This window comes from Sphingomonas sp. (assembly GCF_035317925.1).
In the GTDB taxonomy this organism is placed as follows: Bacteria; Pseudomonadota; Alphaproteobacteria; order Sphingomonadales; family Sphingomonadaceae; genus Sphingomonas_I.
Genome location: NZ_DATHFV010000177.1, coordinates 1 through 47,642, shown reverse-complemented (window position 1 = coordinate 47,642; position 47,642 = coordinate 1). Strand labels below are relative to the sequence as shown.

32 protein-coding genes and 5 pseudogenes are annotated in these 47,642 nt (G+C 63.6%); 21 read left to right on the top strand and 16 right to left on the bottom strand.

Features of this window, described 5'->3' with window-relative positions; genetic code table 11:
- Both VK533_RS13375 and VK533_RS13370 read left to right on the top strand, forming a co-directional pair.
- Nucleotides 1–1,731 (top strand): phosphoenolpyruvate carboxykinase (GTP) (locus VK533_RS13375; protein WP_324378448.1); only part of this gene is annotated, 1,731 nt, incomplete at its 5' end.
- A 706-nt stretch (nucleotides 1,732–2,437) separates the two neighbouring features.
- Nucleotides 2,438–3,238: a potassium channel family protein gene (locus tag VK533_RS13370; RefSeq protein ID WP_324378446.1), complete on the top strand. Its 801-nt coding sequence runs from the start codon at nucleotides 2,438–2,440 to the stop codon at nucleotides 3,236–3,238.
- Nucleotides 3,239–3,251: 13 nt separating this feature from the next.
- On the opposite strand, the gene VK533_RS13365 is transcribed toward VK533_RS13370, so the two are convergent.
- A complete protein-coding gene (locus VK533_RS13365; protein ID WP_324378444.1) occupies nucleotides 3,252–4,754 on the bottom strand; it encodes a tryptophan halogenase family protein in 1,503 nt (500 codons plus the stop codon).
- A gap of 513 nt (nucleotides 4,755–5,267) precedes the next feature.
- Here VK533_RS13365 and VK533_RS13360 point away from each other — a divergent pair.
- The 4 genes from VK533_RS13360 (at nucleotide 5,268) to VK533_RS13345 (ending at nucleotide 14,890) form a co-directional block, all read left to right on the top strand.
- Entirely contained in the window at nucleotides 5,268–6,026 is a 759-nt protein-coding gene (locus VK533_RS13360) for a sulfite exporter TauE/SafE family protein (RefSeq protein WP_324378442.1), read from the top strand.
- 209 nt (nucleotides 6,027–6,235) lie between these two features.
- Complete coding sequence (locus tag VK533_RS13355) at nucleotides 6,236–6,943, top strand: glutathione S-transferase N-terminal domain-containing protein (protein ID WP_324378440.1); 708 nt, start codon at nucleotides 6,236–6,238, stop codon at nucleotides 6,941–6,943.
- Between the two features lie 231 nt (nucleotides 6,944–7,174).
- Nucleotides 7,175–12,820, top strand: coding sequence for a HAMP domain-containing protein (locus VK533_RS13350; protein WP_324378438.1), 5,646 nt, complete (start codon nucleotides 7,175–7,177; stop codon nucleotides 12,818–12,820).
- A 3-nt stretch (nucleotides 12,821–12,823) separates the two neighbouring features.
- Nucleotides 12,824–14,890, top strand: coding sequence for a response regulator (locus tag VK533_RS13345; protein WP_324378436.1), 2,067 nt, complete (start codon nucleotides 12,824–12,826; stop codon nucleotides 14,888–14,890).
- Between the two features lies 1 nt (nucleotide 14,891).
- Here VK533_RS13345 and VK533_RS13340 read toward each other — a convergent pair whose 3' ends face one another.
- Complete coding sequence (locus VK533_RS13340; RefSeq protein ID WP_324378434.1) at nucleotides 14,892–15,761, bottom strand: alpha/beta hydrolase; 870 nt, start codon at nucleotides 15,759–15,761, stop codon at nucleotides 14,892–14,894.
- Nucleotides 15,758–16,393 (bottom strand): TetR/AcrR family transcriptional regulator, encoded by a 636-nt coding sequence (locus VK533_RS13335; RefSeq protein WP_324378432.1) that lies wholly within the window; start codon nucleotides 16,391–16,393, stop codon nucleotides 15,758–15,760. The genes VK533_RS13340 and VK533_RS13335 overlap by 4 nt, the downstream gene beginning before the upstream one ends.
- A gap of 118 nt (nucleotides 16,394–16,511) precedes the next feature.
- Between VK533_RS13335 and VK533_RS13330 the strand changes: the two genes are divergently transcribed.
- The 3 genes from VK533_RS13330 to VK533_RS13320 all read left to right on the top strand — a co-directional run bounded on the left by VK533_RS13330 (nucleotide 16,512) and on the right by VK533_RS13320 (nucleotide 20,825).
- A complete protein-coding gene (locus tag VK533_RS13330; protein WP_324378430.1) occupies nucleotides 16,512–18,860 on the top strand; it encodes a TonB-dependent receptor in 2,349 nt (782 codons plus the stop codon).
- A gap of 53 nt (nucleotides 18,861–18,913) precedes the next feature.
- Nucleotides 18,914–20,161, top strand: coding sequence for an MFS transporter (locus VK533_RS13325; RefSeq protein WP_324378428.1), 1,248 nt, complete (start codon nucleotides 18,914–18,916; stop codon nucleotides 20,159–20,161).
- 271 nt (nucleotides 20,162–20,432) lie between these two features.
- Nucleotides 20,433–20,825 carry a GFA family protein gene (locus VK533_RS13320; protein ID WP_324378426.1) on the top strand — a complete coding sequence of 131 codons (393 nt, stop codon included), beginning with the start codon at nucleotides 20,433–20,435 and terminating at the stop codon, nucleotides 20,823–20,825.
- An 8-nt stretch (nucleotides 20,826–20,833) separates the two neighbouring features.
- On the opposite strand, the gene VK533_RS13315 is transcribed toward VK533_RS13320, so the two are convergent.
- Nucleotides 20,834–23,806: a glycosyl hydrolase family 28-related protein gene (locus tag VK533_RS13315; protein WP_324378424.1), complete on the bottom strand. Its 2,973-nt coding sequence runs from the start codon at nucleotides 23,804–23,806 to the stop codon at nucleotides 20,834–20,836.
- Between the two features lie 24 nt (nucleotides 23,807–23,830).
- Nucleotides 23,831–24,751, bottom strand: a complete 921-nt coding sequence (locus VK533_RS13310; protein WP_324378422.1) for a VOC family protein — start codon at nucleotides 24,749–24,751, stop codon at nucleotides 23,831–23,833.
- Between the two features lie 98 nt (nucleotides 24,752–24,849).
- On the opposite strand from VK533_RS13310, the gene VK533_RS13305 reads away from it, so the two are divergent.
- The gene (locus tag VK533_RS13305; RefSeq protein ID WP_324378420.1) at nucleotides 24,850–26,031 is read left to right on the top strand and encodes a Gfo/Idh/MocA family oxidoreductase; all 1,182 of its coding nucleotides are present in this window, start codon (nucleotides 24,850–24,852) and stop codon (nucleotides 26,029–26,031) included.
- Nucleotides 26,032–26,119: 88 nt separating this feature from the next.
- Here VK533_RS13305 and VK533_RS13300 read toward each other — a convergent pair whose 3' ends face one another.
- Nucleotides 26,120–27,385, bottom strand: a complete 1,266-nt coding sequence (locus VK533_RS13300) for a sugar MFS transporter (RefSeq protein ID WP_324378418.1) — start codon at nucleotides 27,383–27,385, stop codon at nucleotides 26,120–26,122.
- Nucleotides 27,386–27,515: 130 nt separating this feature from the next.
- Between VK533_RS13300 and VK533_RS13295 the strand changes: the two genes are divergently transcribed.
- On the top strand, nucleotides 27,516–29,303 hold the full coding sequence (locus tag VK533_RS13295) for an IlvD/Edd family dehydratase (protein WP_324378416.1): 1,788 nt from the start codon (nucleotides 27,516–27,518) through the stop codon (nucleotides 29,301–29,303).
- Nucleotides 29,304–29,336: 33 nt separating this feature from the next.
- Here the strand turns inward: VK533_RS13295 and VK533_RS13290 are convergent, their stop codons facing one another.
- On the bottom strand, nucleotides 29,337–30,053 hold the full coding sequence (locus VK533_RS13290) for a FadR/GntR family transcriptional regulator (RefSeq protein ID WP_324378414.1): 717 nt from the start codon (nucleotides 30,051–30,053) through the stop codon (nucleotides 29,337–29,339).
- An 85-nt stretch (nucleotides 30,054–30,138) separates the two neighbouring features.
- Between VK533_RS13290 and VK533_RS13285 the strand changes: the two genes are divergently transcribed.
- Nucleotides 30,139–31,590: an alpha-N-arabinofuranosidase gene (locus tag VK533_RS13285; RefSeq protein ID WP_324378412.1), complete on the top strand. Its 1,452-nt coding sequence runs from the start codon at nucleotides 30,139–30,141 to the stop codon at nucleotides 31,588–31,590.
- Here the strand turns inward: VK533_RS13285 and araD1 are convergent.
- From araD1 to VK533_RS13270, 3 genes are all read right to left on the bottom strand, one after another.
- Entirely contained in the window at nucleotides 31,587–32,564 is a 978-nt protein-coding gene (gene araD1, locus VK533_RS13280; RefSeq protein WP_324378410.1) for an AraD1 family protein, read from the bottom strand. The genes VK533_RS13285 and araD1 overlap by 4 nt on opposite strands.
- A 146-nt stretch (nucleotides 32,565–32,710) precedes the next feature.
- Nucleotides 32,711–32,911 (bottom strand): hypothetical protein, encoded by a 201-nt coding sequence (locus VK533_RS13275; RefSeq protein ID WP_324378408.1) that lies wholly within the window; start codon nucleotides 32,909–32,911, stop codon nucleotides 32,711–32,713.
- Nucleotides 32,912–32,981: 70 nt separating this feature from the next.
- Nucleotides 32,982–34,259 (bottom strand): hypothetical protein, encoded by a 1,278-nt coding sequence (locus VK533_RS13270; protein ID WP_324378406.1) that lies wholly within the window; start codon nucleotides 34,257–34,259, stop codon nucleotides 32,982–32,984.
- Between the two features lie 522 nt (nucleotides 34,260–34,781).
- On the opposite strand from VK533_RS13270, the gene VK533_RS13265 reads away from it, so the two are divergent.
- From VK533_RS13265 to VK533_RS13250, 4 genes are all read left to right on the top strand, one after another.
- Nucleotides 34,782–35,942 (top strand): tyrosine-type recombinase/integrase, encoded by a 1,161-nt coding sequence (locus tag VK533_RS13265; protein ID WP_324378404.1) that lies wholly within the window; start codon nucleotides 34,782–34,784, stop codon nucleotides 35,940–35,942.
- A gap of 534 nt (nucleotides 35,943–36,476) precedes the next feature.
- A complete protein-coding gene (locus tag VK533_RS13260; RefSeq protein WP_324378402.1) occupies nucleotides 36,477–37,157 on the top strand; it encodes an enoyl-CoA hydratase/isomerase family protein in 681 nt (226 codons plus the stop codon).
- Nucleotides 37,158–37,428: 271 nt separating this feature from the next.
- Complete coding sequence (locus VK533_RS13255; RefSeq protein WP_324378400.1) at nucleotides 37,429–38,817, top strand: pyridoxal phosphate-dependent decarboxylase family protein; 1,389 nt, start codon at nucleotides 37,429–37,431, stop codon at nucleotides 38,815–38,817.
- Between the two features lie 559 nt (nucleotides 38,818–39,376).
- Nucleotides 39,377–41,029 (top strand): hypothetical protein, encoded by a 1,653-nt coding sequence (locus VK533_RS13250; RefSeq protein ID WP_324378398.1) that lies wholly within the window; start codon nucleotides 39,377–39,379, stop codon nucleotides 41,027–41,029.
- A gap of 198 nt (nucleotides 41,030–41,227) precedes the next feature.
- Here VK533_RS13250 and VK533_RS13245 read toward each other — a convergent pair.
- The 5 genes and pseudogenes from VK533_RS13245 to VK533_RS13230 all read right to left on the bottom strand — a co-directional run.
- Nucleotides 41,228–41,479, bottom strand: a pseudogene (locus VK533_RS13245) (tyrosine-type recombinase/integrase); the annotation flags it as partial.
- Nucleotides 41,471–41,606: pseudogene (locus VK533_RS13240) on the bottom strand (protocatechuate 3,4-dioxygenase); the annotation flags it as partial. The pseudogenes VK533_RS13245 and VK533_RS13240, both read right to left, overlap by 9 nt.
- Nucleotides 41,603–41,743: pseudogene (locus VK533_RS13235) on the bottom strand (amidohydrolase); the annotation flags it as partial. The pseudogenes VK533_RS13240 and VK533_RS13235, both read right to left, overlap by 4 nt.
- A gap of 1 nt (nucleotide 41,744) precedes the next feature.
- Nucleotides 41,745–42,065 (bottom strand): annotated as a pseudogene (locus tag VK533_RS17270) (IS110 family transposase); the annotation flags it as partial.
- 151 nt (nucleotides 42,066–42,216) lie between these two features.
- Nucleotides 42,217–42,810 (bottom strand): TetR/AcrR family transcriptional regulator, encoded by a 594-nt coding sequence (locus VK533_RS13230; protein ID WP_324378396.1) that lies wholly within the window; start codon nucleotides 42,808–42,810, stop codon nucleotides 42,217–42,219.
- A gap of 129 nt (nucleotides 42,811–42,939) precedes the next feature.
- On the opposite strand from VK533_RS13230, the gene VK533_RS13225 reads away from it, so the two are divergent.
- From VK533_RS13225 to VK533_RS13205, 5 genes and pseudogenes are all read left to right on the top strand, one after another.
- A complete protein-coding gene (locus VK533_RS13225) occupies nucleotides 42,940–43,899 on the top strand; it encodes an SDR family NAD(P)-dependent oxidoreductase (protein WP_324378394.1) in 960 nt (319 codons plus the stop codon).
- Between the two features lie 55 nt (nucleotides 43,900–43,954).
- Complete coding sequence (locus VK533_RS13220; RefSeq protein WP_324378392.1) at nucleotides 43,955–44,182, top strand: aldo/keto reductase; 228 nt, start codon at nucleotides 43,955–43,957, stop codon at nucleotides 44,180–44,182.
- Nucleotides 44,179–44,814 carry an NAD-dependent dehydratase gene (locus VK533_RS13215; protein ID WP_324378389.1) on the top strand — a complete coding sequence of 212 codons (636 nt, stop codon included), beginning with the start codon at nucleotides 44,179–44,181 and terminating at the stop codon, nucleotides 44,812–44,814. The genes VK533_RS13220 and VK533_RS13215 overlap by 4 nt, the downstream gene beginning before the upstream one ends.
- A gap of 556 nt (nucleotides 44,815–45,370) precedes the next feature.
- Nucleotides 45,371–45,819, top strand: a pseudogene (locus tag VK533_RS13210) (proline dehydrogenase family protein); the annotation flags it as partial.
- A 373-nt stretch (nucleotides 45,820–46,192) separates the two neighbouring features.
- A complete protein-coding gene (locus VK533_RS13205; RefSeq protein ID WP_324378387.1) occupies nucleotides 46,193–47,128 on the top strand; it encodes a fatty acid desaturase in 936 nt (311 codons plus the stop codon).
- Here the strand turns inward: VK533_RS13205 and VK533_RS13200 are convergent.
- A partial coding sequence (locus VK533_RS13200; RefSeq protein ID WP_324378385.1) for an MBL fold metallo-hydrolase occupies nucleotides 47,092–47,642 on the bottom strand: 551 nt, incomplete at its 5' end. The two genes, VK533_RS13205 and VK533_RS13200, sit on opposite strands and share 37 nt — an antisense overlap.

Genomic DNA, 47,642 nt, shown 5'->3' with positions numbered 1-47,642 from the left:
GACGGCTCCGACGCCGAATGCAATGAACTGACGGATCAATTGGTCGCCGCCGGCACGCTTACCCGGCTCGATCCGGTGACGCGCCCCAACAGCTTCTACGCGCGCTCCGATCCGCGCGATGTCGCGCGCGTCGAGAGCCGCACCTTCATCTGTTCCGAACGCGAGGACGATGCCGGCCCGACCAACAATTGGTGCGCGCCGCCCGAGATGCGTGCGCGGCTCGATCCTTTGTTCAAGGGCGCGATGCGCGGGCGGACAATGTATGTCGTCCCCTACTGCATGGGGCCGCTCGGATCGGACAAGAGCGCGATCGGGGTCGAGATCACCGACAGCGCCTACGTCGTCCTGTCGATGAAGATCATGACGCGCATGGGCCAGGCTGCGCTCGACATGCTGGGCGATGACGGCTTCTTCGTGCGCTGCGTCCATACGGTCGGCATGCCGCTGATCGACCGCATCAAGGACGTGCCGTGGCCGTGCAACGAAGAGAAGTGGATCGTCCATTATCCCGAGACGCGCGAAATCTGGTCTTATGGTTCGGGCTATGGCGGCAACGCCTTGCTCGGCAAGAAATGCTTCGCACTCAGGATCGCGTCGGTGATGGCGCGCGACGAGGGCTGGCTCGCCGAGCATATGCTCATCCTCAAGCTGACTTCGCCCGAGGGTCAGGTCCATTATATCGCCGCCGCTTTCCCCAGCGCCTGCGGCAAGACCAACATGGCGATGCTGGAGCCGACCATCCCCGGCTGGAAGGCCGAGACGATCGGCGACGACATTGCCTGGATGCGCTTCGGCAAGGACGGGCGCCTCTATGCGATCAATCCCGAAGCGGGTTTCTTCGGCGTGGCGCCGGGCACTGGGCCTGCCACCAACCGCAACGCGGTCGAGACGCTGACTGGCAATTGCATCTTCACCAACACCGCGCTGACCGAAGAGGATGACGTGTGGTGGGAAGGCCTGACCGACACCCCGCCCGCCGGCCTGACCGACTGGCAGGGCCAGCGCTGGTCGCCGTCCTCGGGCAAACCCGCCGCGCATCCCAATGCGCGCTTCACCGTTCCGGCCGGGCAATGCCCCGCGATCGCGCCCGAATGGGATTCACCCGAAGGCGTGCCGATCTCCGCCATCCTGTTCGGCGGCCGGCGCGCGTCGGCGGTGCCGCTCGTGACCGAGGCGTTCGATTGGCAGCATGGCGTCTATCTGGCGGCGAACATCGCGTCGGAAGGCACGGCGGCGGCCGAGAACAAGCTGGGCGAGCTGCGCCGCGATCCGTTCGCGATGCTGCCCTTCTGCGGGTATAATATGGCTGATTATTTCGACCATTGGCTGCGCATCGGCGCAGCCGCCCAATCCGATGCGAGCCGCCTGCCGCGCCTCTATCTGGTCAACTGGTTCCGTAAGGGGCCGGACGGCAAGTTCGCCTGGCCCGGCTTCGGCGAGAATGCGCGCGTGCTCAAGTGGATCGTGGAGCGGATCGAAGGTGCAGCCGATGCACGGGAAACGCCGATCGGCCTGCTGCCGGCAGAGGGCGCGCTCGATCTTTCGGGCCTCACGCTCAGCGTCGAGCAGAAAGATCTGCTGCTCGAGGTGGATCGCGACGTGTGGCGAGAGGAGGCACGGCTCAGCCGATCCTATCTCCGGACGTTTGGCGATCGCCTGCCGCCCGCGCTCTGGCGCAAGCAGGAAGCGCTGGAAGCACGATTGGGAGCGGCCGCCGAAGCGACGGGATAAACGGTCTTTGCCGGGCCCTCGCCCGTGCTCTTCCGCTATCGTAACAGCAAAGCTGCGCAGGCTGTGCCGCAGCCATCGGCGGGACTAGCGCCAGATAACGCAAGGTGGGAGCCGCAACGTGCGGCTCCCGAAACATAAGACCTAGTACCCTCTACGGAGATTGCGAATGTGATTGGCGATGGAGTCGTGGTTCACCGCGTAATCGTAGCCCCGGTTCGCTCGCGACTGCCTGCACGACCATCATGGATCCTGGTTTTCTTGTCGATCTGGACAGGATGCCGAGGTTCGAAGAACCTAGTCACATTCGATCCACGGCAGGCCATCGATCAAAACGGCGGCCCCTCGACGCGATCCTTGCGACATCGCTGGCATTCGTCGCGGCCAGGCCGGCAATTCAAATAGCCATGCGGACATGCCCAAAGTTCCCGCAGGAACGCGGCGAAAGCTTTAAGCGCACTCGACAAATCAACCATCCTGACGCGCGCCCATGTGCGCTCGGGCTTGGTGACACGATCCCATGTTGGGGTTCACGGGATAGTCGCCAGGCGGTGGCGGATTTCGGGGGATCCGAGATTCGCATCCTCTTTTCCCGACTAATACGGCTTTGACGGAAAGCGCGCAGGCACCGGCCAGCAGGTCACACGCAAATCGGCATGCAACACTCCGCATATCCGCTATACTGACCTGAAGCAGGCCGGGGGCGGATATGATCGGGGGCAAGTTTGTACGGCGCACAGGCGGCGCCATCACCGGTTGGGCACGGTGCTTCGCGCGTCAGCGGACCGCGACCTATCTCGTCTGGTATCTCCTTTCGATCCTCGCCTTCGCGGCCTTCTATTGCGCGCTGCCGTCGAACAATTTCTACGCGCCCTTCATCGGCCGCGAACCGCGCACGTCGCAGGACACCAAAGCGTTCCGGCAATTCCTGACCGACAAGATGAGCCAGTCGGCGCAGACCTGGAGCCTGTCCAACTACGTCGATTTCAACATGGCCGACGTCGCGCTCGCCCGCGTCGAGCAGGTGGCGAGCACGCGGTCCGTCCGCCTGTTCCTCATCACCAAGGGCAATCCGGGCGCGGGCAAGCCTCCGCAGACGCTGACGCTGGATCTTGCCACCAGCGGCATGCCCGAGAAGGGCGGATTCTGCCATCCGGTCACAGTCACGCCCGACGCCGGCCCGCCGCCCGATCCCGCCTTGCTGGACGTGCTTTTCCACGATGCCCCGGGTTGCACCTTGACCCCTTATTATGTGGGGCTCGACTCCGACGAAGAGGATTATTTCCACAATTACACGGCCGGCGCTGCCGGAGAGCCCAAGCTGCTGAGCGGCTATGGCCTGCGCATGATCCTGTTCAGCATCATGACGATCACGACCACGGTTTTCGGCGACGTGATTCCGCTGACGCGCACCGCGCGCCTCGCGGTCGCGATCGAGCCTTTATGGGGATTGCTGATCCTGTGTTTGGCGGTGCGGGCGATCGTCCGCAAGGGCCGGTCGGAGGCCTAGACGGACGGCCCGCTCAGGGCGTTGCCGGGCAATAGCTCTTCAGGAATTCGGCATGCGTCGGCAGCTTCGCCACCCTGTCGGCGATGTCCTTGCGCATCGTGGCGAGCGTCTGGCGCAATTCGTCGTGCGGCATCATCGCCGCCAGCCGGTGATAGCCCTCCGGCATGACACGCTGGCCGGGCAGCACCATCGCCCAGCTATCCACCCGGAACAGTTCGTGCGGCATCTGGTACGCGCGCGCATCCTCGCGCCAGATGTCGATCCGTTCCTTGAGGCTGTCGGGGATATCCATCGCCCGTTTGCCCTTCCAGAACTCGGAATCGTCGCGCTCGTTCTGATGATAATGGAAGATGATGAAGTCGCGGATATGCTCGAATTCCTGCCGCGACTTGTCGTTGAAACGGTTCACCAGCGCATCGTGGCAGCCGTAGAAGGGGAAATCCTGGATCAGCCGCGTGACCGCCGTCATCATCAGGTGGATGCTGGTCGATTCCAAGGGCTCGATGAAGCCGTTGGCGAGGCCCAAAGCGACGCAATTCTTGACCCACGTCTTGTTGCGCATGCCGGTCTTGAAGCGCAGCAGCCACGGCTCGATCGTCGGCTCGCCGTCGATGTCCGCCAGCAATTTGGCGCGCGCCTCGTCGTCCGACATGTGATTGCTGTCGAAGACGATGCCGTTGCCCTCGCGTCCCTGCAGCGGGATGCGCCAGCGCCAGCCCGCCTTGTGCGCGAAGCAGGTCGTGTAAGGCTGCGGCGGATGGGGCGAGATCGATTGCACCGCGATCGCGCTGTTGGTGCTGACCCACTGGCTCCAGTCGTCGAAACCGACCTCCAATGCCTGCCCCAGCAACAGCGACCGGAAACCGGTGCAGTCGACGAACAGATCGCCCTCGATCCGCGCGCCCGATTCGAGCGTGATGGAATCGATGTTGCCGCTCTCGGCATTGCGCTCGACCGATTGAATCTTGCCTTCCACGCGCTTGACGCCGGCGGGTTCGGCCAGCCCGCGCAGGAACTTTACGTAGCGCGCCGCATCCAGATGATAGGCATAGCCGATGCCCGGCTCGATCTGGTGCGAGAAGCGATTGGCCTCGCCCGCGACCCATTCGAGGCAATATTCGCCGAGATCGCCGCCAAAACCCTTGGCGCGCGCGTGCAGCCAGAAATGGTGGAAATCCGCCATCCAGCTCACGGGTTTGCCGAGCAGGCCGAAGGGGTGGATGTAGCGGTCGCCGATCCGCGCCCAATCGCGGAATTCGATGCCCAGCTTGATCGTGCCGAGCGTCGCCGCCATGAACTTGCGCTCGTCGATGCCCATGAAATTGTGGAAGCTGCGGAAGGTCGGCACGGTGGATTCGCCGACGCCGACCGTCGAAATCTCGTCCGATTCCACAAGCGTGATGTCGATCAGCGGACCGAGATGGCGAACCAGCGCCGTGGCCGTAACCCAGCCCGCCGTGCCGCCGCCCGCGACCACTACGCGCTTGACCACCTGGTTGCGCGAATTCTTCGCCATTCCCCTGCCCGCTCCCGTCTTTTCTGAATCCTTGTCGAGGCCAGCTTAGCCGGGCGGCGGGCAATGGGAAGCAAAAGACGGTAGTGGGCTCAGTCTGAATTCGGGGCTAAGCTTTGGGGAATGGCTGATCTGGTCGCTATCGTAGGGGCGACTGAGGAAGCCAGAAAAAGCGCGGGAAATATCAGAGGCAAAGTTAGTCGGGATGCCTTACGTAAGCTAAACCAGCGCACGTGGTGCATTTCCCTTCGACCCATTTGTTACGCTGTTGCGCATACAGTGATCCATCCGGAACGCTGGAACCGCAGGTACCGCACTTACATCGCGTCGCGCCTCGACAGTGCGGGCATATTGTATACCCGTCCGGTATTCTCATGCCGTTTAGGTAGGTCGTCATGATACGACCGTATAAAATTCTAGTGGCAGACGCTAGATCACCTCCGATTTCACACTAACCCACTACCCAAAAGACGCGCGGCTGGCGGAGACCGGATCGATCCGCCATTAGTCGGCGCGATGCCGCCCTTGATTTCGGATCCCTGGTTCCTCGCCATCGGTGCGATCGCGGTCATTCTGCTCGGCATCAGCAAAGGCGGTTTCGCCGGCGTCGGCGCGCTCGGCACACCCTTGCTCGCTTTGGTGGTCGGGCCGGTTCAGGCCGCCGCGATCGTCCTGCCGATCCTGATCGTGCAGGACGTCGTCGGTGTCTGGGCGTTCCGCAAAAGCTGGGACGGCCGCATCCTCGCCCTGATGCTGCCCGGCGCCGTCATCGGGATCGCGCTCGCTTATGGCTTCGCCGCGCGCCTGCCCGAAGCCGGCATGCAGATTTTGCTCGGCCTGATCTCGATCCTGTTCGCGCTGCGCAGCCTGTGGCTCCAGCGCGGCGGCCGCGTGCCCGCGCCGGCCGATCCGCCGCGCTGGTTCGGCTTCCTGATGGGGATCGTCTCCGGCGTGACCAGCCAGATCGCGCATGCCGGCCAGCCGCCCTTCCAGATCTACGTCCTGCCCCGCCGCCTGCCGCGCGACGTGCTGGTCGGCACGACCGCGATCTTCTTCGCCGCGGTCAACTGGATCAAGGTGCCCGCTTATCTCGCGCTCGGCCAGTTCACCCGCGCGCACCTGATCGCCAGCGCGGTGCTGATGCCGCTCGCCTTCGCCTCGACGCTCGCGGGCGTATGGCTGGTGCGGCGCGTCGATGCCGATCGCTTCTACGGGCTGATCTACTGGCTGATGCTGCTGGTCGGGCTCAAACTGATTTACGACGGATTGGCCTGAGAGTCCGTTTGAGAAAGCGCGAAAGAGCGCTTTCTGGCAGCCGGTTCCGGCCCGCTCCCCCACCCAACCTCCCGATCCAGCATGACCATGTCGGGAGGTTGGGTGGGGGAGCGGGCCGGAACCGGCTTTCTCATAAAGACTCTGACGCCCTGTAAATCGGGTCGGCGCGACCCTAGCTTTGCAAGACTGCACCAAAGCTGGGAGCTCCCATGGCCGATCTGTCCGCATTCCCGATCACGCACCGCTGGCCCGCCGAGCATCCCGACCGCATCCAGCTTTATTCGCTGCCGACGCCCAACGGCGTGAAGGTGTCGATCATGCTGGAGGAAACCGGCCTCGCCTACGAACCGCACCTGGTCGACATCGGCAAGAATGAAAGCTGGACGCCCGAATTCCTGTCGCTCAACCCCAACGGCAAGATCCCCGCGATCATCGATCCCAATGGCCCCGGCGGCGAACCGCTTGGCCTGTTCGAATCCGGCGCGATCCTGCAATATCTCGCGGAGAAAAGCGGCCAGTTCCTGCCAGCCGATCCGGCGCGACGTTACCAGACGCTGCAATGGGTCTATTTCCAGATGGGCGGCGTCGGGCCGATGTTCGGCCAGCTCGGCTTCTTCCACAAATTCGCGGGCCGCGAGATCGAGGACAAGCGGCCGCTCGAACGCTACGCGAAGGAATCGCAGCGCCTGCTCGGCGTGCTGGAGACGCGGCTCGAAGGCCGCATTTGGATCATGGACGACGACTATACGATCGCCGACATCGCCCTGATGGGCTGGGTCCGCAATCTGATTGGCTTCTACGGCGCGGCCGAGATCGTCCATTACGATCAGCTCAAGAACGTGCCCGCCTGGCTCGAACGCTGCCTCGCGCGGCCGGCGGTGCAGCGCGGCGTCAACATTCCGGCGCGTCCGGCCTGACACGGCGACCGTGGCAGGGCTGCCACCGTTAACCCCGTTTTTGGGCGGCTCCTCTTGAGCAAAGCGCTTCGCTGTGCTTCTTTACTCCGGGGCGGGGGGCCGCCCGGACGCTGACGGGCGCAAGAAGGCTTTAAGGAGCTTTTGCGCGTGAATGCCCATTCCTCCGTCGACCAGATCGATCGCCGTCAACTTATCGCCGCTCTCCGCGCACTGCGCAGAGGCGACTTTTCCGTGCGTTTGCAGGAAGATGCGCCAGGCGTGGACCCCGAGATCGCGACCCTCTTCAACGAGGTTGTCGCGATCAATGAGGAGATGACGCAGGAATTCGAACGCCTGTCGATGGTGGTCGGCAAGGAAGGCAAGATCACCCAGCGCGGCCGCGTCAAATCCGCCACCGGCGGCTGGGAAAGCGCGATTCGTTCCGTCAACGAACTGATCGAGGACATGGTGCAGCCGACCACCGAGGTCGCGCGCGTGATCGGCGCGGTCGCCAAGGGCGACCTTACCCAAAGCATGACGGTGGAGATCGACGGGCGCCCGCTGCGCGGCGAATTCCTGCGCATCGGCAAGGTCGTGAACACGATGGTCGATCAGCTCAACGGCTTCGCCAGCGAGGTGACGCGCGTCGCGCGCGAAGTCGGCACCGAGGGCAAATTGGGCGGCCAGGCGAACGTGAAGGGCGTCGCCGGCACGTGGAAGGACCTGACCGACAACGTCAACGCGATGGCGACCAACCTCACCAGCCAGGTCCGCAACATCGCCGACGTGACCACCGCCGTGGCGCGCGGCGACTTGTCGAAGAAGATCACGGTCGACGTGAAGGGCGAAATCCTCGAGCTCAAGAACACGATCAACGTCATGGTCGATCAGCTCAATTCGTTCGCCTCGGAAGTGACCCGCGTCGCGCGCGAGGTCGGCACCGAGGGCAAATTGGGCGGCCAGGCGCGCGTCGAAGGCGTCGCCGGCACGTGGAAGGATCTGACCGACAACGTCAATCTGATGGCCGACAATCTGACCGGCCAGGTCCGCAACATCGCCGAAGTGACCACCGCCGTCGCCTCGGGCGATTTGTCCAAGAAGATCACCGTCGACGTGAAAGGCGAAATCCTCGAACTCAAGAACACGATCAACGTCATGGTCGACCAGCTCAACGGCTTCGCCTCCGAAGTGACCCGCGTCGCGCGCGAGGTCGGTACCGACGGCAAGCTCGGCGGCCAGGCGCAGGTGCCGGGCGTCGGCGGCACGTGGAAGGACCTCACCGACAACGTCAACCTGATGGCCGCCAATCTGACCGGCCAGGTCCGCAACATCGCCGAGGTGACCACCGCCGTCGCGCGCGGCGACTTGTCCAAGAAGATCACGGTCGACGTGAAGGGCGAAATCCTCGAGCTCAAGAACACGATCAACACCATGGTCGATCAGCTCAACGGCTTCGCATCGGAAGTGACCCGCGTCGCGCGCGAGGTCGGTACCGAGGGCAAATTGGGCGGCCAGGCACAGGTGCCGGGCGTCGCGGGCACCTGGGCCGATTTGACCGACAACGTGAATCTGATGGCCGACAATCTGACCGGTCAGGTCCGCAACATCGCCGACGTGACCACCGCCGTGGCGCGCGGCGACTTGTCGAAGAAGATCACGGTCGACGTGAAGGGCGAAATCCTCGAACTCAAGAACACGATCAACGTCATGGTCGATCAGCTCAACGGCTTCGCGTCGGAAGTGACACGCGTGGCGCGCGAAGTGGGTTCGGACGGCAAGCTTGGCGGACAGGCGCAGGTGCCCGGCGTGGGCGGCACGTGGAAGGATCTGACCGACAATGTGAACGCGATGGCCGCCAACCTCACCGGCCAGGTCCGCAACATCGCCGAAGTGACCACCGCCGTCGCGCTGGGCGATCTTTCCAAGAAGATCACCGTCGACGTGAAGGGTGAAATCCTCGAGCTCAAGAACACGATCAACACCATGGTCGATCAGCTCAACGGCTTCGCCTCGGAAGTGACGCGCGTGGCGCGCGAAGTGGGTTCGGAAGGCAAGCTCGGCGGCCAGGCGCAGGTGCCGGGCGTGGGCGGGACGTGGAAGGATCTCACCGACAACGTCAACGCCATGGCCGCGAACCTCACCGGCCAGGTCCGCAATATCGCCGAGGTGACCACCGCCGTCGCGCTCGGCGACCTGTCCAAGAAAATCACCGTCGACGTGAAGGGCGAAATCCTCGAACTCAAGAACACGATCAACACGATGGTCGATCAGCTCAATTCCTTCGCATCCGAAGTGACCCGCGTCGCGCGCGAGGTCGGCACCGAGGGCAAACTCGGCGGCCAGGCGCATGTGCGCGGTGTCGCCGGCACGTGGAAGGACCTCACCGACAACGTCAATCTGATGGCCGACAACCTCACCGGCCAGGTCCGCAACATCGCCGACGTGACCACCGCCGTGGCGCGCGGCGATTTGTCGAAGAAGATCACGGTCGATGTGAAGGGCGAAATCCTCGAGCTCAAGAACACGATCAACGTCATGGTCGATCAGCTCAACGGCTTCGCCTCGGAAGTGACCCGCGTCGCGCGCGAGGTCGGCACCGAGGGCAAGCTCGGCGGTCAGGCGCAGGTGCCCGGCGTGGGCGGTACGTGGAAGGATCTCACCGACAACGTCAACCTGATGGCGACCAACCTCACCAACCAGGTGCGCGGCATCGCCGACGTCGTGACCGCGGTGGCGCAGGGCAACCTCAAGCGGAAGCTGACGGTGGACGCCAAGGGCGAAATCGCCGCGCTCGCCGAGACGATCAACTTCATGATCGAAACGCTCGCCACCTTCGCCGATCAGGTCACCAACATGGCGCGCGAAGTGGGTATCGAGGGCCGGCTCGGCGGTCAGGCGCGCGTGCCGGGTGCCGCCGGCCTGTGGCGCGACCTGACCGACAACGTGAACCAGCTCGCCGCCAACCTGACCGATCAGGTGCGCTCGATCGCCGACGTGGCGACCGCCGTCACCAAGGGCGACCTTACCCGCTCGATCGCGGTCGCCGCCTCGGGCGAAATGGCGGCGCTCAAAGACAACATCAACGAGATGATCCGCAATTTGAAGGATCAGACGCTCAAGAATTCCGAGCAGGATTGGCTCAAGACCAACCTCGCCCGCTTCAGCCGCATGCTGCAGGGCGAACGCGATCTCGCGACCGTGTCCAATCTGATCATGTCCGAGCTCGCCCCGCTCGTCGGCGCACAATATGGCGTGTTCTACGTCACCCGCCGCGAGGAGAGCGAGACCATCCTCGATCTCGTCGCCAGCTACGGCGCCGAGACGCGCGAGGAACTCAAGAACAGCTTCAAGTTGCGCGAAGGCCTCGTCGGCCAGTGCGCCGCCGATCGCCGCGCGATGCTGCTCAAGGACGTGCCGAACGAATTCATCAAGATCGGTTCGGGCCTCGGCCACGCCAAGCCCGCCAACGTCGTGATCATGCCGGCCTTGTTCGAGGACGACGTCAAGGCGGTGATCGAGCTGGCCTCGTTCAGCGAGTTCAACGAAACCCACCAGACCTTCCTCGACCAGCTGATGGAATCGGTCGGCATCGTGCTCAACACGATCGCCGCGACGATGCGCACCGAAGGCCTGCTGTCGCAGTCGCAATTGCTGACGCAGGAGCTGCAGGCGCGCCAGACCGAGCTCACCACCAAGCAGGAAGAGCTGCACAACACCAACGAGGAATTGCAGGAGAAAGCCCAGCTGCTCGAAAATGAGAAGAAGCAGGTCGAAGCCAAGAATTTCGAGATCGACATGGCGCGCCGCGCGGTCGAGGAGAAGGCCGAGCAGCTGTCGCTCACGTCGAAATACAAATCCGAATTCCTGGCCAATATGAGCCACGAACTGCGCACGCCGTTGAACTCATTGCTGCTGCTGTCGAAGCTGCTGGCGGATAATCCGCAGGGCAATCTCAACGAGAAGCAGACCGAATTCGCGCGCACGATCCACTCGGCCGGATCCGATCTGCTCAGCCTGATCAACGACATCCTCGATCTGTCGAAAATCGAATCGGGCACCGTCTCGATCGAGATCGGCGACATGCCGATGGCAGGCCTCGGCCAGCATATGGAACGCACCTTCCGCCAGCTCGCCGCCGACAAGGGCCTCGACTTCAAGGTCGCGTTCGACCGCGCTTTGCCCTCGTCGATCCGCACCGACGAGAAGCGCCTCCAGCAGGTCGTGCTCAACCTGCTCTCCAACGCGTTCAAGTTCACCGCCCAGGGCAGCGTCACGCTCAACGTCACCAGCGCGATGGGCGGATGGAGCACCAACCACCCCGTGCTCAAGACCGCCGATCAGGCGATCCGGATCAGCGTGACCGATACCGGCATCGGCATCCCCGAGGACAAGCAGAAGCTTATCTTCGAGGCGTTCCAGCAGGCCGACGGCACCACCAGCCGCAAATATGGCGGCACCGGTCTCGGCCTCTCGATCAGCCGCGAGATCGCGCGCCTGCTCGGCGGCGAATTGCAGGTGCGCTCGAAGCCGGGCGAGGGCTCGACCTTCACGTTGTTCATCCCGCTCCAGGCGAGCGTGCCGGCGACCACGCCGGTTACGGGGACGCAGCCGCGCTATGAGAATAGCGGCGCGATCGTCGCCTCGGCGCTGCCGACCAACATCGAGATATTCGACGATCGCGATGCGCTCGGCGACGATCCGTTCGTGCTGATCGTCGAGGACGACCCGACCTTCGCGTCGATCCTGCTCGACCTGGCGCACGATGCAGGATTGAAGGGCGTCGTCTCGACCGCGGGCGCGGGCACGCTGGCGATGGCGCGCAAGCTCCAGCCTAACGCGATCACGCTCGATCTGGGCCTGTCCGATATCGACGGCTTCGTGCTGCTCGATCTGCTCAAGCACGATCCGCAGACCGGCCACGTGCCGATCCACGTCATCTCAGGCGCGGACGAGGCCGAAAAGGCGGTGGATATCGGCGCGTTCGGGGTCACCACCAAACCGGCCGCGCAGGAAGAATTGCTGGCGGTGTTCGAGACGCTGATGGCGCAGATCAACCGCACAGACCGGCATGTGCTGATCGTCGGCGACGCAGCCCCGCGCCGCGCCGCCGCCGAAGCGCTGCGCGATACCGGCGTCCAGGTCGAGGATGCGGGCAGCTTCGCCAGGCACCGCAAGGCGTTCGATCGGTTCGATGTCGTGCTGCTCGCTTTCGCCGACAGCGCCAAGGCGGCGGCCGAACTCGCCAAACTGGACGCACGCGACGTGACCCCGCCGATCCTGGTGCTGAGCCAGGACGGCGATGCCGCCGGCCTCGCCGCGCAGGCGACCGAAATGGGCGGCGGGCGCGACATCGCGATCGTCGGCGGGCTCGAGGAACTGGCGCCCCGCCTGGCGTATGCGACGCGGCGCGGTCGCGCGCCGATCAACGACAATGCCGCGCGCGCCACGCCGCGCGCGCCGGTCGCGGATGAGCTGCGCGGCGCCAAGGTGCTGATCGTCGACGACGATATCCGCAACATCTACTCGCTGACGAGTGTGCTCGAAACCTATGGCGTCGAGGTGCTCCATGCCGAGCGCGGCCGCGACGGCATTACCATCCTGGAGAATACGCCCGACATAAACGTTGCGCTGATCGACATCATGATGCCCGAAATGGATGGCTACGAAACGATGCAGCAGATCCGTGCCGAACCCGCGATCGCGGGCGTGCCGTTGGTTGCGGTGACCGCCAAGGCGATGAAGGGCGACCGCCAGAAATGCCTCGATGCGGGCGCATCCGATTATATCGCCAAGCCGGTCGATATCGAGCTGATGCTGGCGCTGTTGCGCGTCTGGATCGGCCGGTCGCGCGACGAGAAACCGGCGATCCCCGACTTTGCCGAGGCGGCGGCGGAGTAGGTCATGGCACGCGGCCCGACCGCCAATAGCGATATGCGTCCGCCCGGCCTGGCGGCCGAACGCGCGCGCATTCTTTTGGTCGACGATGACGAGCGCAACCTGCTCGCGGTCAAGACCGTGCTCGACGATGTCGCCGACGTGGTCATCGCCAATTCGGGCGAGGAGGCGCTCCGCCAGCTGTTGAAGGGCGAGTTCGCGGTCATCCTGCTCGACGTCTACATGCCCGGCATGGACGGCTACGAAACCGCCCAGATGATCCGCAGCCGCGAGCAGACCAAGCGCATCCCGATCGTCTTCCTCTCCGCGGTCAACAAGGAGAGCGAACATCTGCTGCGCGGCTATGCGATGGGCGCGGTCGATTATGTGTTCAAGCCGGTCGACTCGGTCGTGCTCAAATCCAAGGTCGCGGTGTTCGTCGATCTGTTTCTCATGCGCCGCGAAATCCAGCGCAACGCCGCGCACGAACAGAGGCTGCTCGACGCCACGATCCGCGCCAATGCCGACAAGCTGCGTGTCGAACAGGAATTGCGCCTCGCCGAACAGCGCCAGGCGGCGATCCTGCAATCGCTGCCGATCGTGCTCTATCTGGAGGACAAGGACTCAAGCCCCCGCGTGCCGCGGTTCGTCGCGGGCAATTTCCAGGCGCTGACCGGCTTCGATTTCGACGCGGTGCGCGCCAACCCCAATCTGTGGGAAGAACGGCTCCATCCCGAAGACCGGGATCGCGCGCTCGCCGGCATCGCCAGCCGCCGCAGCGCGCGGGCGGGCGCCTTCGAATATCGCTGGCAATGCGCCGACGGCAGCTGGAAGAATTTCCTCGATCAGGCCGTTCTGCTGCGCGACGAACGCGGCGCGGCAACCGAATTCGCGGGCACGATCCTCGATGTGACCGAACGCAAGGCGCTGGAGGCGCAGCTCACCCATAGTCTCAAGATGGACGCGATCGGCAAGCTTACCGGCGGGATCGCGCACGATTTCAACAATCTGCTCGCCGCCGTGCTCGGCGGGATCGGCATGATCGAGCGGCGGGTGAAAATGAGCGACGATCAGCGCCGCATCGTCGAGATGACCAAGCATGCCGCCGAACAGGGCACCGAACTGGTCAGCCGCCTGCTCTCCTTCGCGCGGCGCCAGACGCTCGAACCCGCGCATCTGCCGATCCACCTGCTGGGGGAATCGGTCGGCGATCTGCTCAGCCACACGCTCGGCGGCCTGGTCCGGCTCGACTGGAAATTCGCGGACGATCTGTGGCCGGCTTATGCCGACGCGTCGCAGCTCGAACTCGCTTTGATCAACCTGATCATCAACGCCCGCGACGCCATGCCCGCCGGCGGCACGGTCACCGTGGTCGGCGCGAACCGGACTTTGTCCGCGCACAGCCAGGTCGGGCTCGCGGCGGGCGACTATGTTCTGCTCACCGTCCAGGACGATGGCGCGGGCATCCCGCCCGAACTGGTCAACCAGGTGCTCGAGCCGTTCTTCACCACCAAAGAGATCGGCAAGGGCACAGGCCTTGGCCTGTCGATGGTCTATGGGTTCGCGCAGCAATCGGGCGGCACGTTGCGGATCGAGAGCGAGGTCGGCACCGGCACCAAGGTCGAGATCTGGCTGCCGCGCGCGCTCGGCGAGGCCAATACGGCGCGGGAAAAGCCCGGTGTCGAACCGATCGTCGCGCCCGCGCGCGGTGCGCTGCGCATCCTGCTGGTCGACGATCATGCCGGCGCGCGCGTCACCACCGCGGCGTTGCTCGAGGATATGGGTCACGACGTGGTCGAGGCGGCGGACGGGCACAAGATGCTCGATCTGCTGCGCGCCGCCCCAGGCCGGTTCGATCTGATCATCAGCGACTATGCGATGCCGCTCATCTCGGGCGCGGAGGGCATCCGCCAGGCGCGCGAAATCTGCCAGGACATCCCCGCCGTCCTGATCACCGGCTATGCCGAGGCCGCCTCCATTTCCGGGCGGCCGTCCGACGTGCACATCCTGCTCAAGCCGTTCGGCGCGGAGCAATTCGGCGCCGCGATCGCCACCGCGATGGGGCGCCGCTCGGTCGCGATCGCGGCCGAATAGCTCAGGGCACCTCGTCGAGAAACTGCCCGATCGCGGCAAGCGCCTCGGGCTCGTCCAGCATCGGCGCGTGGCCGACATTGGGCACCTCGCGCAGCCGCGCGCCCGCATGCTCGGTGATCATCCGCGTCGCGTCGCCGGCGGCGAGCAGATCGGACAGGCCGCCGCGCAGCAACAATAACGGCCGCCCACTCGCCAGCCCATGCCAGCGCTCCCACGGATCGGCCGGCAGCGGCCCCGTGCCGAACGCGGCGGCGATCGCCGGATCGTAATCGGCTGCGACCCGGCCGTCCGCGTCGCGGAACATGCGCCGCGCCATGCGGCCCCAGTCCTCGGCGCGATAATGCGGCAATGCAGTCTCGTTCTGCCGCTCAAGATAGGTCGCCGCCGCGTCCCAGCTGTCGAACGCCGGCGCATTGCCGACATAGGTGCCGATCCGCGCCAGCCCTTCCGCCGCCAGCACCGGGCCGACATCGTTGATGACCGCGCCCGCGATCAGCGTCGGCGTGGTCGCCGCCAATTCCATCATGATCAGCCCGCCCATCGACGTGCCGATAAAGATCGCCTGTTCGATGCCGAGCGCTTCGGCCATGCGACGAACGTCGTCGGCATAGGTCGGCAGCCAATAGGATGCCGCCGGATCGCGATCCGACAGGCCGCGACCGCGCACATCGGCCGCCAGCACGCGCCGCCCCCGTGCCGCGATCCAGGGGGCCAGCGCATCGAAGTCGCGCGCATTGCGCGTGAGGCCATGCAGGCAGACGACCGGCAAGCGCCCCTCGCCCGCAGCGGCCGGATAATCGCGCGCATGGAGCGTCAGCCCCTCGGCCGACGCCCAGTGGAAATCCCGCCACCCATTGTCGGCTTGGCTCACGGCTCGCGCGGCCCCATGCCTCGCGCGATCAGGTCGCCGCCGGCGCGCGCCACCTCTTCGGTCGTGTAATCGTCGTCCCACACGCCGAAGCGCAGGCCGAGAAAGACGTTCATCCCCATCAAGGCCCAGGCACGGATTTCGGACGGGCCCGGGCTGATCTCGCCGCGCGCCTCGGCGGCATCGAGCCGCGCCGCGATGCGCCGCGCCGTGCTCGTATAATGTTCGCGATAGATCGCCGGATCGACGAATTCCGCCTCGTCGATGATCCGGTAGATTTCCTTGTGGTGCCGCGCGAACTCGAGGAACGCCTGCTGGCCCTCGCGCTCGGCCTCGAGCTGGTTCGCCTGCGCGGTGATGCGCGGCGCGACGAAATCGCGCACTTGGGTGGAAAGGTCGCGGACCAGCGCGGTAAACACCTCCTCCTTGCTGTCGAAATAGGTATAGAAACTGCCGATCGCGACGCCCGCGCGCTGCGTGATCTGGCTGATCGAAGCGTCGTGAAACCCCTTCTCGCCAAACTCGTCCGCCGCCGCGTCGAGCAGCAGGCGCAACGTCTTGCGGCCGCGCGCGGTCTTGGGCGTCTTGTCGCCGGACGCGGCGGGCGGGCGCGTATCCTTCTGAATTTCAGTCATTTCCCGCCAGCAACCTCTCTCCGGTGATTTCTAATTTGAAACCCGGTTCATGTTTCATTATGACGGCTCCGACACGAAGCGCAAGCGTCAGGCTCAAGCGCTCGAAGGAGAGGGGATTATGCGGTTTTCGGCTATCTCGATTCGCGCGCTTTTGATCGGCGGGGCAAGCCTCGGCGCGCTGGCGACGCCGGCGCAGGCGCAGACCAGCGCCACCACCAGCAACCAGACGGCGGCGGCCGATCCGACCGGCCAGGAAGTGGTCGTCACCGCGCGGCGGCGTGAGGAGACTCTGCTCAAGGTTCCGATCGCGGTCACCGCCTTCACCGCGCAGAAGCTGGAGGCGCAGGGTGCGATCGACCTGACCGACATCCAGACGACCACGCCCAACACCACGCTCAAGGATGCGCGCGGCACCAACTCCACCCTCGCCGCCTTCATCCGCGGCGTCGGCCAGCAGGATCCGGTGCCGGGCTTCGAAGCCGGCGTCGGCGTCTATCTCGACGACGTCTATCTCAACCGCCCGCAGGCCGCCGTGCTCGACGTCTACAATGTCGACCGGATCGAAGTGCTGCGCGGCCCGCAGGGCACGCTCTACGGCCGCAACACGATCGGCGGCGCGGTCAAATATGTCACCAAGCGGCTGCCTGACCATCTCGAACTCAATCTGAAGGGCACCTACGGTTCCTATAACGAGATCGACGGCGTCGTCAGCCTGTCGGCCCCGCTCGGCACCAGCGGCTTCAAGCTCGGCGTCTCGGGCGCGCGGCTCAGCCATGACGGCTTCGGCGAGAATACCAACCTCCACATCGACAATTACAACAAGGATGTGTGGGCCGGACGCGGCACGCTCGAATTCGAATCCCCCGACAACCGCCTGTTCGTGCGCATCACCGGCGACTACACCGATGATCAGTCCAATCCGCGCAACGGCCATCGCCTGATCCCGGGGCTGTTGTCGGGCGCGCCCGTGCTCGACAATGTCTACGACACGCAGGCCGGGCTCAACAATCCGAAGGAAAGCGTGAAGGGCGGCGGCCTTTCGATGTCGGTCAGCGCCGACATCACCGATCACATCACCTTCCGCAGCATCAGCGCGTACCGTTCGGACACATCCTACACCCCGATCGATTTCGACTCGCTGCCGGCGGCCGATGTCGATGTGCCCGCGGTCTACAAGAACAACCAGACCAGCCAGGAATTCCAGCTCCTCTACAAGAGCGACAAGTTGAACGGCATCGTCGGCTTCTACCATCTGGCGGCGGACGCATCGACCGGCTTCGGCGTGATCCTGTCGACGACGCTCGCCAATCTCGACGCCTATACGGCGGGCGATGTGAAGACCAACACCAACTCCTTCTATGGCGACTTCACCTACGACTTCACCGATCAGCTGAGCCTGTCGCTCGGCGGCCGCTACACATGGGATGATCGCAACAGCCACATCTTCAAGGCCAATTATATCGGCCTGACCTCGGAATTCGGCGGCACGCCGGTTCCGTTCGGGGCGCCGTCCACCAATTTCGACGGATCCGCCCACTTCAAGAAGTTCACACCGCGCGCGTCGCTCAGCTTCAAGATCACGCCCGACCAGATGATCTATGCGTCCTATTCGGTCGGCTTCAAGGGCGGCGGCTTCGATCCGCGCGGATCGGGTGCGTCCGCGCCCGACACCGACGGCAACGGCGTGCGCAGCTATCAGGAAATCTACAATTACCTGCTGTTCAAGCCGGAGACGGTGAAGAGCTACGAGATCGGCTGGAAGGGCGCCTTGTTCGACCACCGCCTGACCTTCGCCGCCGACGGTTTCTATTCCGACTATAGCGACGTCCAGGTTCCAGGCTCGGTCGGCTGCGTGATCGGCGGCGTGCAGAGCTTCTGCGGCATCACCACCAACGCCGCCAAGGCGCGCATCTGGGGCAGCGAGGTCGAGGCCAACGCGATCCTCGCGCGCGGCTTCGCGGGCGCCGGCTCCAACGCGTACTTCAACACCACGCTCGGTTACATCAACCCGAAGTACAAGACCTTCATCGGGCCGACCGGCGTCGATGTTTCCAATGTCCGCGTGTTCCAGAACACGCCGCACTGGACGACCAGCGGCACGCTGGGCGCGGCGCTGCCGATGGGATCGGGCATCCTCAACGGATCGACGGTCTTGTCGTACCGTAGCCTGACCCACCAGTTCGAGACGGCGAGCCCGTTCCTCGACCAGAAGGGCTATACGTTGCTCGACGCGAACCTGGTCTACAGCTTCCACGAGAGCAGATATTCGTTCGGGGTCCACGCCAAGAACATCACCGACAAGCGCTACAAGACCGCCGGCTACCAATATATCAGCTCGACCATCGCCGGCGTCCCGATCCTGAGCCCGACCGGCAAATATGTGCCGACCCTGGGCAAGGAAGGCATCGCCACCGCCTTCTACGGCAACCCTCGTCAAATCCTCGCGACTTTCACCGCGAAGTTCTAAGCTATGGCGGCCGGGTGGAAACGCCCGGCCGTTTCTTTTCCGGGGGAGTGTCCATGCCGCGCTACAGCACCACCGCATCGCGCGCCCTCGTGCTGGCGATGCTGCTGATCGTCTACACGTTCAACTTCCTCGACCGGCTGGTGATGGCGATCCTCGCCACCCCGATCAAAACCGAGTTCCACCTGAGCGACACCCAATTGGGCATGCTCGGCGGGCTCGCCTTTGCGGCCCTCTATTCGATCCTCGCCATCCCCTTCGCCTGGATCGCCGACCGCACGAAGCGGAGCTGGGTGATCAGCGCTTCGCTGTTGGTGTGGAGCGGCTTCACCGCTCTGTGCGGGCTCACCACAGGTTTTGGCCAGCTCTTCCTCTGCCGGCTCGGGGTCGGCGTCGGCGAAGCGGGCGGGGTCGCGCCCTCCTACGCGCTGATCTCGGATATCTTCCCATCGTCGCAGCGCGCCCGTGCGCTCGCCGTTTACTCGCTCGGCATCCCGCTCGGCGCGGGTCTCGGCGTCTTGTTCGGCGGCGCGGTCGCCGCCGCGGTCGACTGGCGCACCGCCTTCCTCGTGGTCGGCCTCGCCGGCGTGATCTTCATGCCGATCTTCGCGCTGACCGTGCGCGAGCCCGAACGAACCGGCACCGCCGCCGAGCGGCAGATTCCGGTCGCCCAGGTCTTCGGCATCCTCGCCGCCAAACCCGCTTTCTGGCTGCTCGCGTTCGGCGCCGCCGCCAGCTCGATGGTCGGCTATGGCCTCGCTTTCTGGCTGCCCTCCTTGCTCCAGCGCTCGTTCGGCATGACCTTGCTGTCCGCATCGCATTTCTACGGCCTGCTGCTGCTGGTCGGCGGCATACCGGGCATATTGCTCGGCGGCTGGACCGCCGATCGCGCGGGCCTCACCGGCAAGACCGGCTATGCCCGCATCCCCGGCATCGCTTTCCTGGTCGCGGTGCCGTTGTTCGCGGCGGGCATCCTCAGCCACAGCGCCGCGCTCGCGTTCGCCTTGTTCCTGATCCCGCAGGCGCTCTGTTACATGTGGCTCGCGCCCGTGCTGACCGCGGTCCAGCACCTCGTCCCCGCCCCGCTCCGCGCGACCGCGTCCGCCAGCTTCCTGCTGATCAACAACCTGATCGGCCTCGGCCTGGGCGCGCTCACGATCGGCAAGCTGTCCGACCTGCTCAAGCCGGCGTTCGGCGACGAGGCGCTGCGCATGGGCATGCTCGCTGCCTTGGTCTGCTATGTGGTCGCAGGGCTGCTGATGCTGGTGGCCGCACCCAGGCTGGCGAAGGATTGGGTGGAGTAGGTCGGCGCGCGCTATCAAACAAACGGCCGCTATTGGTGGAAAGCGGACATCAATGACGGTCTAGATTCCGGCTCGCGATGACAATTTTCCTTCTTCGTCATGCTGAACTTGTTTCAGAATCCACCCATCATCCGCATTGCAGCGCCTGTGACACGGTGGACCCTGAAACGAGTTCAGGGTGACGCACCTCCTGGCCCCGACCGCCGCTTCATGGACGCTCGCCGGGGTTCGTTATAAACCTCCCGACAGCTTGTTCTGAAGGATACACAGCATGGACCAGGTCACGGGCAATTGCCTGTGCGGCGACGTCCGCATCGTGGCGTCGGGACGCCCTTACCGGGTTGGCCTGTGTCATTGCCTCGACTGCCGCAAGCATCATGGCGCACTGTTTTCCGCGTCCGCGATCTTCCCGCGGGACGCTGTCACGATCGAGGGCGAGACCCGCGACTATGCCGGACGCCATTTCTGCCCCCATTGCGGCTCGTCCGTTTTCGCCCGCACCGCGGACGAAATCGAGGTGCATCTGGGCTCGCTCGATGCCCCCGACCAGCTAATGCCGACCTACGAAAGCTGGGTCGTCCGGCGCGAATCCTGGTTGCCGCCGTTCCCGCTGACACGGCGCTACGACCACGATCGCGACCCCACGAGCCGCTTCGAGGATTGATACCGCGCCTAGATCGCCACCGCGTACAGCGCGTGGTGACACAGGATGTAGAGCGTCCTTTTATCCTTGCCCCCGAACACCAACTGGATCGGCCGCTCCGGCACGTCGATCCGCGTCAGTTCCCTGCCGTCGGGCGCGTAGACGAACACCTGCCCATTCGCGACGAACACCTTGCCGTCGGGCCCGACCGCGACGCTCTCGCCGCCGCGCTCGGCGAACACCTTGAGGTCGGTCACCGTGCCCCCCGGCCCAACCAGTCCATTATAGGTCCGGCCCTCGGATTCGTTGGTCAGGAACACGCGCTCGCCCTGCTTCGCGGTGACCAGCCCGAGCGCGTCCATCGTATCGGAGAAACGCCAGTCGCCCTGCCGGAAGGTGCGGAAGGCGGGCAGCACCAGGCTGCCGTCGGGCGACACATATTCGCGTGCCTTGGGCGTTCCCATGCCCTGTGCGAACTGCTCCGCCAGCGTCGAATAACGATAGGTATTATGGTCGAGCTGATCCTTGAACTCGGCGTCATTCTTCCAGACATTGCCCGGCAGCGCGACGGTGACATTGTCATGCGCCTTGGCCGGCGTCGGCGGGATCAGGCTGATCGCACCGGCGGGATCGTTCGGATTGAAGCTATACACCGTGATCTCGTCGCCCTGCGGCGACATCGCCAGCACATTGCCCGACTTGTCGATCGCGAGATTGACCGGATCGAGCGTGTCGTCGCGCACGATCTCCAGCCTTTTTTCCGGCGTCCAGCGATAGATGCGCTGGAAGCGGCGCTCGACGAAATAGAGCGTCCCGTCCGGGGCAACCGCCGCCCCCGAAATCGAATGGAAACCATCCGCCAGTTTCTCGATCGCCCCGCTGCCCGGCAGGGGCGCCGGCGGCGTCGCCACCGGCATGCGATCGGTCACGTCCAGTACCGCGAATTCGCGTTCGCGCACCTGCACGTTGCGGGTCACGTCGGTGATCGCATTTTCGAACGGGAATTTGCTCGCGCGCAGATAGGGCGCGCAGCCATTCTCGTCGCACATCGCATAGCCGCTCTCGGCATTGGTATGCAGGTTGCGGAAGCGGATGTCGGACGAGTTCTGCAGCCGCACCGCGGTCGCGTTGGGGTGCACGTTCCGCGTCACGCGATAGGCGTGATAATTGGCGAACAATATGTTGCGCGAATTGCGCACGTCGAGGCTGATCGCATCCGCGCTGTCGCGCACCTCCTCCTCGGTCTGCGGCGCGAGGAATTCCCAATTCTCGACCCCGTCGAGCACGATCTCGTTACGGAAATGATGCTCGTTGGAGAGCTCGTAGACGTGCCCCGGCGTCTTGGTGTTCGACACCTTGAAGCCGGCATGCGCGATCTCGTCGGGCGTCCAGATATCGGCGAAGGTACCGCCGCCGCCATCGGTGATCCAGATGCTGGGATATTGCCCATCGACCCGCCCGACCGGCGCACCGCTACGCTGATCGCGCGGCGTGCCGCTGCCGCCCTGGATCTTGACGTCGTCGACCAGGGAATTGGGCCCCGCCTTCCACAGCAAGGCGGTCGCGCGCGGATTGGTGACGCCGGTATAGAGGCCGATCCCGCTGACGATCGCGTCGCCCCCCTTCGCGCTCTCGATCAGCGCCTTGGGCGTGTTGAGCCCGGCAAAGGCCGGCACGTTCTCCGGCAACATGATCTGCGTCCGGCTCGGATGCAGCCCGACCAACACCGTGTCCGGCTTCAGCTTCAGCGTATCGCTGACCTGATAATAGCCCTGAGGGAAATAGAGGATGCGATGCGTGTCGATCGCCTTCTGCAGCGCGGCGGTATCGTCGGTCTGGCCGTCGCCTTTCGCGCCCAGATCCTGGACATTGGCCCAGGCGGTCGAGAGCGGCAGCGGGCGGACCGCGCGATAGGCCGCGGGCATCGCGCGCAACGGCTCGGTCTGCCAGTTGGTGCGGATCGTGCCCGGCGCATTCAGCGCATCCAGCGTCAGCCCGTAGTTGAACGCCTTGACCCGATAGCGCGCGCCCGCACCCGTCAGCGTCTTCCCGCTCTCCCGGAAGCGCGCGAAGGTCGGCACGTTGCTCGCCGTCGCATTCTCGAAACCGATCTGCGTGAACAGGCTCTTCTCGGCACTGATCACCACCGCCGCCTTGGACACATTGGTGAAGCTGACGTCCTTGCCCCACAGCGAATCCGAATAGCCCTCGTCGATGTCGATCCCGACCGGCACGTCGCGGATCGCGACGTTGACCAAAGTCAGGTCGACCTCATGCTCGCGGATCGCGGCCTCGCGCTGTCCGTCGAATGAGCTGTCGATCAAAGTGAACTGCCAGGCGGGCGAGGTCTTCTCGCTGATGATGCCATAGCGGCCGCCATGGAAATGGACGTCCTCCATCACGTTCCCGGCGAGATAGACCCCCGCCAGACCCGAGCCCAAGCGGAAGTCCATGTGGCTCAGGAACGTGTGCTGCGCGACGTGGAAGCGCGCGACCACCGCGCCGGCATTGCCCGCGCCGATCTCGACATCGACATTGGCCATCGCCGAATAGAAAGTGCCGGAATTGGCGTCGAACAGATTGGGGTTGAACGGCACCGCGGTCGCAGGCGGGAAAGGCGGCTTCTTGTTGCCGTACTGATCGGAGCCGGTGAACGTGAACAGCGTCGCGACGCCCTTGTCGAAGCCCGGACTATTGTCGCCCAGCACCACCACCGGCCGCGTCTTGCCGACGCCGAAGATGCGCACCGCCGGCGGGATGATGATCGACCGGCTGACCCGGTAACGGCCCGAAGGCAGGAAGACGACACCGCCCTTGCCCTGATCGGTGGCGGCATCGATCGCGGCCTGGATCGCGGCGGTCTCGTCGGTCCGCCCGTCGCCCACGCCCTTTACCGTCACCGCGCGTACGTCCTTCGGCATGGTCGGATAGACCGATGTCGTGGCTGCGGACACCATCACCGGCACAGCCAGCAGCGCCGCCGCGATCAGCTTCGTCTTCATGCTTCCTCCACTCGTGCGATTGGATTATTTTTCGGGATCTTTGCCCGTGAACGGCGAACAGCACGGCTTGCCGATCGCATGGAATTCCATGATCTCGGCGCGCGTCCCGTCGGGATCGAGCAGGTTGAGCTGCCATTTGGCGTCGCGCCCGATCTTGGGGACGCCCTGCTGATCCTTCAGCCGGTCGCCGTTCCACAGCAGCGTATAGGCATCGCGGGTATTGGCCACGCCCAGCGAGAAATGATCGAGCACGCCCAGGTCCGCCGCCTTCATCGTCGGCGGGATGCCGAGCGTGTCGGGCGTGCCGACCACCATATATTCGAGCCAGTCGGTCCCGTCGGGCACCTGCAGGGAAATCCAGCTCGGATGATCCTCCTTCATCCCGCCGAACCAGTAAGGCCGGAAGCCGAGTATATCGCGCCAGAAGACATCCTCGTTGGCGCGATTGTGGATGATGAAGCCGACATGGATGATGTGGCTCGACAGCGGATTGACCGGGATTGCGGGCGGCGACGCGGGCGGCTGGACGAACTGGACGCGGTTACCCTCGGGATCGGTCACGTCGAACCATTTGCTGCCGTCGGGGGCGCTCGTCGCATGCGCCGGAACCTTGACCTTCTTTGACGCCAGATAGCCACGCATCGCCTCGGCATCGGCGACATTATAGGCGACGTGATCGAGCCGGTTGATCGACGGCGCGCCGGCGGGAAGCGGCAGCACCTCGATGAACTGCACCGGGCTGAAATAATAACGCGCGCCCGCCGGATTTTCGGGGTCTGGCAGTTTCACCGCGCCGAGATCGTGGACGTAGAACGCCTCGCTCTTCGCCGGGTCGGCGGCATAGACCGCAAGGTGCGAAACCGACGTCAGCGGCGGCCGTGCGGGCGGCGCTGCGGCGACGGGAGCCCCAACCAAGGCCAGTGCCGCGATCATAGCGCGCCGCATATCTCTCTCCCTACGACCATCGGTTCGTTGTTAGCGCAAACATACCGCGATATGCTGGGCGCGCTAGCCCTACAAAGGTCGCAGGCAGGAGAGACAGGATGCCCAAGCAAATCTCGCGTCGTAGTCTGATCGAGCTCAGCATTGCCGGGGCCGCCGCGCTCGCCGGGGCCGAGGCCAAGGCGCTCGACCGCCCCGCTTTGCCCAAGGATCAGCGGATCGGTTTCGCGGTCGTCGGCTTGGGCAAGCTCGCCCAGGGCCAGATCATCCCCGGCCTGCGCAAATCCAAGGGCGCGAAGCTGGTCGCCTTGGTCAGCGGCCATCGCGACAAGGCCGATCGCATCGCCGCCGCCGAGGGCATCCCCGCCGACGCGATCTACAATTATGACGATTACGACCGGATCGCGAAGGATCCGCGCATCCAGGTCGTCTACATCGTGCTGCCCAACAGCATGCACGCCGAATATACGATCCGCGCGCTCAAGGCCGGCAAGCATGTGCTGTGCGAAAAGCCGATGGCGACCAGCATCGCCGATTGCGAGGCGATGATCGCCGCCGCCAAGGCCGCCGACCGCAAGCTGATGATCGCCTATCGCTGCCATTACGAACCCAAGAATCTGGACGCGATGCGCAGGGTCCGCTCGGGCGCGCTCGGCAAGCCGCGTCTGTTCGTGACCGACATGGGCCGCCAGGTCGACATGTCCGATCCCGCCGACGTGTGGCGGGTCGACAAGACACTGGCCGGCAGCGGCGCGCTCGGCGACATGGGCATCTACGGCATCAGCGCGTCACGCTACATGCTCAACGAGGAGCCGGTCGAGGTGCGCGCATGGGCCAATACCGATCCGAACGATCCGCGCTTCAAGACGGTCGACGACATGATCGCCTGGCAGTTCCGCTTCCCCTCGGGCGCGATCTGCAACGGATCGACCTCGTTCAACTACAACGCGACCATGTCGTTCGAATTGTGGGGCGAGAAAGCCCGCCTGCGCGCCGATCCGGGCGCCTTCTACGGCGGCAACAAATTCCAGCTGATCGACGGCGGCACCTTCACTGATCTCGATGTCGCCGAAACCGATCATTTCGCGCGCGAGATGGACTGGATGGCCGATGTCGTGCGCGGCAAGGCCCCGATGGTCTCGCCCGGCGAGGAAGGACTCCAGGACGTCCGCCTGATCCACGCGATCCTGGAGTCGGCGGCCAAGGGTGGCGCACCCGTGAAGATCGACTGGCACTACAAGCGCGCGGTCGATCCGGCGGCGGTTGTGGATATCGTGGCCTAAAACGCAGTTCGTGCTGAGCTTGTCGAAGCACTCTCCTTCTTCAGCGAGAAGAAAGAACGGCCCTTCGACGGGCTCAGGGCGAACGGTCTTATTCTTGCGTCGCCCGCGCCCCCCACAGCGCATAAAACAGCACATACAGCTCGCACACGGCGGTCAGCAGGAACGACCATTGCAGGCCGAAATGGTCGGCGAGCGTGCCCTGGATCACGACCAGCGCCCCGCCGGCGATCGCCATGATCAACAGGCCCGAACCCTCCTCGGTCAGCGGCCCGAGCCCGCGGATCGCGAGCGCGAAGATCGTCGGGAACATGATCGAGTGGAACAGACCGACCAGGATCAGCCCGTAAAGCGCGACATGGCCGTGCGCGAACGTCGCCACCAGCATCACTAGGAAGGCGCCGATGCTGAACGCCGCGAGCACCTTCTCCGGCGCGATCTTCTGCATGATGAACGCGCCGACGAAGCGGCCGACCGCCATGCCGCCCCACACGAACATCAGATAATAAGCCGCCTGTTCGTGCGTGACGTTGCCGATCGTCGGCTGCGACGCGAAGTTGATGAACAGATTGCCGACCCCGATTTCGGCGATCAGGTAGATGAAGATCGCGGGCACGCCCCACACGAGGTTGCGGTGCCGCCAGAGCGAGAGATGCTTGCGCGCCTCGGCGTTGACGCGGCGCGTGGCCCCGCCGAGCGCGGGCAGTTTGGCGCGCGCGATCACGACCGCGATCACCACCAGCACGATTGCGACGAGCAGGTAAGGCAGCTGCGTCGCCTGCGCATCGGCCATGCGCTGCGCGAAGCTTAGCTGGGTGCCTTCCATCACCGTGCCGCCGGTGGTGCGGTTGAGGATGAGATAGCGCCCGAACACGATCGCGAGCACGTCGCCGGTCGTGTTGAACGCCTGCACCAGGGTCAGCCGCGATTCCGCCGACGATGCCGGGCCGATTGCCGCGACATAGGGATTGGCCGCGACCTGCAGCAGCGCGATGCCGCACGAGATGATGAACAAGGAGGCGAGCGTCACGCCATAGGACGGCAACCGCGCGGCCAGGATCATCCCGACCGATCCGACCGCCATCACCGCCAGCCCGATCACCAAAGCGCGCTGATAGCCGATCCGCTCGATCAGCTTCGCCGCCGGGATCGAGGCGACCAGATAGCCGATGAACCAGGTCGACTCGATCAGCGTGGTCTGCGTGTAGTTGAGGTGGAACACGCTCCGCAGGTGCGGCAGCAGCGTGTTGTTGATGACCGTGATGAAGCCCCACAGGAAGAACAGCGACGCGAGCAAGGCCAGCGCCGGGCGGTAATTGCCGCCCGGGCCCGATGCGGTTGGAACAGGTCCGGCCATCGATGCTCTCTCCACTATCGCGTTGGGGCGCATTGCCCTTTTTCTATTTGTATGAGTATTGGGGCCGTCTCTTACCGTCAATCGGCGTCGCGGATGGCGCCCGCATCGAAAATTCAATACGGATCGCCTGATGTCTGATCGCAAGCTCCGCTCCCGCGCCTGGTTCGACAACCCGGCCAATGTCGACATGACCGCGCTCTATCTGGAGCGGTATCTCAATTTCGGGCTGAGCCTGGAGGAGCTGCAGTCGGGCAAGCCGATCATCGGTATCGCCCAGACCGGCTCCGACCTCAGCCCCTGCAACCGCCACCACCTGGTGCTGGCCGAGCGGATTCGCGAAGGCATTCGCGAAGCGGGCGGGATCGCGCTCGAATTCCCGGTCCACCCGATCCAGGAAACCGGCAAGCGCCCGACCGCGGGACTCGATCGCAACCTCGCTTATCTCGGGCTGGTCGAGGCGCTCTACGGTTACCCGATCGACGGCGTCGTGCTTACCACCGGTTGCGACAAGACCACGCCCGCCTGCCTGATGGCGGCGGCGACGGTGAACATCCCCGCGATCGCCTTGTCGGTCGGGCCGATGCTCAACGGCTGGTTCAAGGGCGAGCGCACCGGATCGGGCACGATCGTGTGGAAGGCGCGCGAGATGCTCGCCACCGGCGAGATCGACGCGCAGGGCTTCATCAAGCTCGTCGCCTCCTCCGCGCCCTCGACCGGTTTCTGCAACACGATGGGCACCGCCAGCACGATGAACTCGCTGGCCGAGGCATTGGGCATGATGCTGCCCGGCACCGCGGCCATCCCCGCGCCCTATCGCGACCGCCAGGAAGCCGCCTACCGCACCGGCCTGCGCATCGTCGACATGGTCGCGGAGGATCTGAAGCCCTCCGACATCCTGACGCGCGATGCTTTCCTCAACGCGATCGTGGTCAATTCGGCGATCGGCGGATCGACCAACGCGCCGATCCACCTCCAGGCGATCGCGCGCCATGTCGGCGCTGAGCTCCAGCTCAAGGACTGGCAGGATTACGGCCACAAGGTGCCGTTGCTGGTCAACCTCCAGCCGGCGGGCGAATATCTCGGCGAGGATTATTATCGCGCCGGATCGGTGCCCGCGATCGTGGCAGAGCTGATGAAGCAGGGCCTGATCCGCGAAGGCGCGATCACCGCCAACGGCCGCAGCATCGGCGACAATTGCCGCGACGCCACGATCGAGGACGATCGCGTCATCCGCCGCTTCGACAATCCGTTGATCGACGAAGCGGGCTTCATCGTTCTGTCGGGTAATCTGTTCGACGCCGCGATCATGAAGACCAGCGTCATCTCGCCCGAATTCCGCACCCGCTATCTGTCCAACCCCGACGATCCGGATGCGTTCGAAGGACCGGCGGTCGTGTTCGACGGGCCCGAAGATTATCACCACCGCATCGACGATCCCGCGACCGCGATCACCCCCGAAAGCGTGCTGTTCATGCGCGGCGCCGGGCCGATCGGCTACCCCGGCGCGGCCGAGGTCGTGAACATGCGTCCGCCCGCTTATCTGATCGAGGACGGCATCCATGCTTTGCCCTGTGTCGGCGACGGCCGCCAATCGGGCACGAGCGGCAGCCCGTCGATCCTCAACGCCTCGCCCGAGGCGGCGGCGATGGGCGGCCTCGCCTTGATCAAGACCGGCGACCGGGTACGGATCGATCTGCGCACCGGCCGCGCCGACATGCTCGTCGACGAGGCCGAACTCGCCGCGCGCCGCGCCGCGCTCGAAGCCGCCGGCGGCTACGCCTACCCCGCCTCGCAGACGCCGTGGCAGGAAATCCAGCGGGCTTTGGTCGGCCAGATGAACAGCGGCGCGATCCTCGAAGGCAGCGAAAAATATCAGCGCATCGCCCAGACCAGAGGCCTGCCGCGCGATAATCACTGAGAATAGCCCTCTCCCGCAAGCGGGAGAGGGCTCCTAATCCCGCAGCGAAAGCTCCGTATCCTGCAGCGCGAGCCGCACCAGTTCGGCCATCTTCGCGCGCGCCGCGGTGGGATCGCCTGCCGCGATCGCTTCGTACAGCCGTTCATGGTCGGGCAGCGGATCGCGCGGCAGCCCGCGCTTGCGCTGCTTGAAGATCGTCGTCCAACTCACCGCCGCCGCGATCGAGCTCGACAAGGTGATCAGCGGCGCGTTGCGCGTGGCGGACAGGATCGCAGTGTGGAAAAGCTGGTCGGCCGCCTGCCCCTCCGCCGTTGCCAGTCCATGCTGGCGCATCCCCTCGAGCGCCGCGATCATTCGCACGAGATCGGCATTGTCGCGCCGCTCCGCCGCAAGCTCTGCCGCTGCCGGCTCGACGATCATGCGCAACTCGAACAGGTCGCGGACGAAGGCCTCGCTCGGCTCGCTCTCGAACGACCAGGCCAGCACTTCCGGATCGAGCAAATTCCAGCGTTCGCGCGATGACACCCGTGTCCCGGTGCGCGTCCGGCTTTCCACCAGCCCCTTGGCGGCCAGCATGCGGATCGCCTCGCGATAGGCGCTGCGCGACACACCCAAAGTTTGCGCGAATTCGATCTCGCCCGGCAGGGTCTCGCCCGGCGCATAATGGCCGGTCAGGATCGCGACACCCAGATCGTGCGCGATCGTGCCGTGGATGCGGCGCGCCGCCGGTTTGTTGCTGCGCTGGACCATGCATCCCCTTCCCCGGCGAATTAAGAGCAAAGGCCGCGTCTTGTCGAGCCAGCCCCTTGCCACCGCTTCCTCAACCCCATAGCATTTGCCCGGCCCGCAGATCAACCGTCAGATTTTCGGCCAGTTCGCCGAGCATCTCGGCCACGGAATCTATGGCGGCATCTGGGTCGGCCCCAAGTCGAAGATCGCCAACGTCCACGGCTATCGCAAGGATGTGGTCGACGCGCTCAAGGATCTGTCGGTGCCGTTCGTGCGCTGGCCGGGCGGCTGCTTCGCCGACGAATATCACTGGCGCGACGGCGTCGGCCCGGCTGGCAAGCGCCCGGTCAAGGTCAACACCTGGTGGGGCGGCGTGACCGAAGACAACAGCTTCGGCACGCACGAATATTTCGGCTTCCTCGATCAGATCGGCGCCGAAGCCTATATCTCCGGCAATGTCGGCAATGCCCCGCCGCGCGAGATGGCGGAGTGGATCGAATATATGACCTCGCCGACCGGATCGAGCTTTGCGCAGGAACGCGCGGCCAACGGCCACCCCGCCCCGTTCAAGCTCAGCTATTTCGGTCTCGGCAACGAATTGTGGGGCTGCGGCGGCAATATGCGCGCCGAATATGCCGCCGACGAAACCAGGCGCTACGCCACCTTCATCAAGCCGGGCGGCGGCGCCAAGCTGATGAAGATCGCGAGCGGCCCGTCGGATTCCGATTACAATTGGACCGAGGTGATGATGCGCGAGGCCGCCAAGAATATCGACGGCCTCACCCTCCATTATTACACAATCACCGGCCCCGACTGGCAGCACAAGGGCGCCGCCACCGGCTTCACCGAAAGCGAATGGGCCGCGACGCTCGCCAAGACGCTGCGCATGGACGAATATCTGACCAGGCACTCGGCGATCATGGACAAATATGATCCGGCCAAGCGCGTCTGGCTGGTGGTCGACGAATGGGGCGCCTGGTACGATCCGGCACCGGGCAGCAACCCCGGCTTCCTCGTCCAGCAGAACAGCCTGCGCGATGCCTTGCTCGCCGCGAGCAACATCAACATCTTCGTCAAGCATGCCGACCGCGTGAAGATGGCCGCGATCGCGCAGATGGTGAACGTGCTGCAGGCGATGATCCTGACCGACGGCCCGCGCATGGTGAAGACGCCGAGCTATTACGTTTTCCAGCTCTACAAGCCGTTCCAGGACGCGACCCAATTGCCGATCGAGGTCACATCCTCCTGGTACGGCAAGGATCAGTGGACGATGCCCGCGGTGAGCGCGGCCGCCGCGCGCGACAAAGCGGGCGTGGTCCACATCGCGCTCACCAATATGGATCCCAACCAGCCGGCCACGGTCTCCGCCAAGCTGGCAGGGCTGACGGCGACCAATGTCAGCGGACGGATCATCACCGCGCCGGCGATGGATGCAGTCAACAGCTTCGACCGGCCCGACACCGTCGTCCCGCAACCCTTCACCGGCGCGTTGGTCAGCGCCGATGGCCTGACCGTGACGCTGCCGCCCAAATCGGTGGTGATGCTCGACCTGCGCTAGAGCGTCCGCACGATCACCGGCCGCTTCTCCGCCACCGCGATCGGGTTGCGGAGCGGCAGCCGGAACGCGTCCGCTTCGATCTCGAACACGTCGCCGGGCTGCGTGACCACCCCGTCCGCGAAGGAAGCGGTCGCGGTGCCGAAGAAATGGACGTGAATGTCGCCCGGGCGGCGGAACAGGCCATATTTGAAATGGTGCTGCTCGAGGTTGGCCAGACTGTGCGACATGTTCGCCTCGCCCGACAGGAACGGCTTTTCCCACAAGGTCGCACCGTCGCGCAAAATCCGGCTGGTGCCGCGCACGTCCTGCGGCAGTTCGCCCAGCCGGAGCTCGGGTCCGATCGACGCCGCGCGCAGCTTCGAATGCGCCAGCCACAGATAATTGCCGCGTTCGGTGACATGGTCCGAAAATTCGTTGCCGAGCGCGAAGCCGAGCCGCACCGGATTGCCCTCGCGATCGATCAGATAGATGCCCGCAATCTCCGGCTCCTCGCCCGCGTCGAGCGCGAAGGCGGGCGATTCCAGCGGCGCGCCGGTGCCGACCAGGGTGCTGCCATCCCCCTTGTAGAACCATTCGGGCTGGACGCCGGTCGCGCCCGGCGCGGGCTTGCCGCCCTCGACCCCCATCAGGAACATCTTCATCGAATCCGTCGGCGCCGGATTCTCGACCGCCTTGCGATGCATCTTGTCGCGCCCCTCGGCGGATCCGAGATGGGTCAGGCCGGTGCCTGTGACGGCCAGATGCGCGGGATCGGGATGGTCGATCGGCGCGAGCAGGGTGACGGCGTCTAGGTCGATCGGATCGCCCAGCCCGTCCGCGTCGATCACGTCCGCCATGCTGTGGCCGAGATCGAGCGCCCGCTCCGCCAAAGCGAGCACGCTGTCGGCGCCCAGCACGGTGCGCGCGCTGCCATCGGCCGCCAGCAGGGCAACGCCCCTTTTCCCGTCGTGACGATATTGGATGAGCGATGCCATGGCCGTCCTTCTGATTACTCGGACAAATTGCCCCAAGTGGTGGCAAACGCAAGCATCGCAAGCGCGCGGGGAGCATCTTTCTAGATGCTTCCGATCCAGATAAGCTGGTATCGAAATGGCTCGCCCGCGGGTGGTCCACGCCACCGTTAGGTCGGGCGCTGCCGGGCCCAGCCGGAAACGATCGCGGGAATGGTGGCGGTCATCAAGGGAATGACCGAGGTCAGACCGATCCCGTCCGGAATCACCATCGTCAGCACGATACCGCCGCCGACAACCATGATCAGCAGCGGCCAGGCCTTATCGGTGCCGCCCTCCGATTTCGCCGGTTTAGCCACCGGATCGGACATATCTCGCCGAACCGGGGCGAATATATTTGTCTCGGCTCCGGCCGGCCCGGATCATTCAGCTTGATGCGGATTATTTGGTGGCCACACTTATATCCTTCGATTGGCTCTTGTTGGCTAGATCATGAATCCGCAGCTTGTAGGTCTTGCCCGCTGCGAGCGAGCTTCCCGCGCCAATGTCGATTGTGTTCCCCTGCTGGGACAGCGTAATGTCCTTGGGCACAAGGCCGACCCAGGCGCCGCGATATCCAACGTCGCCGCCCGAAAGCGTAAGCGAGACGTTGGTATCCTTGCTGATTTCGACTGAATCGTTGGGGGCGCCCGAAACCACGAGCGGCTGGGCGGCCGCCACCGCCTGGAAGCCGCTGCACGTCGTCAGTTTCGCGGGGGAACCGGTCAGCGCCTGCGAAATAGCAGCATCGACAGCCGCCCGCGCGCGCTCGATGACGCCCTCTGCAAAGGTCAGTCGCGCTTGATCCGAAGGGGACGTTACCGCTGCGGCTGGGGCCGCTTCAGCCCGGGCGCCAGCACCGCCGCCCGGATTCGAGAGGGCGGTTGCCGGAGTCGGCGGCACTGTCTTCGTGTCGGGAGCGACGGCAAGGCTGCCAATCGCAGTAATCGCATTCCCGAAAGCTTCCCGATCGGGTTCTTCGGCCACGATCTGTTGCCGCGCCTTCACAACGACGTCGTTCACGGCCGAAATACTGTTGGCCGCGAATGCCGAACCGGCGATGTCGAACTCCCCGATGCGCGAACGCACTATCTGCGCAGTGACCAGTGCGACCGCCTTCCGCTCGGCGTCGACATCCGCCATTTTGCCGAGCATGCCCAACTGCGCTTCCGCACCATCTATTACCGGAAGATAGCCCTGGAGCGTCGCTGCGGAAGTCTCCACGGTCTGCGTAGCGCTGGCGATGCAGGCCGAGGCATCGGCGGCCGCCAGATAAGTCGCGCCGTAACCCCGATCGACCGTCAGCGAGGACGTTATCGCCAGGGTGCCGGTGCCGAGTCCCAGAGCCACCGTAAGATCGCGACCACCTCCGAAGGAAGTCGCCCCCGCTGTAGCGAGAGCTCCAAGAAATGTGGCCGTGCGCAGAAAGTCGCGGTCATCCCGCTGCTTTTTGAGCCGGGTGATCATGTCGGCTTCGGTGTCCGAAGCATATTGGCGGGCTATCGCCAGGTTACAAGCCGAGCCCTTGCAGGTGGACGGGGCCTCCTTGAATGGAACCCGCTCCGGAATGGTGGCGCATCCGGAAAGAGCAAGGCCGATCCCGATCAGGGGTGTCAGGACAAAAGCACTGGGTCCGCTTTCACGCCGTGCGCGACCGCCCGCGCCCAAAAATTGCGCCATGTCTTCCCCCCTCGCTGTGGATCCCACAATCGACCAATCAACCACATCGTTGCCGCTGGCCCGAGGGGATGGATTCGTGTGCCCCCGCCAAATCCCCCGATCAGCTGCGCGAGACTGCACGAACGCCCCCGTTTTTCAAATCCACATTCTGTTCACTATGACTTATATTTCACAAATCATGGGCGATTAAAGAAAGGCCGGAGCGCCACGCTCTTATCGTCAATTTCCGTGCGCTTGAGCGCGCCCGGTATTGACGGCAATCGCCGAGAATTCTTACCATGAAAGCTGAAAGCAACCGGGCAAAGCCATTGCGGACAGCCTTGGCATCGCAAGGCCGCATGGCGCACCCGAAGGGATTCGAACCCCTGGCCTCTGCCTTCGGAGGGCAGAGAAAAGGGGGAAATCTGGACAACGCCGGACCAACAAAACGGCAGATTTCCTTGACTTTCTGTCCGAGGTGGTCCACGATTTTCCGACCATGTTTTCCGTACTTTTTCCGTACGGAATTGCAGACGGGCCATTATGTCGCTGGATTTGAGCAAGGTAAAAGAGCGCGACGCACTTCCCAACCGACGCGAACCACATTGGCAGCGGCTGCGTCCGGGCTGCTTCATCGGATACCGCCCTTCCGCACGCGAGGGCCTCGGCACTTGGATCGCCCGTGCTTATTCGGAAGACGAGCGTAACTATCGCCTCAAGGCACTGGGCGACTTCTGCGCGATCCAGGCCCGCGACCGGTTTGCGGCCGCGAAGAAGGAAGCCGAGACATTCGCCGATCTCGTTGAGGCCGGCGGTATCGCGGAGCATCCGGTCGAGACGGTAGCCGAAGCCTGCCAGCGCTACGCGTCGGATGGGAGCGAAATCGGAAAGCGCTTCACGCGCCATGTCTACAGCGATCCGATCGCTAAGGTGAAACTATCGAAACTTCGCCGGCATCATCTTAAGGCGTGGCTCCGGCGTCTCGAGGATAAACCTGCCCAGATCAGTCGACGGAAAGACGGTCGCATGACGACGCGTCCTCGATCGCCTGCATCAGTCAACCGGGACATGGCGATGTTGCGTGCTGCGCTCAATCGCGTGCTGCCGCACGGGACGCCCGATACCGAGGCCGCCTGGCAGGAGGCGATCACGCCGATCAGAAATGCCGACCGGCAGAGGACGCTCTACTTGGATCGCGAGCAGCGACGCTCGTTGTTGGCCGAGATCGATTCCGAGTCCGAGCCCTTCGTTCGGACATTATGCCTCCTGCCATTGCGACCCGGCGCCGTGGCAAACCTCAACGTTGCAGACTTCGATCGGCGCACGGCCGAATTGACGATCGGTAAGGACAAGAGCGGGAAGCCCCGCCGCATCGTAGTTCCGAAGGTGGCGGCGACACTCATGGCGGCGCAATCGAAAAATCGACGACCCGATGAGGCCTTGTTCCTGCGGGGAAATGGTCGGCCTTGGACCAAAGGATCTTGGAAAGGTCCGATCGCCAAAGCTGGCCGAAAAGCCGGACTGCCCGTTGGTGCCACTGCCTATACGCTAAGGCATAGCACCATCACGGATCTGGTGATTGGCGGATTATCATTGCTGACGGTTGCGCAGATCAGCGACACCAGCGCCGAGATGATCGAGCGCCATTATGGCCACCTGATTCAGTCGGTGGCCGCCGAAGCGCTGGCGAAGCTGTCACTATGAAGCATTGATGGGCGCTGCGCACTGTATCCTCCCAGATCGTGGAACTGCGCCGGCAGCCAGGCTTCGGATTAAAACGCAACTGAGCCTCGCTAAATGCCCCTCGACGTCAGTGCTCCGTATGCCCCCAGGTGTATGCAGGCGAGCATCTCCCCCTCCCCTTTTTCCGTCGCAACCTGCCAGTGGGCACGAACGGAGGGCCGTCGATTATCTGGATAATTGAGCTGCGCCCCTAATTACAAAGCATTCCGACATACATAATCTGCATTGTAGATCGACCTCCTGTCTAGATTAAGCAGTGGCCTAGGGAAGTTGTCAAGCTAGTATCAGGCGATGAAGAATTAGATAGTTTTCTAGCTTTCTTATCTAGGTATCAACGAATTGGAAGGCGTGCTTCAGATCCTGGCTTCCCATACAAAATTACATCTTATTGAAGAAAGAAATCTGCTTTGCTGCGTCTATTTTCAAAGTTTCGCATCAATTCTCCAAGATCGAAATGTATCTTCCGTGCATGTTGCTCCCACTAGGAGAAACATCGTGTTTACCGCTTCGAATGTTCGCCGGTCCAGCCATCCGGCCTACGAAAAGCGGGGCGATATTGCGTATATCGAGATCAATCCACCAGACGCGTTGAACCTGATTGACATGCCGATACGGATAGACCTGTGCCGGGCTTTCAAGCAAGTACGCGAGGATCGCGACCTCCGCGGCATCGTCCTTTCGGGAACCGGCGACGGGACATTCATCGGTCTGGACCGCAGCGGGCCGCTCGACCGGGCGAGTTTCGCGGCGGTCGAATCGAACCGACTGATGCAGACGCTTCTCAGTCTGATCGAGACTCTCGGCAAACCAGTCGCTGCCGCGATGAACGGCGTTGCTCTTGGCTGCGGGTGCGAGATCGCCATGGCCTGCACGGTCCGGATCGCGACCGACACGGCGCGATTTGGATTGTCCGAGACCAATGGATGGCCGATCGAGAACGAAACGCTCAATGCATTTGATGCTTATGCCATCGGACTGGTCGACGAGATCGTCCCGCCAGCGGAACTGATAGGGCGCGCGGCGGCGGTAGTCCGTCAGGTCGCCACTAGCGCGCCAATCGCGGCGCGCTATGCAAGCGAAGCTGCGAGACGAGCCTTGGCGCCAAGTTTGCGAAGGCAGTGTCAGCGCACGCGGGCATTGGCCTGCACACCTCCGATCTCGCCAATCGGTGGATAAGGCCGACATCCGCATGACCCTCGCTTTTCAATGCGCTCCACCGCGAAGGGCAAGGAAGGCTTTTCAGCGGCGTGAACCTCACGCTAGCTGACTCCTTCTATTCCGGCTGGAGTGCCGCTGATGCTACCGCCGAAGACCAAGATCTCGCTCACTGCCGACTCCATGCTGCCGCACGACTATGACTGCCACTCATATAACTATGACGATTTGCAGTTTCCGTTGCGCCGCTAACTAGGCGAGCCTTTGACGCCAGAAATCAAAGGTGGAACATGTGACCGATAACGAGAGCCTGAATCACCTCTCTCAGGCCCATGCGTTTGCTAAAGAATATCTCAGTATCGCCGACGAAGCTCAGCCGTTTCCATCACCAGCTGCTGTCGCGGCATTGGCGGGGTTCGATGAGCCCTGGGCACAGTCAGGCGCGGCCGCAGCGGATGTCCTGACCCAGCTCCACCAGCTCGGCTCTCCTGCGACCGTACGCAACACCGGCGGTCGATATTACGGCCTTGTGATGGGAGGCTGCCTTCCAGTCGCTCTTGCAGCGAACTGGCTGGCCGGCGCTTGGGATCAATGCGTCGCAGGGTGGGCGATGTCACCAGCTGGAACGTTCATCGAGGAAGTCGCAGCCCGATGGCTATTGGAAGCTCTGGACCTCCCGCGTGAATCCGCGGTTGGCTTTGTGACCGGCTCAACGATGGCCAGCTTTTCTGCGATCGCGACCGCGCGGTCAGCACTGCTCGCACGGGCCGGTTGGAATCTCCATTCTCAAGGCACGCGCAATGCGCCGGAGATCAAAATAGTTGCCAGCGACCAGGAGCATCCCGCCGTAAGAAAATCCCTCACTATGCTGGGTATTGGCCAATCAGAGGTGCGCTGGATCGAGACCGATGACCAGGGAAGTATCATCCCTGAGGCGGTCCCGCATCTCGATGATAAAACAATCCTGCTGCTTCAGGCTGGTAACGTCAACGGCGGCTCCCTCGACCCCTTCCATTCCGTCTGTCACAAGGCGCGCGAAGCGGGTGCCTGGGTGCACGTCGACGGCGCATTCGGGCTCTGGGCTCGCGCATCAAAGGCGCGACGACACCTGGCGCGTGGAGTGGAACTGGCCGATTCCTGGGCTGTCGACATGCACAAGTGGTTGAATGTCCCCTACGATTCGGCAGTTTACATTTGCCGCCACACGTCCGCTCCGCTTGGTGTTTTTAACACGGATACGACCTACCTCGTGCGTGAGCGCGTGCGTGAGCCGAACAATTTGACGCCCGAGCTTTCCCGGCGAGCGCGTGGTGTGGAGATTTGGGCTGCGTTGAAATTCCTCGGGCAATCCGGACTCGAAGACCTGATCGAACGTTGCTGCCGCCACGCCAAAAGGTTTGCCGAAGGATTGGCCGCGGCAGGTTATGAAATCCTCAATGATGTGGTGCTGAATCAGGTCGTGGCTGCCTATGGTGACGACGAGCAGATGGCGAGAATCATATCCAGTATTCAAGGGTCCGGAACCTGCTGGTTAGGCCCGACCCATTGGAAGGGACGGTTCGCAATGCGTATCAGCGTTTCCTCGTGGGCTACCACCGACAGAGATGTTGAACAGAGCCTTCGAGCCATGGTCGATGCAACCATTCAATCAGAAGAAGTTGCATTTGTACTGAGCGCATAGAAGGACGTTCTCAATCAGGATTTGAATACAGGTTCGCGCACGGTCGCCTATCCGGCCTATGGTGATACCAATTACGGATGGCACACACTCGCTCATCCTGAGTTCGTTGCCCGCGCGCGGTCCACTTCCGCGAGCTATCGGAGCGTCATCCGGTAACCTGAAGTGGCCTCCCCTATATGCCGCTGCTGCACGACGAAGGGCGCCGCCCGCCAATGGTGCGCCAAATACGGGGCGCTGCGTTGGTACGGTGGACTTGGCGGGCGCATGGAAGGATACCGGTGACGCGCACGCTCGCCTGGTACGCCACCCCCTAACGTCCACCACATCACGGCGTCAGACTTCCGCGCGTTCACGCGCGCACGCGGGATCGCGGTGGAGCGCGCCGGGTCCTGTCGGGCAACGAGGCGGCCAGCGCCGCCGCCAATCTCCGCGCCAAGCAGGCGATGTTCCCGCTGCACCGTTGAGAGCCGATAATGGTGCATGACGCCATGACTCCGGACGCCGTTCCCATCCACCGTCCGGTCTGCCAGCGTGGCCTGATCCACAGGCAGAGGCGAACATGCCCGACGACGAATTCGACAATATGTTCGAAGACCTGACCCCTTCCCAATTGGAGGAGCTTGATCGACTGGACGCCGAACAGATCAGCAACTCGGGAAAACGGGCCGCCCCGGCGGGCGAGGAGGAATCGGCCCGCCCCGCCAAGCGGCAGCGACAGGCCGACCACAGCGACGACGAATACGACAATATGCTCGAAGACCTGACCCCTTCCCAATTGGATGAATTGGATCAGCAGGCTCAGCAAGCCGCCTCAAACAACGCGACCAATGACGCCCCGCTCCGGGGACTGGCCGCCGATCAACCGGAGCAAGTGTCCGGAGAGGTTGACCGTCTCTCTGCGACGGGCCCGAGTGATGCAGCCGAGCCCGACGCGAAGGAAGGGGCCGCCGAACCACGGCGCATGCCCGACGGCTTCAAACGGTTCGAGGACATACCGCCGCCGCCGCCAGTGCTTTACCAGCAGTTCATGGGCGAACGAGATCGCTACCAGGACGTCCTCTTCCTGACCAAGGATGGCCTGTCCTATGTGACCGCCGAGCAACTCAGGAAAACCGATCCCGCCTTACTGGAAGGCCGGTTGAAGGAAGCGGGATTGCCCAAAACATTTTGCAGCACTTCGGACACGTCAAAGGCGGACCGCCCGTGGCTGCTCGTCCGGGAAAAGGATGAGTCGTTCACCGCGGTGGAAGCCCTGCTTCCGGAAGCCTATGGGCGGAACAAGCGGGTAATCGAAGCTTATCCGCGGAAGCGGATCTATGCCCTCGACAAGACGTCCGGCGGCGACGTGCGCTACGTCAACCTGACCCACTGCCAGCCGCAGTACAAGGATGACTTCGAGCCGGGTAAGTTGGAACTCACAAAGAACCAGAGAATGCAATTGGGCGAGGAAGTCCGCGAATATGCCGCAAAGACGCCTACGACCAGAGACCACGCCAAGATCGTCATGGGGAGGATACTCGGAACCTATGACATGCAGCGGCAGAACGGCAGAGCGCTGAAGCATGAGGAGATCGCCGGGCATTATCCGGCTCGGCCACCGCTGATGGCGTATGGCAACGACGCGATCTTCACGGAAGAACTTGGCCTGAAACGATCGCAGCCGCCTCTGAATAACGCCTCCTTCAACTATTTCCGTGATCAAACCGAAGACAGCAAAATCTACATATTGGACAAGCCGAACATTCCCCGGTTCGGCAGCGACAATCCCGACGCCGGCCGGCCCGAATATGTCCTGATGTCCACTGAGCAGCGCCTCAACATGGAGGCGCTGAAGCAGCGGCACGCCGAACACGTCTGGAACCTGGGCCTCGGAACTCCACGCTGGGCGACGCACCTAAGCGTGGAGGAGCTCTTTCGTCTCGGCATATCCGCCGACGACCGGCGATTGCTCGAAGGTCTCGACCTGGACAGATGTACAAGCTGGGGAGAGCGGCTGCCGGAACCAAGCAAGGCCGTGATCGGCGTGGACGGCCAATCGCCCAGACGCCATTATGTCTGCACATCCACTCCGCCGGCGCTGGTTCACGAGCGGGCAAACGAAGCCGGAAGCCTGCCCGCGAAGGGGGACGAGCAGCCGGCCCTTGCTGCGGATGGCGGGTTGAATGAAAGAGCCCGGGAAGACAGATCGCGAGCCCGCAGCCGTTCCCGTTGATCGGCAAGAGTGCGGTTGCAATCCGCGAGCCGATCGTGAGCGGGCTGCAAGCAAATTCCGCCCATCAGCCCCGCGCCCGGCTGACCACGTTCTGATCACCCCCAGGACCGGTCGCTCATCAGGATGGGTGTGCCACGAGTGGCTGGCCGAACGAGGGAGGGGCAGCCTGGTGGGTGGGCCTTTGAACCGGCTCAATTGATCGCACGATTTTTCCAGATAGTCGGACCAATATTGCATCATCCGCACGCGTTCGTTCCAAAACTCGCCACGGGCGTAGATACGCCGCACCGCATTCTTGTCCTGATGGGCGAATTGTCGTTCGATCGCATCGGGGTTGAAGAGCCCGGTCGCGTTCAAGAGCGTGTCGGCCATCGTGCGAAAGCCGTGCGCGGTTATCTCGTCAGAGCCATAGCCCAGTGCGCGCAGCACCGGGTTGATCATGTTCTCGGACTTCATCAGGCATCGCGAATTGGTTGAGATGATAGCCCTGGCGCGCACGATTGGCAGTGAGCACGCGCGTCCCCGGAATATCCTCGAATTCCGCGAGATATGCGTGAATGTCGCGCCGCGTCGTCACAGCCTGCGTGCCTTCAGCTGGGTATCGAGGCGCGGGAAGATGCGGCGCGCGTTGCCCGCGAGGATCGCCGCACGCTCAGCATCCGAAATGTCGTGCGCATCGACGTAGCGCTTGGTGTCGTCGAAGTAGAAACCGGTTTGTTGATGGGTGTCGGGACCGCTCGATGAGTGCGAGGAGCCAGTCCGACCGACTTTTGCCGGCAAAGTGCGCGATCGCGGGAAGGTAGAGCGGCAGATAGTGGGTCAAGATGCGATGCAGGTCTGTGTCTTCATCCTGGAGATGACGTCGTGGGTCTTCACAGCTCCTGGAGACGTCGATGCCGGCGGCGAGCGGATCGACCCAGCGCTGGGTGGCGCCGATTCGCAGCATGTGAAGGATCACCCGGCATCCTTGGATTGTTCTTGTCCCACCCATTGTGGAGCGCTTCGCGCGTCGAGCCAAGGCCACTGAGGAGATGACGGTCGATCCATCCTCGGCGATCAAGTGCAAGCCATAATGTTTGGCAAATCATTGGGTCCTTGATTGCCGTTGGAGCAACATCAGTGAAGAAGAGCATGCGATCTTGAGTAGTAATTTTTCCGGCATTGGCGGATCGATAGGCTCAAGATCCTCAAACGCTCGCCTCCGTCGTTCGGAGTCCTGCGATCAGAATGTCGACCAGTTGCTTCGCGCTCGCTTCCCAGTCCGGGCCAGAATTGACATGGGCGACGCCCACCAGCGCGCGCAGCAGATCGAGGGGTTCGAGGTCTAGACGGATGGCACCATCCGCAATTGCGACATCGACCAACGTGGAAATGGCCTCCTTGACCTGCAGCCCCGACGCGGCCTGAAGGTCGGATATGTCTCCGATGATCGCATTGAATGCCTCAGCCATTACCTGCTTCGCGGCGATATAATCGACGAACAGCCTCATCCATTCCCGAAGCGCTTCCACGGGCGGCAGCGTGTTAGCCAAACGGTTGGCAGCCTCGGCAAGCTGCCGAGTCTCATTTTGATAAACGGATTCTAGAAGCGCGTGGCGTGTCGGGAAGTGGCGGTAGAGCGTGCCGATCCCCACGCCTGCCGCGCGCGCGATTTCATCCAGGCTAGCGGTCGACCCCTTGGCGGCGAACGCAGACTTGGCCGTCTCGAGCAGCAGTTCTCGATTGCGCTGCGCATCGGCGCGCGGCTTGCGCGCCGCATTATGCTCGACTTCTCCATTCAATCCAACCGCACCCTTGCTAAACGGAGATAACCTCCGTATCTTGAAATGGAGATATCCTCCACTTACTGGAATCACCCCCGCGTAGCAATATGCGGGAAGACCCCATGTCCCCGATAGAAGGAGATTATCGTGAGCAGGTCATTCAATGCGACATCCACCACCGACGAAGTGCTCGCCGGCATCGACCTCAGTGGCAAGCGTGTCCTCGTGACGGGCGTTTCGGCGGGCCTGGGCGTCGAGACAGCGCGCACCCTCGCGGCGCATGGCGCACAAGTGATCGGCGCCGCGCGCGATCTCGCGAAGGCTGAGGGGGCGACGGAAGGGGTACGCGCCCAGGCCAGGAACGGCGGAGGCCTGGAACTGGTCGAGCTCGACCTTGCGTCGCTCGCTAGCGTCCGGGTCTGTGCGGACGCCCTGGTCACCGAGGGCAAGCCGTTCGATCTCGTTATCGCCAACGCCGGCGTCATGGCCTGTCCATTTGGCCACACCGCGGATGGCTTCGAGACGCAGTTCGGCACCAACCATCTCGGTCACTTCGTGCTGGTCAACCGCATCGCCTCGTTGATCGCGTCCGGCGGCCGGCTCGTGAACCTCGCCTCCTCCGGCCATCGCTTCTCCGGCGTGAATCTGGACGACCCAAATTTCGAACGGACGCCTTATGATCCCTTCGGCGCCTATGGTCGTTCGAAGACCGCAAATATCCTCTTCGCCGTAGAATTTGACCGGCGTCATCAGGCAAGCGGGATCCGGGCGACCGCGTTGCACCCAGGGGCGATACAGACCGAGCTTCCCCGCTATATGACCGACGAGACGATGCAGCAGATGGTCGCTGTCATCGAGCAGAGTTTTCCCGGCGGCATGGCCGCCTTCCAGTGGAAGAGCGTGCCGCAGGGCGCCGCCACCTCGGTCTGGGCCGGTGTCGTGGCGGAGCCGGAGACGGTCGGCGGCCGTTATTGCGAGGACTGCCATGTCGCTGAGATCGACGATGGAGCGGGTTTCGAAGGCGGCGTGCGAAGCTACGCGCTCGACCCGGAGAATGCCAAGGCGCTCTGGGCCAAAAGCGAGGAGATGGTTGGCGAGCGCTTCTGAATGCGACGCTCCTCTCTCCCTTCAAAAAATCAGGAGCATCATCATGGACTGTAGGATGCTTGGCCGTACCGGCATCGACGTCTCGCCGATCTGTATGGGTTGCATGAACAGCGGCGAGCCGGGCAACGCCATCAACCCATGGGCGATCGGCTATGAGGATGTGAAGCGGCTGGTCAAGTGGGCGCTCGACCGCAGCATCAACTTCTTTGACACGGCCAATGTCTATTCGAAGGGCACGAGCGAGGAATATGGCGGCCGGACACGAGAGAGGCTGAACGGATGACGACAATCCTTCTCGCGGGGGCGACCGGCCTGGTCGGCCAGCACGTTCTGGCGAACGCTCTGGCGGACGAGCGAATCAACAGCGTGATCGCGCCGACACGGCGTCCGCTTGCCGTCCACCCGAAGCTTACCAACCCGCTGGTCGATTTCGAACGGCTACCGGCGGATGCCGAATGGTGGTCGGTGGATGGCGCGATCTGCACGCTCGGCACGACCCGCGGAAAGGCGGGGTCGGACGAGGCTTTCCACCGGGTCGATCACGACTATCCCTTGGTAGTGGCTGGGCTGGTTCGAGCTCGCGGGGCAACCCGCTTCGCGTTGAACTCCGCTTTGGGCGCCAATGCCGGTTCCCACTTCCTCTATCCCCGCACCAAGGGAGAGCTGGAAGACGATCTGGTAGCGCTCGGCTTCGCATCGCTGACGCTGGTCCGGCCGGGCCTGATCGGCGGCAAGCGTGAGGAGTTTCGCGCCGTCGAGCGCATTTCGTTGGCGCTACTTGGCACGCTCGCGCCGCTGATGCCGCGCCGCTACCGCATCAATCCCGCCGGCACGATCGCCGGCACGCTGGTCGAGGCTGCTGTTGCAGGCCCGCCCGGTTGGCATGTTGTCGAAGCCGAGCGGCTCAGCCGCTAAGCCTGGAGGCAGGGATTCCGTTAATCAACTCGTCTTGCTGTAGCTTTTGTCGCGGCCGGAAGTGGCCGCGATCATTCCAGGCGCGTCGTCCGCCGAACAGCGGCCGTAAAACCTCGATCAAATCGACGAGCCGCTTGAATCTGGTCTGCTGGCGTGGATCGTCGACCTAGTCGGTTTGGACGACCGAGGGGCTTTAGCGGTGTAACCGGAAACTCGCGCTTCCAATTCTAGGCAAACCGGACTCGAACCGCTCTGGATCAAACTGACGCCGGTATCATTGCCGGTACCAGCGAACGATATGGCGGCAGGTACCGTGCGCACGCGCCGCATTCGGATGATCCCTCGTCGAGCATCGCACCACCCATCGAGTGGTTCGCCAGACTCTCGCTAAGTCAGCCGTCGGACAGTGCCCGAAACTCCCGGCCTGAGTCGCTTCGGGCCAGTGTCGCGAGCGCGCGCAGAATCAAGATCGAGAGCGTCCGGATCATCCGCCCGAGCGGGCGACGCCCGTACCGAGACGACCGGCGGATCAAGCTCGGCCTGCCAGAGCAGACGCGCGTCGAGTGCCGAGCGGCGGATCATGGTGCGGCTGGTGAAGGGGGCCTATTGGTACGCCGAGATTAAGCGGGCTCAGGTGGAAGGGCTTCCCGACTTTCCTGTGTACACGCGCAAGATGCACACCGACGTGGCGTACATCGCATGCACTCGGAAGCTGCTTGCGGCGACCAATGCCGTGTTCCCGCAGTTCGCGACTGCATAATGCGCCCACGCTCGCGACCACTATCACATGGCGGGGCCGACTTCGAAGTCGGCAGGCACTAGTTCCAGCGCCTGCACGGCATGGGCGAGCGGCTCTATGAGTAGGTGGTGGGCAGATCGAAGCTCGATAGGCTCCGCCGCATCCATGCTCCCGTCGGCACGCACGAAACGCTGTTGAGCCATCTCGTCCGCCGCTTGCTGGAGAACGGCGCCAACTCCTCCTTCGTCAATCGCGTTGCCGATCCGGCCGAGCAAGTGCGCGCCAGTGAAAGTGGCCAGCGCCTGATGCAGCTCGCCATCATCAACGACGACATGTCCCTTCTGGTCGATGAGCATGCGCAAGATCGATCAGTCAAGCCTCAACCGCATCGCCGTGTAGTCGCAAATTGAGTTGGGCCCATGATCAACGCATTTCGCTATACATAATTTGCATTTCAAATTGAACGCCAATTAAGGCAATCACTGATCCGGATAGTTTGTCAAACTCACATCATGTGACGAGGGAATTTACTTACAAAACAACGATAATGAAGTGTTGTATACTAATTGCACTACCAGATTAATTAGAATATTTACTAAAGCAGAAAATCGTCATTCTGACGATACGACGGGGAAGGCCGTGACAAACGAAGGCGCGCTAGTATTGAAGCAGGACAGGATCGAATGGCCAACGATCGCGCTCGCCATCTTGATTTATGGTTGCTGGCTGGCCGTCACTTGGTGCCATGCACTGCTGCCCCTCTGCCTCACACCCGTCCTTGGAGGATGGCTGATCGCGTGGCACAATTCGTTGCAGCACGAGACGATCCACAGGCATCCGACCGGGCGCCGCCTGATCGACGGCGCAATTGGCGCAGTGCCGTTATCCTTGTGGCTGCCTTATTCAACCTACTTCCGCACCCATCGCGCGCACCATGCCAGCCGCGCGATCACCGATCCATTCGAGGATCCGGAATCGCGCTACCTCGCCCACACCCAGGGCGGCTGGGGCCATATTCTGCGCGCGGCGGAGTTCTTGCAGTCTACATTGCTGGGGCGTCTCCTCCTGGGGCCGCCGATAACGGTCGGCCGCTTTCTAGTCAGCGAATTGGCGAGAGGCCGCAAAGACCCAGCGACGCTGTTGCGCAATTGGCTGCCCCACCTCGGCGCTTCCGCGCTGGTCGTGGCCTGGCTGCATCTCTGTGGGCTGGGGATCGGCGCTTATCTACTGCTGTTCGTCTATCCCGGCATATCGCTCTCGCTGCTGCGGTCGTTCGCGGAGCACCGCCCCGCCGAGGCGCCGGAGCATCGGGTCGCGATCGTGGAAACGCGCGGGCCGCTGGGACTGCTGTTCCTGCACAACAATCTGCACGCCGCGCACCACGAGCTTCCCGGCCTGGCCTGGTACCGGTTGCCGGCTTTTTATCGGCAGCATCGTATGCGGCTGCTAGAAGCGAACGGCGGGCTGCTCTACCGCAGCTACGGGGAGTTGTTCCGCCGCTTTCTATTCCGGCCGCATGATCATCTGGTCCATCCCGACTACGGCGGACATGACACCTCGCCTGAAATCGCTTGACTGGCCACCTCTCCAGCCGTGACCGCCGCCGTCGGTCTCCCCATGCATGATTTGCCGGCAATGCGTGCCCAATTGGCGGCGATCCGGCCCGAGCCGGTCAGCATGCCGCTGTAGACACAGCCGCCGACCTGGAAGCTCTGCGCGACCTTCTCAAGGTTGACGTTATGATCGAGATGCGTGTGCGTAATGAAGATCGCGGCGATGCGGCGGTTGGGATCGGGCCGGCGCGCAAAGAAGGCAATGAGATAGCCGATCAGATGGCCACTGGCGGCGTCGCCGCGGCCACCGGTATCGATCATCACCGCGCCGCACGAAAATTCCAGCAAGGCCGCTGCGCCCCGATCGATATTGACGTAGTGGACCGCCATCCCGTTCGGCCCGACATTGGCTGGCACGGCTGCACCGGCCTCGCGCGCGGCGAACGTGGAATAAACCCAGCCTGAGCGCCTGTCAGGCAGCCGCACATGATAATAACCCGCCTGCCGGGCGCCGTCGTCGAGCAGGTCGAGCGCGA

What these genes read in the sequence shown, in the direction of transcription:
- VK533_RS13370 (WP_324378446.1), top strand. Translation starts at nt 2,438, where the DNA reads ATGATCGGGGGCAAGTTTGTACGGCGCACAGGCGGCGCCATCACCGGT.
- VK533_RS13365 (WP_324378444.1), bottom strand. Translation starts at nt 4,754, where the DNA reads ATGGCGAAGAATTCGCGCAACCAGGTGGTCAAGCGCGTAGTGGTCGCG.
- VK533_RS13360 (WP_324378442.1), top strand. Translation starts at nt 5,268, where the DNA reads ATGCCGCCCTTGATTTCGGATCCCTGGTTCCTCGCCATCGGTGCGATC.
- VK533_RS13355 (WP_324378440.1), top strand. Translation starts at nt 6,236, where the DNA reads ATGGCCGATCTGTCCGCATTCCCGATCACGCACCGCTGGCCCGCCGAG.
- VK533_RS13345 (WP_324378436.1), top strand. Translation starts at nt 12,824, where the DNA reads ATGGCACGCGGCCCGACCGCCAATAGCGATATGCGTCCGCCCGGCCTG.
- VK533_RS13335 (WP_324378432.1), bottom strand. Translation starts at nt 16,393, where the DNA reads ATGACTGAAATTCAGAAGGATACGCGCCCGCCCGCCGCGTCCGGCGAC.
- VK533_RS13330 (WP_324378430.1), top strand. Translation starts at nt 16,512, where the DNA reads ATGCGGTTTTCGGCTATCTCGATTCGCGCGCTTTTGATCGGCGGGGCA.
- VK533_RS13325 (WP_324378428.1), top strand. Translation starts at nt 18,914, where the DNA reads ATGCCGCGCTACAGCACCACCGCATCGCGCGCCCTCGTGCTGGCGATG.
- VK533_RS13320 (WP_324378426.1), top strand. Translation starts at nt 20,433, where the DNA reads ATGGACCAGGTCACGGGCAATTGCCTGTGCGGCGACGTCCGCATCGTG.
- VK533_RS13315 (WP_324378424.1), bottom strand. Translation starts at nt 23,806, where the DNA reads ATGAAGACGAAGCTGATCGCGGCGGCGCTGCTGGCTGTGCCGGTGATG.
- VK533_RS13310 (WP_324378422.1), bottom strand. Translation starts at nt 24,751, where the DNA reads ATGCGGCGCGCTATGATCGCGGCACTGGCCTTGGTTGGGGCTCCCGTC.
- VK533_RS13305 (WP_324378420.1), top strand. Translation starts at nt 24,850, where the DNA reads ATGCCCAAGCAAATCTCGCGTCGTAGTCTGATCGAGCTCAGCATTGCC.
- VK533_RS13300 (WP_324378418.1), bottom strand. Translation starts at nt 27,385, where the DNA reads ATGGCCGGACCTGTTCCAACCGCATCGGGCCCGGGCGGCAATTACCGC.
- VK533_RS13295 (WP_324378416.1), top strand. Translation starts at nt 27,516, where the DNA reads ATGTCTGATCGCAAGCTCCGCTCCCGCGCCTGGTTCGACAACCCGGCC.
- VK533_RS13290 (WP_324378414.1), bottom strand. Translation starts at nt 30,053, where the DNA reads ATGGTCCAGCGCAGCAACAAACCGGCGGCGCGCCGCATCCACGGCACG.
- araD1 (WP_324378410.1), bottom strand. Translation starts at nt 32,564, where the DNA reads ATGGCATCGCTCATCCAATATCGTCACGACGGGAAAAGGGGCGTTGCC.
- VK533_RS13275 (WP_324378408.1), bottom strand. Translation starts at nt 32,911, where the DNA reads ATGTCCGATCCGGTGGCTAAACCGGCGAAATCGGAGGGCGGCACCGAT.
- VK533_RS13270 (WP_324378406.1), bottom strand. Translation starts at nt 34,259, where the DNA reads ATGGCGCAATTTTTGGGCGCGGGCGGTCGCGCACGGCGTGAAAGCGGA.
- VK533_RS13265 (WP_324378404.1), top strand. Translation starts at nt 34,782, where the DNA reads ATGTCGCTGGATTTGAGCAAGGTAAAAGAGCGCGACGCACTTCCCAAC.
- VK533_RS13250 (WP_324378398.1), top strand. Translation starts at nt 39,377, where the DNA reads ATGCCCGACGACGAATTCGACAATATGTTCGAAGACCTGACCCCTTCC.
- VK533_RS13220 (WP_324378392.1), top strand. Translation starts at nt 43,955, where the DNA reads ATGCTTGGCCGTACCGGCATCGACGTCTCGCCGATCTGTATGGGTTGC.
- VK533_RS13215 (WP_324378389.1), top strand. Translation starts at nt 44,179, where the DNA reads ATGACGACAATCCTTCTCGCGGGGGCGACCGGCCTGGTCGGCCAGCAC.